Origin of the sequence: Shewanella japonica (assembly GCF_002075795.1) — a bacterium.
Classification (GTDB): domain Bacteria; phylum Pseudomonadota; class Gammaproteobacteria; order Enterobacterales; family Shewanellaceae; genus Shewanella; species Shewanella japonica.
Map to the genome: position 1 here is coordinate 1,429,115 of NZ_CP020472.1, position 57,671 is coordinate 1,486,785.

General features: G+C 40.5%; 53 protein-coding genes, 2 pseudogenes and 1 other annotated feature (2 of these 56 running past the window's edge). Of the genes and pseudogenes, 38 read left to right on the forward strand and 17 right to left on the reverse strand.

The genetic code is table 11. The features are described from left to right. Positions 1 to 922, forward strand: the 3' portion of a protein-coding gene (tyrS, locus tag SJ2017_RS06160) for a tyrosine--tRNA ligase (protein ID WP_055024233.1). It extends 275 nt beyond the left edge of the window; the window shows 922 of its 1,197 coding nt (coding positions 276–1,197); its start codon lies beyond the left edge, outside the window; it ends in the stop codon at positions 920 to 922. A gap of 83 nt (positions 923 to 1,005) precedes the next feature. On the opposite strand, the gene SJ2017_RS06165 is transcribed toward tyrS, so the two are convergent. The 7 genes from SJ2017_RS06165 to gltB form a co-directional block, all read right to left on the reverse strand. After that, positions 1,006 to 1,449: a nuclear transport factor 2 family protein gene (locus tag SJ2017_RS06165; protein ID WP_055024361.1), complete on the reverse strand. Its 444-nt coding sequence runs from the start codon at positions 1,447 to 1,449 to the stop codon at positions 1,006 to 1,008. A 42-nt stretch (positions 1,450 to 1,491) separates the two neighbouring features. Beyond that, a complete protein-coding gene (locus SJ2017_RS06170) occupies positions 1,492 to 2,124 on the reverse strand; it encodes a trimeric intracellular cation channel family protein (protein WP_080915202.1) in 633 nt (210 codons plus the stop codon). After that, positions 2,117 to 2,539 carry a DUF2721 domain-containing protein gene (locus SJ2017_RS06175; RefSeq protein ID WP_080915203.1) on the reverse strand — a complete coding sequence of 141 codons (423 nt, stop codon included), beginning with the start codon at positions 2,537 to 2,539 and terminating at the stop codon, positions 2,117 to 2,119. The genes SJ2017_RS06170 and SJ2017_RS06175 overlap by 8 nt, the downstream gene beginning before the upstream one ends. A gap of 68 nt (positions 2,540 to 2,607) precedes the next feature. Further along, positions 2,608 to 3,624: a cobalamin biosynthesis protein CobD/CbiB gene (locus SJ2017_RS06180; RefSeq protein ID WP_065109026.1), complete on the reverse strand. Its 1,017-nt coding sequence runs from the start codon at positions 3,622 to 3,624 to the stop codon at positions 2,608 to 2,610. A gap of 44 nt (positions 3,625 to 3,668) precedes the next feature. Then, positions 3,669 to 4,361 carry a 5'-methylthioadenosine/adenosylhomocysteine nucleosidase gene (locus SJ2017_RS06185; RefSeq protein WP_055024229.1) on the reverse strand — a complete coding sequence of 231 codons (693 nt, stop codon included), beginning with the start codon at positions 4,359 to 4,361 and terminating at the stop codon, positions 3,669 to 3,671. Between the two features lie 256 nt (positions 4,362 to 4,617). Next, positions 4,618 to 6,030, reverse strand: coding sequence for an FAD-dependent oxidoreductase (locus SJ2017_RS06190; protein WP_080915204.1), 1,413 nt, complete (start codon positions 6,028 to 6,030; stop codon positions 4,618 to 4,620). 5 nt (positions 6,031 to 6,035) lie between these two features. After that, positions 6,036 to 10,484 carry a glutamate synthase large subunit gene (gltB, locus tag SJ2017_RS06195; protein WP_080915205.1) on the reverse strand — a complete coding sequence of 1,483 codons (4,449 nt, stop codon included), beginning with the start codon at positions 10,482 to 10,484 and terminating at the stop codon, positions 6,036 to 6,038. A 516-nt stretch (positions 10,485 to 11,000) separates the two neighbouring features. On the opposite strand from gltB, the gene mnmL reads away from it, so the two are divergent. From mnmL to oxyR, 3 genes are all read left to right on the forward strand, one after another. Continuing rightward, on the forward strand, positions 11,001 to 11,936 hold the full coding sequence (mnmL, locus tag SJ2017_RS06200) for a tRNA modification radical SAM protein MnmL/YtqA (protein WP_065109030.1): 936 nt from the start codon (positions 11,001 to 11,003) through the stop codon (positions 11,934 to 11,936). Positions 11,937 to 12,115: 179 nt separating this feature from the next. Continuing rightward, entirely contained in the window at positions 12,116 to 12,481 is a 366-nt protein-coding gene (locus SJ2017_RS06205; protein WP_055025581.1) for an Hpt domain-containing protein, read from the forward strand. Between the two features lie 163 nt (positions 12,482 to 12,644). Then, positions 12,645 to 13,553, forward strand: a complete 909-nt coding sequence (gene oxyR / locus SJ2017_RS06210) for a hydrogen peroxide-inducible genes transcriptional activator OxyR (RefSeq protein WP_055025582.1) — start codon at positions 12,645 to 12,647, stop codon at positions 13,551 to 13,553. Between the two features lie 283 nt (positions 13,554 to 13,836). Here the strand turns inward: oxyR and SJ2017_RS06215 are convergent. Both SJ2017_RS06215 and mutH read right to left on the reverse strand, forming a co-directional pair. Then, positions 13,837 to 14,909, reverse strand: a pseudogene (locus tag SJ2017_RS06215) (adenylate/guanylate cyclase domain-containing protein). A 121-nt stretch (positions 14,910 to 15,030) separates the two neighbouring features. Further along, positions 15,031 to 15,699, reverse strand: coding sequence for a DNA mismatch repair endonuclease MutH (gene mutH, locus SJ2017_RS06220; RefSeq protein WP_156003173.1), 669 nt, complete (start codon positions 15,697 to 15,699; stop codon positions 15,031 to 15,033). 730 nt (positions 15,700 to 16,429) lie between these two features. Here mutH and rppH point away from each other — a divergent pair. From rppH to SJ2017_RS06265, 9 genes and pseudogenes are all read left to right on the forward strand, one after another. Continuing rightward, on the forward strand, positions 16,430 to 16,948 hold the full coding sequence (gene rppH, locus SJ2017_RS06225; RefSeq protein WP_055025584.1) for an RNA pyrophosphohydrolase: 519 nt from the start codon (positions 16,430 to 16,432) through the stop codon (positions 16,946 to 16,948). A 24-nt stretch (positions 16,949 to 16,972) separates the two neighbouring features. Next, positions 16,973 to 19,207, forward strand: a complete 2,235-nt coding sequence (ptsP, locus tag SJ2017_RS06230; RefSeq protein ID WP_055025585.1) for a phosphoenolpyruvate--protein phosphotransferase — start codon at positions 16,973 to 16,975, stop codon at positions 19,205 to 19,207. 32 nt (positions 19,208 to 19,239) lie between these two features. After that, complete coding sequence (locus SJ2017_RS06235) at positions 19,240 to 20,043, forward strand: sulfite exporter TauE/SafE family protein (RefSeq protein ID WP_080915206.1); 804 nt, start codon at positions 19,240 to 19,242, stop codon at positions 20,041 to 20,043. A gap of 84 nt (positions 20,044 to 20,127) precedes the next feature. Beyond that, positions 20,128 to 20,979 (forward strand): thymidylate synthase, encoded by an 852-nt coding sequence (locus tag SJ2017_RS06240; RefSeq protein ID WP_055025587.1) that lies wholly within the window; start codon positions 20,128 to 20,130, stop codon positions 20,977 to 20,979. 676 nt (positions 20,980 to 21,655) lie between these two features. Beyond that, a pseudogene (gene nhaA, locus SJ2017_RS06245) lies at positions 21,656 to 22,833 on the forward strand (Na+/H+ antiporter NhaA). 14 nt (positions 22,834 to 22,847) lie between these two features. Then, positions 22,848 to 23,237: a hypothetical protein gene (locus SJ2017_RS06250; RefSeq protein WP_055025589.1), complete on the forward strand. Its 390-nt coding sequence runs from the start codon at positions 22,848 to 22,850 to the stop codon at positions 23,235 to 23,237. 27 nt (positions 23,238 to 23,264) lie between these two features. After that, positions 23,265 to 24,197: a transcriptional activator NhaR gene (nhaR, locus tag SJ2017_RS06255; RefSeq protein WP_055025590.1), complete on the forward strand. Its 933-nt coding sequence runs from the start codon at positions 23,265 to 23,267 to the stop codon at positions 24,195 to 24,197. Between the two features lie 31 nt (positions 24,198 to 24,228). Further along, a complete protein-coding gene (locus SJ2017_RS06260) occupies positions 24,229 to 24,477 on the forward strand; it encodes an FAD assembly factor SdhE (RefSeq protein WP_119968899.1) in 249 nt (82 codons plus the stop codon). 75 nt (positions 24,478 to 24,552) lie between these two features. Then, positions 24,553 to 24,981, forward strand: coding sequence for a protein YgfX (locus tag SJ2017_RS06265; protein ID WP_080915207.1), 429 nt, complete (start codon positions 24,553 to 24,555; stop codon positions 24,979 to 24,981). Positions 24,982 to 25,071: 90 nt separating this feature from the next. Here SJ2017_RS06265 and nadB read toward each other — a convergent pair whose 3' ends face one another. After that, on the reverse strand, positions 25,072 to 26,685 hold the full coding sequence (gene nadB / locus SJ2017_RS06270; RefSeq protein WP_080915208.1) for an L-aspartate oxidase: 1,614 nt from the start codon (positions 26,683 to 26,685) through the stop codon (positions 25,072 to 25,074). Positions 26,686 to 26,910: 225 nt separating this feature from the next. Here nadB and rpoE point away from each other — a divergent pair, with 225 nt between their 5' ends. From rpoE to SJ2017_RS06330, 12 genes are all read left to right on the forward strand, one after another. Beyond that, a complete protein-coding gene (rpoE, locus tag SJ2017_RS06275; protein WP_055025593.1) occupies positions 26,911 to 27,489 on the forward strand; it encodes an RNA polymerase sigma factor RpoE in 579 nt (192 codons plus the stop codon). Between the two features lie 25 nt (positions 27,490 to 27,514). Beyond that, the gene (locus SJ2017_RS06280; RefSeq protein ID WP_080915209.1) at positions 27,515 to 28,129 is read left to right on the forward strand and encodes a sigma-E factor negative regulatory protein; all 615 of its coding nucleotides are present in this window, start codon (positions 27,515 to 27,517) and stop codon (positions 28,127 to 28,129) included. Between the two features lie 12 nt (positions 28,130 to 28,141). Next, a complete protein-coding gene (locus SJ2017_RS06285) occupies positions 28,142 to 29,086 on the forward strand; it encodes a MucB/RseB C-terminal domain-containing protein (RefSeq protein WP_080915210.1) in 945 nt (314 codons plus the stop codon). A 119-nt stretch (positions 29,087 to 29,205) separates the two neighbouring features. Continuing rightward, complete coding sequence (locus tag SJ2017_RS06290) at positions 29,206 to 29,673, forward strand: SoxR reducing system RseC family protein (RefSeq protein ID WP_055025656.1); 468 nt, start codon at positions 29,206 to 29,208, stop codon at positions 29,671 to 29,673. Between the two features lie 140 nt (positions 29,674 to 29,813). After that, the gene (gene lepA / locus SJ2017_RS06295) at positions 29,814 to 31,604 is read left to right on the forward strand and encodes a translation elongation factor 4 (protein ID WP_055025596.1); all 1,791 of its coding nucleotides are present in this window, start codon (positions 29,814 to 29,816) and stop codon (positions 31,602 to 31,604) included. Between the two features lie 294 nt (positions 31,605 to 31,898). Then, on the forward strand, positions 31,899 to 32,813 hold the full coding sequence (gene lepB, locus SJ2017_RS06300; protein ID WP_065109037.1) for a signal peptidase I: 915 nt from the start codon (positions 31,899 to 31,901) through the stop codon (positions 32,811 to 32,813). Further along, on the forward strand, positions 32,813 to 33,493 hold the full coding sequence (rnc, locus tag SJ2017_RS06305) for a ribonuclease III (RefSeq protein ID WP_055025598.1): 681 nt from the start codon (positions 32,813 to 32,815) through the stop codon (positions 33,491 to 33,493). The genes lepB and rnc overlap by 1 nt, the downstream gene beginning before the upstream one ends. Further along, entirely contained in the window at positions 33,490 to 34,494 is a 1,005-nt protein-coding gene (era, locus tag SJ2017_RS06310) for a GTPase Era (RefSeq protein ID WP_055025599.1), read from the forward strand. The genes rnc and era overlap by 4 nt, the downstream gene beginning before the upstream one ends. A 44-nt stretch (positions 34,495 to 34,538) precedes the next feature. Continuing rightward, a complete protein-coding gene (recO, locus tag SJ2017_RS06315; RefSeq protein ID WP_080915211.1) occupies positions 34,539 to 35,246 on the forward strand; it encodes a DNA repair protein RecO in 708 nt (235 codons plus the stop codon). Positions 35,247 to 35,337: 91 nt separating this feature from the next. Further along, positions 35,338 to 36,075, forward strand: coding sequence for a pyridoxine 5'-phosphate synthase (pdxJ, locus tag SJ2017_RS06320; protein ID WP_080915212.1), 738 nt, complete (start codon positions 35,338 to 35,340; stop codon positions 36,073 to 36,075). Further along, positions 36,075 to 36,455 carry a holo-ACP synthase gene (gene acpS / locus SJ2017_RS06325; RefSeq protein ID WP_055025602.1) on the forward strand — a complete coding sequence of 127 codons (381 nt, stop codon included), beginning with the start codon at positions 36,075 to 36,077 and terminating at the stop codon, positions 36,453 to 36,455. The genes pdxJ and acpS overlap by 1 nt, the downstream gene beginning before the upstream one ends. 183 nt (positions 36,456 to 36,638) lie before the next feature. Further along, positions 36,639 to 37,181: an Mpo1 family 2-hydroxy fatty acid dioxygenase gene (locus SJ2017_RS06330; RefSeq protein WP_080915213.1), complete on the forward strand. Its 543-nt coding sequence runs from the start codon at positions 36,639 to 36,641 to the stop codon at positions 37,179 to 37,181. Between the two features lie 72 nt (positions 37,182 to 37,253). Here SJ2017_RS06330 and SJ2017_RS06335 read toward each other — a convergent pair whose 3' ends face one another. Next, the gene (locus tag SJ2017_RS06335; RefSeq protein WP_080915214.1) at positions 37,254 to 38,540 is read right to left on the reverse strand and encodes an HlyC/CorC family transporter; all 1,287 of its coding nucleotides are present in this window, start codon (positions 38,538 to 38,540) and stop codon (positions 37,254 to 37,256) included. A gap of 101 nt (positions 38,541 to 38,641) precedes the next feature. Next, the gene (locus tag SJ2017_RS06340) at positions 38,642 to 39,430 is read right to left on the reverse strand and encodes a cytochrome C assembly family protein (protein WP_055025605.1); all 789 of its coding nucleotides are present in this window, start codon (positions 39,428 to 39,430) and stop codon (positions 38,642 to 38,644) included. A gap of 266 nt (positions 39,431 to 39,696) precedes the next feature. On the opposite strand from SJ2017_RS06340, the gene ffh reads away from it, so the two are divergent. The 8 genes from ffh (at position 39,697) to SJ2017_RS06380 (ending at position 46,141) form a co-directional block, all read left to right on the forward strand. Next, positions 39,697 to 41,070 carry a signal recognition particle protein gene (gene ffh, locus SJ2017_RS06345; RefSeq protein WP_055025606.1) on the forward strand — a complete coding sequence of 458 codons (1,374 nt, stop codon included), beginning with the start codon at positions 39,697 to 39,699 and terminating at the stop codon, positions 41,068 to 41,070. 217 nt (positions 41,071 to 41,287) lie between these two features. Next, on the forward strand, positions 41,288 to 41,539 hold the full coding sequence (gene rpsP, locus SJ2017_RS06350) for a 30S ribosomal protein S16 (RefSeq protein ID WP_055025607.1): 252 nt from the start codon (positions 41,288 to 41,290) through the stop codon (positions 41,537 to 41,539). A 20-nt stretch (positions 41,540 to 41,559) separates the two neighbouring features. Then, positions 41,560 to 42,090, forward strand: a complete 531-nt coding sequence (rimM, locus tag SJ2017_RS06355) for a ribosome maturation factor RimM (RefSeq protein WP_055025608.1) — start codon at positions 41,560 to 41,562, stop codon at positions 42,088 to 42,090. A gap of 15 nt (positions 42,091 to 42,105) precedes the next feature. After that, positions 42,106 to 42,852, forward strand: coding sequence for a tRNA (guanosine(37)-N1)-methyltransferase TrmD (gene trmD / locus SJ2017_RS06360; protein ID WP_055025609.1), 747 nt, complete (start codon positions 42,106 to 42,108; stop codon positions 42,850 to 42,852). Between the two features lie 34 nt (positions 42,853 to 42,886). Then, the gene (gene rplS, locus SJ2017_RS06365) at positions 42,887 to 43,240 is read left to right on the forward strand and encodes a 50S ribosomal protein L19 (RefSeq protein WP_055025610.1); all 354 of its coding nucleotides are present in this window, start codon (positions 42,887 to 42,889) and stop codon (positions 43,238 to 43,240) included. A 203-nt stretch (positions 43,241 to 43,443) separates the two neighbouring features. Beyond that, the gene (locus tag SJ2017_RS06370; protein WP_065109041.1) at positions 43,444 to 44,520 is read left to right on the forward strand and encodes a 3-deoxy-7-phosphoheptulonate synthase; all 1,077 of its coding nucleotides are present in this window, start codon (positions 43,444 to 43,446) and stop codon (positions 44,518 to 44,520) included. Positions 44,521 to 44,549: 29 nt separating this feature from the next. Continuing rightward, complete coding sequence (tyrA, locus tag SJ2017_RS06375) at positions 44,550 to 45,689, forward strand: bifunctional chorismate mutase/prephenate dehydrogenase (RefSeq protein WP_080915215.1); 1,140 nt, start codon at positions 44,550 to 44,552, stop codon at positions 45,687 to 45,689. 119 nt (positions 45,690 to 45,808) lie between these two features. Continuing rightward, positions 45,809 to 46,141, forward strand: a complete 333-nt coding sequence (locus SJ2017_RS06380) for a hypothetical protein (protein WP_055025613.1) — start codon at positions 45,809 to 45,811, stop codon at positions 46,139 to 46,141. A gap of 144 nt (positions 46,142 to 46,285) precedes the next feature. Here SJ2017_RS06380 and SJ2017_RS06385 read toward each other — a convergent pair whose 3' ends face one another. Together SJ2017_RS06385 and hpf are read right to left on the reverse strand one after the other, a co-directional pair. Then, the gene (locus SJ2017_RS06385; protein WP_080915216.1) at positions 46,286 to 48,241 is read right to left on the reverse strand and encodes a chorismate mutase; all 1,956 of its coding nucleotides are present in this window, start codon (positions 48,239 to 48,241) and stop codon (positions 46,286 to 46,288) included. A gap of 59 nt (positions 48,242 to 48,300) precedes the next feature. Further along, positions 48,301 to 48,414 (reverse strand) — a sequence feature (Phe leader region). A 145-nt stretch (positions 48,415 to 48,559) separates the two neighbouring features. Then, complete coding sequence (gene hpf / locus SJ2017_RS06390; RefSeq protein WP_055025657.1) at positions 48,560 to 48,913, reverse strand: ribosome hibernation-promoting factor, HPF/YfiA family; 354 nt, start codon at positions 48,911 to 48,913, stop codon at positions 48,560 to 48,562. 508 nt (positions 48,914 to 49,421) lie between these two features. Between hpf and SJ2017_RS06395 the strand changes: the two genes are divergently transcribed. Further along, positions 49,422 to 50,102, forward strand: coding sequence for a cytochrome b/b6 domain-containing protein (locus tag SJ2017_RS06395; RefSeq protein WP_080917416.1), 681 nt, complete (start codon positions 49,422 to 49,424; stop codon positions 50,100 to 50,102). Positions 50,103 to 50,190: 88 nt separating this feature from the next. On the opposite strand, the gene SJ2017_RS06400 is transcribed toward SJ2017_RS06395, so the two are convergent. After that, positions 50,191 to 50,640, reverse strand: a complete 450-nt coding sequence (locus SJ2017_RS06400) for a c-type cytochrome (RefSeq protein WP_080915217.1) — start codon at positions 50,638 to 50,640, stop codon at positions 50,191 to 50,193. A gap of 220 nt (positions 50,641 to 50,860) precedes the next feature. Between SJ2017_RS06400 and trpR the strand changes: the two genes are divergently transcribed. Then, positions 50,861 to 51,136 carry a trp operon repressor gene (gene trpR, locus SJ2017_RS06405; RefSeq protein ID WP_080915218.1) on the forward strand — a complete coding sequence of 92 codons (276 nt, stop codon included), beginning with the start codon at positions 50,861 to 50,863 and terminating at the stop codon, positions 51,134 to 51,136. Positions 51,137 to 51,192: 56 nt separating this feature from the next. Here the strand turns inward: trpR and SJ2017_RS06410 are convergent, their stop codons facing one another. Both SJ2017_RS06410 and SJ2017_RS06415 read right to left on the reverse strand, forming a co-directional pair. After that, the gene (locus tag SJ2017_RS06410) at positions 51,193 to 51,576 is read right to left on the reverse strand and encodes a hypothetical protein (RefSeq protein WP_055025617.1); all 384 of its coding nucleotides are present in this window, start codon (positions 51,574 to 51,576) and stop codon (positions 51,193 to 51,195) included. 224 nt (positions 51,577 to 51,800) lie between these two features. Then, the gene (locus SJ2017_RS06415) at positions 51,801 to 52,352 is read right to left on the reverse strand and encodes an FKBP-type peptidyl-prolyl cis-trans isomerase (protein ID WP_080915219.1); all 552 of its coding nucleotides are present in this window, start codon (positions 52,350 to 52,352) and stop codon (positions 51,801 to 51,803) included. 754 nt (positions 52,353 to 53,106) lie between these two features. Between SJ2017_RS06415 and thrA the strand changes: the two genes are divergently transcribed. The 3 genes in view from thrA to thrC are tightly spaced (at most 29 nt apart) and all read left to right on the forward strand, a layout consistent with a single transcriptional unit that may run on beyond the window. Then, positions 53,107 to 55,575, forward strand: a complete 2,469-nt coding sequence (thrA, locus tag SJ2017_RS06420) for a bifunctional aspartate kinase/homoserine dehydrogenase I (RefSeq protein WP_080915220.1) — start codon at positions 53,107 to 53,109, stop codon at positions 55,573 to 55,575. After that, positions 55,572 to 56,504: a homoserine kinase gene (thrB, locus tag SJ2017_RS06425; RefSeq protein WP_080915221.1), complete on the forward strand. Its 933-nt coding sequence runs from the start codon at positions 55,572 to 55,574 to the stop codon at positions 56,502 to 56,504. The genes thrA and thrB overlap by 4 nt, the downstream gene beginning before the upstream one ends. Before the next feature lie 29 nt (positions 56,505 to 56,533). Further along, positions 56,534 to 57,671, forward strand: the 5' portion of a protein-coding gene (thrC, locus tag SJ2017_RS06430) for a threonine synthase (RefSeq protein ID WP_080915222.1). 146 nt of this gene lie beyond the right edge of the window; the window shows 1,138 of its 1,284 coding nt (coding positions 1–1,138); its start codon is at positions 56,534 to 56,536; the stop codon falls past the right edge of the window.

Sequence of the window (57,671 nt, forward strand, 5' to 3'; positions counted from 1 at the left end):
AACTCGTGAAGATGTACTAGCAAATGCTGAGACTTACAAAGAGCAAGTTTTCAAAATCCTTGACCCAGCCAAAACTCGCATTGAGTTTAACTCAAGTTGGTTAGAGCCATTAGGTGCTGCTGGTATGATCCGTCTAGGTTCTAAGCAAACCGTTGCACGTATGATGGAACGTGATGATTTTAAAAAGCGTTATGCAGCCGGCCAGTCAATTGCTATTCACGAGTTTATGTATCCTTTACTACAAGGTTACGACTCTGTCGCATTAAAGGCAGATGTAGAATTGGGTGGTACCGATCAAAAATTCAATTTATTAATGGGCCGTGAGCTACAAAAAGCGGAAGGGCAAAAGCCGCAATCAGTCATTATGATGCCGCTATTAGTTGGACTTGATGGCGTTAAGAAAATGTCTAAGTCTGCTCATAACTATATTGGTGTGAGTGAGCCTGCGAATGAAATGTTTGGCAAAATCATGTCTATCTCAGATGATTTAATGTGGAGCTATTTCGAGCTGCTTTCATTCCGTCCATTACAAGAAATTGCCCAGTTTAAAGAAGATGTTACCAATGGTCAGAACCCGCGTGATGTGAAGATTGCTTTAGCAAAAGAAATCATTGCAAGGTTTCATGACCAAGCACAAGCTGATGCAGCACATCAAGAGTTCATCAACCGTTTCCAAAAAGGCGCGATGCCGGAAGATATTGATGAGCTAGACCTTGAAGCTGGTGAAGGCCTAGCGATTGCTAACTTACTTAAAAATGCAGGTTTAGTAGGTTCTACGTCTGATGGCATGCGCATGGTTAAGCAAGGCGCTGTGAAAATGGATGGTGAAAAGCTGACTGATACTCGTCAAGTCTTTGAGGCGGGCGTGAGCGCTGTGTTCCAAGTTGGTAAGCGTAAATTTGCTAAAGTGACTCTGGTTTAATTTGAACTAAACGAGAAACGTTAAACTAAAAAACGACTCAAATGAGTCGTTTTTTTATGTCTTGCTGCCAATAAACCCTTTGGCTACTGTGATTGTAATTGATCAGACATCGTTTGGTAGTCCATTAAATCAACTTGTTCTGTCATTCTTTCAGTATTCAAATCAAATTTAAGCGTGGTAACACCGGGCACTGCTATTTCAATTATTTTACCTGGTTTGCCAAATTGATCACCTGGACCACGTAAATGATAATTACCAATTAGGACAACCAACGAGCCAGTATTGAACATATGCTCGATATTGAAACGATACTCTAATACACCTTCGTGAGCACGCTCTAAAAACTCAATGATATGTCGACCGCCAGTGTAAGTGACGTTAGCCGTTTTATCGTAAAATACACTATCACGATTATAAAAACGCCTTAACTGACGATAGTCATGATCGGTTAATGCTTGAATATATTGCACTGCTAATTGTTGTACTTTTGGCATCTCGCCGACAGCGGCTTGTGATGAAAAGCTCATCAAAAAAAGATACGCACTACATAGTAAACCAATTAATCGCACTCAGGGCCTCTTACTTTTTAAATCAAATGCAGGTAAAGACAAATGCCAGCGAATAGCACTTAGGCGAATAATTAAGGTGCTAAACATTGCAAAAAATAATGCGTCAATGCTATCCATTCCGACTTCAATACTCAAGGTATAACAAATCCCGCCTACAATTGATGCAGTCGCATAGATTTCAGTTCTTAAAACCATAGGGACTTGGCGACATAATAAATCACGAATTATACCGCCGCCAACGCCTGTAATTAATCCCACTATCACTGCAGACATACCGGATAATCCGAGCATTAAGGCTTTCTCTGCACCGATAACGGTAAACAGTGCTAATCCAAGTGCATCAGCGACAGGTAAAGTAAGAGTAGGGAGCTTATGAGGTTTTCTAACGAAAATAAAACATGCAAGTACTGTCGCAAGAATAACAATGATGTAATTAGAATCAGTAATCCAAAAAACCGGTGTTGAGCCAGTTATCGCATCTCGAATGCTACCTCCACCAACAGCGGTAACAGATGCGAGAACAATAACGCCAAAAGGATCCATACGGTGTTTACCTGCTGCAAGAGCGCCAGAAAGGGCGAAAACAGCAGTTCCACATAAGTCGAATAGGTATATCCACTCTATGTTAATCATGGTTTCGCTCTGAACTTGCACGTTGCTTTTGGCTAAATTCTTCAATATGGATATTCAATGCATCCACGGATATACGGATTTCGATAACCGATAAGATTAAAGAATAGAGCAAAAACAATAAGCTAACGCCAAAAACAATAGAGCCTGTATGGAAGAAACCTAAATAAATGAAAATCATGCTGATCACACAGATAGCAAAACTTACAACCCCCGCTTCTTGCATGCGTCTAATGATACTGATGCGTTGACGTAAATTCTTAATTTGCTCGTTATCAACAGGCTTGCCTGAGGCACTCAGGCTGCGGATCAGTGCAGCAAGTGAAAAAAAACGGTTGGTATAGGCTAACAACAATAATGAAATTGCAGGAAATAATAAGCCGGGTGTTGTTAACGAAATTTGGATGTTATCTAACAAAAAGGTTTGCCTCTAAATAGTGCTAACGCACGTCTAAGTCCGATATGATAACGCTTTTTCGCTAAAAATTACATTGATTGAACCCACCTTAATGCGGTCCATAAAATAGGAATAGCGATGGTAAATGATAACCAAAAAGTGACAGCCCAAGTCGTTAAGCTAATTGCATTACGGACATCTGCAATGGTAGGCACTCTTGATGGGTTAATCTTAGTAATACTGACACGATATTCAGCATTTCCTATCGTCATCTTCTGGGGGCCACCAAGTTCAATTTGCAAGATTTTTGCGCCAAGATACAAGCTAGAAGCGCCATACACGCCTTGAATGTTCTTTGATTTTTTAAACATCGCGCCGAGATTACTAAGGCCGCCCTGAAGGACTAATGTTAGATTCCATAACCACTGAGGAACAGCAAATGCGATACGGTTAATCCAGTATACTGCTGCACCAAAGTAACGGTACTGCGGAACGTAATTAGGCCAACAGTGTTCAAGTTGTTTGAATAAATGCAGTAATAATACTAACGGAGTACCGCCTAACGCATAGAACAAAATTGTTGCGACAGTGCCGTAACTTGGGCTTATCAGCAACCGTTCTATTGTGGCTTTACATATCCCCATTTCAGATAAACTGGCTGTATTTTGCATCAACCAAGGGGAAAGGTAAGTTTTAGCTAAGCCTTTTTGTCCGTGCTCTAGTGCGCTAATGACATCTTTTGCAACGGGTTTAAATCCAGCGTCACTGATACAGAAATACAGCACGAGAAAGTCAAAAAACCAAGGGTAAGCAGCTAAAGAAAGAATAAAGTAAATAATAAACCAAATTGGTATAACTAATAGCGTGGTAGCCATTATTCCAGCAATTAATTGCTGCTGAGCTGAACGCTGCGGATGGTTTACTTTTTTACTGAGTAGTAAAGCAAATTGATGAAACCACACAATAGGATGTAGGTGGCGAGATAAAGGCGCAACTCTTGAAATGAGCAGCGCCATAAAGAGCACCAAGCAGCTTTTTAGTAAGTTGCCATCTGAGCGAAGCAGTTGTTCATAAAACGTGTTATCAGTGATTATGCTATCAAACATTCATCTTCACCCAGATATGCTAACAATGAATTGCTACAAGACAATTATAGTTGTTTTAATAATGCGATAACCATTAGCGCTGAGTAATGGCCTGCTTTAACAATATAAGAGTCAAAATCAACAGGTGAGTCATTATTTGCATTGTCTGATAATGAACGAATCACGACAAATGGTACGTTAAATTGATGACAAACCTGTGCAATCGCCGCCGCTTCCATTTCACATGCTGCCATTGTCGGGAAATTGTTTAACATGACTTTAGTGCGTTCAGGATCGCAAATAAAGCTGTCACCAGTCGCAATTAACCCTTCAATCACTTGTGCTTCACCTAGGGATGAAATTGCAGATTTAGCGGCATTAACTAACTTTTCATCAGGAATGAAAGCGGCTGGTTGAGAGGCCATTTGGCCAATTTCGTATCCAAATGCGGTAACGTCTACATCGTGATGACGTACTTCTGATGAAATGACAATATCGCCAATATTTAAGCTGTCGACAAAACCACCTGCTGAGCCTGTATTGATAACGGCATCAACCTTAAAGTTATTAATCACTAGTGTCGTTGCAATACTGGCAGCCACTTTACCGATACCTGAACGAGTAACGACGACGTTTTGTCCCGATAATTGACCTTCAACAAATTCGATTCCAGCAACAGTTGAGTGAACTGGATCTGTCATTGTCTCAATTAAATGAGCAACTTCTGGTTCCATGGCGCCGATAATAGCGATTTTCATAATTAAACTCTCAGTATGTGTAATTAGGCCAATGTTAAATGAGAATTGGCAAAAGGATAAAAGGCTTAAATTTGCTAAGGAAGACCGTCAATGGTTCGAACAAGGTTAAGCGGAACTTAATGGGGGCTAATATAGCATAAATGAAATTTGCAGAAGTGATATAGGTAAATTATTTCTAATAAAAAAGCGCATTTCTCAATGCGCTTTTTAGGGTGTTTTAGGTGGATTAACACATTAAAACATGATGTGTTTTTGTTTAAGCATCTTCAAAAGCGTTAAGTATTCCTTGGGCCGCATCACGACCTTCAGCAATGGCTGTTACCACAAGATCTGAACCTCGAACCATATCACCACCGGCAAAGACTTTCGGGTTTGTGGTTTGGAACGGATTATCATCAAACTTACTCGCTTTCACTAATCCCCATTCATTGGTTTCAATACCGTAGTCTTTAAACCAAGGGGCAGGGCTTGCTTGGAAGCCAAACGCAATAATAATGGCATCAGCTTCCAGTACTTGTTCACTACCTGGAATGATTTCTGCTTTTTGACGTCCAGATTCATCTGCAGCGCCCATTTGGGTTTCGACACATTCAATTCCAGTTACAACACCATCTTGTTCTTTAATCGCGACAGGTTGGCGATTAAATAAGAAGTTTACCCCTTCTTCACGAGCATTTTGTACTTCACGGCGTGAACCTGGCATATTGGCTTCATCACGACGGTATGCACAAGTGACGTTTTTAGCGCCTTGGCGAACGGCTGTGCGGACACAATCCATGGCAGTGTCACCACCACCTAGTACAACTACATTCTTGCCTTCAAGGCTTTGATATGGATTTTCTGTGCATTGAGTTCCCATTAACTCATGGGTGTTGCCAATAAGATACGGTAAGGCTTGAATAACACCTTCACTGTCTTCTCCCGGAAGACGTGCTTTCATTGCTGTATATGTGCCCATACCTAAGAATACTGCATCGTATTCATCTAATAGGGTTTTGAATGGGATGTCTTTTCCTACAGTAACGCCCATCTTGAACTCGATTCCCATTCCTTCAAGAACACCTCGGCGAGTCTGCATGACATCTTTATCTAATTTAAAGGCTGGAATACCGTAGGTAAGCAAGCCACCAATTTGTGGATATTTATCGTATACAACAGCTTTAACACCATTTCGACTTAAAATATCTGCACAACCTAAACCAGCAGGACCAGCGCCAATGATTGCTACACGTTCTTTACGTGGAGTAACCTTGCTCATATCTGGTCGCCATCCTTGGCTAATTGCGGTATCAGTAATGTACTTTTCAACATTACCAATAGTGACAGCACCAAAGTCATCGTTAAGGGTACAAGCACCTTCACATAGGCGGTCTTGCGGACACACTCGACCACAAATTTCTGGTAGCGTATTGGTTTCGTGGACTAAGTCTGCCGCTTCAAGGATACGCCCTTGTTCAGCTAACTTAAGCCAATTAGGAATATAATTGTGAAGAGGGCACTTCCATTCACAATATGGGTTACCACAATCTAAACAGCGATCAGCTTGCTCTGCCACTTGGGGCTGAGAAAAAGGCTGATAAATTTCGATAAACTGTGTCGAACGCTCTGCTGCAGAGTGTTTAGTGGGATCTTTACGATCTACCTCAATAAATTGAAAATCATTACTCATCTAAATTACCCCGCCTTAACAGCTAGTTCCGGGCTCTTTTGCTCTATTTTCAGCAAGTCGGCAACGGCAATATTCTTAGGCTTAACTAAAACAAAACAGTCTAACCAGTTTTCGAAATCACTTAAGATCATCTTGGCATGCTCACTTCCTGTTGCAGCGACATGGGCTTCAATCAGTTCTTTTAAGTGTTGCTGCTGGATTGGCGATTCTAATTTTTGAGTATCGACGAGTTCGTTATTAACGCGACGACTAAAGTGATTGAAACGGTCAAATATATAGGCAAAACCGCCAGTCATACCGGCACCAAAGTTAACCCCAGTTTGACCTAATACCACTACAATACCGCCAGTCATGTATTCACAGCCGTTGTCACCCACGCCTTCAACCACCGCGATAGCGCCAGAGTTACGAACAGCGAAACGTTCACCTGCTTGACCAGCTGCATAAACACGTCCGCCTGTTGCACCATACAAACAGGTGTTACCCATAATGGCACTTTCTTCACTTTCAAATGGACTACCCACTGGTGGATGAATAATAATTTCACCACCTGACATGCCTTTACCGACATAGTCGTTGGCATCACCAATCAATGTGAGATTCAGTCCTGGGCTATTCCATACGCCAAAACTCTGACCCGCACTACCGTTAAACTGCAGTGATAACGGAGCTTTAGCGCCCTTAAGGCCAATGTTCGTTGCAATAAAGCCTGATAATGAGGCGCCTACTGAACGATCGGTATTATTAATATTGTACTGTTTAGTGAAACTTGAGCCTTCAAGTACCGCTTGACTGCTATCGGCAACAATTTGTAGATTTAAGTCACCTTTGTCATCCGGTGGATTAAGCTCTTTCCAAGTAATATCGGTGCCAGCTGGGACTTTAGGTTGATAAAGAATAGGGGCTAAATCTAATCCTAGTTGCTTGGCTGTTTGACCTTCAAGGGCATATAACCAGTCGGTTCGACCGACGAGATCTTCAAACTTGGCAACACCAAGTTTTGCCATCCATTCACGAACCTCTTCAGCAACAAACTCGAAATACGTCATTACTCGCTCAGGTAACCCGTGATAATGGTTGTCACGTAGGTTTTTATCCTGTGTTGCCACACCTGTTGCACAGTTATTTAAATGACAAATTCGTAAATACTTACACCCAAGCGCAATCATTGGCACTGTACCAAAACCAAAGCTTTCAGCACCTAATAACGCAGCCTTGATGATGTCCATACCTGTTTTTAAGCCGCCATCAACTTGCAGGCGGATCTTGTGGCGCAATCCGTTTTCAACAAGTGCTTGATGTACTTCTGCTAAGCCTAATTCCCAAGGAGAACCTGCATACTTAACAGACGTAATTGGACTAGCACCAGTACCACCGTCATAACCAGAGATGGTAATCATGTCAGCGTAAGCTTTAGCTACACCCGTCGCAATTGTGCCTACACCCGGCTCTGAAACGAGCTTGACTGAAACTAATGCTCTTGGATTGATTTGCTTTAAATCGAAAATAAGCTGGGCTAAATCTTCAATTGAGTAAATATCATGGTGTGGAGGCGGTGAAATCAACGTAACCCCTGGTCTTGCATGGCGCAGACCAGCGATTTCTACACTGACTTTATGACCAGGAAGTTGTCCACCTTCACCTGGTTTAGCGCCTTGTGCCACTTTAATTTGCAATACATCAGCATTCACTAAGTAATGAGCTGTCACACCAAAACGACCGGATGCAATTTGTTTGATTGCTGAATTACGTTCGCTATTAAAACGACTAGGATCTTCTCCACCTTCACCAGAGTTAGAGCGTCCTCCTAGACGGTTCATAGCTACAGCTAGTGCTTCATGCGCTTCAGGACTTAATGCACCAATACTCATTGCAGCACTATCAAAGCGCGGGAATAAGTGCTCAGCACCTTCAACGCTTGCAGCATCGATTGCAGCTTTGTCACCTTTAACACCAATTAGATCTCTTAATGTCGCGATTGGTCGATCATCAACGAGCGCTGCAAACTTCTTATATTTTGGATAATCTTTATCTTTTAAGCTTTGTTGAAGTGTATTAACCACATCAGGGTTAAAGCTATGGTACTCGCCGCCCTCAACATATTTCAGTAAGCCACCTTGTGGTAATGGCACATGGGCTCGATAGGCCGCTTTATGAAGTGCTTTTTGATCTGCAGCTAAATGCTCAAAGCTTGCCCCTTCGATACGGCTTATGACACCTTTGAAACATAATTCAATCACTTCAGATGACAAACCAATAGCTTCGAATTGTTGGCTGCAACGGTAAGAACCTACAGTACTGATGCCCATTTTGGACATAATCTTACGAAGGCCTTTTTCGATGCCTTGGCGGAAGTTCAGCATCAATAAACTATCATCTTCAACTTGGTTCTTTTTCGCCATCGCTGAAATAGATTCATATGCTAGATATGGGTAAATAGCGGTCGCACCAAAACCAAGTAACACAGCAAAATGATGTGGGTCACGAGCCGAAGCCGTTTCAACAATGATGTTAGTATCGCAGCGTAAGCTCTTATCAACTAAGCGTTGCTGCACTGCGCCAACAGCCATAGCTGCTGGAATGACTTGTACATTTTTAGCAGTGGCTCTGTCAGATAAAATAAGTAGCGTTGTTCCGCTTCTTGCCAAGCGCTCAGCATCATCTGTTACACGTTCAATGGCTTGCTGTAAGCTTTCGTGTGCATCGTAATTTAAATCAACGGTGTTTGCTCGGTAGTAAGAACTATCTAAGCCTAATAATTGGTTGAAATCACTGAATAGCAGCACAGGTGAGTCAAACATCACTCGATAAGCAACACCTGTAGTCTCGCAAAATAGGTTTTGCTCACGCCCCACACAAGTGGTTAATGACATTACGTGTTTTTCACGTAGAGGATCGATTGGTGGGTTAGTTACCTGGGCAAACTTTTGACGGAAATAGTCATATAAAGAACGAGACTTCTTAGACAATACAGCCATTGGGGTATCGTCACCCATTGAACCGGTTGCTTCTTCGCCTTTTGATGCCAATATCCAAATGACTTGTTCGAGCTCTTCTCGGCTATATCCAAATTGCTTTTGATATTGAAGCAATACTTCAGGTGTAAACTGACTAGCACCTTGTTGAGCTGCTTCAATTTGATTTGCAGGGATAAGTGTTTGACTATTTTTAGCCATCCACTCTTTGTATGGATGGCGACGTTTTAAATCATTATCAATTTCAAATGATGAATATAAACGGCCGTTCATCGTATCTAGGACTAATAGTTCACCTGGACCAACACGACCTTTTTCTACAACCTCATCAGCTGAGTAATCCCAAATGCCGACTTCTGATGCCAAGGTTAGAATTCTGTCTTTAGTAATCACATAGCGAGATGGACGCAGACCGTTACGATCGACGGCACAGGCAGCATGGCGACCATTACTCATCACGATACCAGCAGGTCCGTCCCAAGGCTCCATATGCATTGAGTTGAAATCGTAAAATGCTTTTAACTCGTCATCCATTTCAGGATTACTTTGCCATGCAGGTGGAATCAATAAGCGCATCGCACGATATAAATCCATGCCACCAGATAATAGCATTTCTAGCATGTTGTCTAATGAAGAGGAGTCAGAACCCGTTTCATTCACAAAAGGTGCGGCTTGTTGTAAGTCAGGTAATAGTGGCGAGTTAAACTTATAAGCACGCGCACGAGCCCATTGGCGGTTACCAGTAATGGTATTGATTTCGCCATTATGAGCTAAGAATCTAAATGGTTGTGCAAGTGGCCATTTAGGTGATGTATTAGTTGAAAAGCGCTGGTGGAAAAGACAAATTGTACTTTTAAGACGAATATCAGCAAGATCGGTATAAAAAGACGGCAGATCTGCAGGCATCATTAAGCCTTTATAGACGATGACTTGTCCTGACAGACTCGCGACATAAAAATCCTTGTCATCGACAATTTGTTGCTCAAGTCGGCGTCTAGCCATATATAGACGACGTTCTAAGTCTTTTTCACGCCAGCCAACAGGGGCGTTAATTAATACTTGGTAGATCTCTGGTAAGCTCTTGCGACCAATTTCGCCGAGCACGTCAGGATTGACTGGTACCTTTCTCCAGCCTGCAACACTTAATGTTTCACGTTGTAGTTCTTTTTCTAATATAGCTTTAGACGCTTCAGCTTTAACTGGGTCTTGGCTAAGAAACAGCATACCAACAGCAAATTTACGACTTAGATGCCAATCATTTTCTGTTGCTACAGCAGCAAAAAAGTCTTTTGGCATCGACATTAATAGTCCACAGCCATCACCTGTGCGACCATCCGATGCAATACCGCCACGGTGTTTCATTCTGTCTAAACCGTGAATAACAGTACGGACAATACGATGGCTAGCATCGCCATCCATTTGGGCTATTAAGCCGAAACCACAATTGTCCCGCTCAAAGCTGGGATGATATAAGCTCATACAAAAACTCCCTAAACCTAACTTAATACGACTCGGATAATGCGGAGAAGTTCTCATAGATATGCACCCGAACCACTCAAATTAGCTCGATAATGAATAAAGGTCAAACTTAAATTACTCAACAAAATGAATTGTTATGTCTATTACAGATGTTAAAAAAAACCAGCCTTACGTTAACGTAAACTGCATTTTTGTTCGTATAACCTTATGAATAAAAAGAATTTTAAAAAAGTCGGCTTTTTGATTTTACTTTTTGTTAACACTTTAGTCTAATTGATTTAGTTTTATAAATAGTGAATTTATTTTCAAGCACAGTTGCAGTGAACTATTTATTTAATTTGCGTATTTATTCACTTTGATAGTTGATTTTAAATTAATCAAATTAACCATTTGTGAAGTTGTACTGACATTGGTTGAAATATAATCGCATTAATTCATCATTTCTTGATATAGCACCAAGTATTTACTCTTTAAGCTGTATATCATCGGCCACTTTTTGAAAATTGAGGATTGGCAGTGGGTTTAGATGATTACGTGAATACATTTGGTGCTGTATGTAAACAGCAATACGGTGGACGGATCAGAAAGCTGACTATCGATGCCAAATTCACTTGCCCAAACAGAGATGGCACCCTTGGTAAAGGCGGCTGTACATTCTGTAATGTTTCTTCGTTTAGTTATGAGCAAGGGACTGAGGCCAGCATCTCAGAACAACTGAGCCAAGGTAAGCAACGTTCAGTATTAGCAAATGCACCCGCTTCTACCTCTAAATATATAGCATACTTCCAAGCCTATACTAGTACTTACGATGAGTATCAGGTGTTAAAGCAAAAGTATGACGAAGCGATAAAGGATGCCGACATTGTTGGATTACATATTGGTACCCGTCCAGACTGCGTACCAGATGATATATTGGACTTACTTGTCAGCTATCAAGATAAAGGAATTGAAGTCTGGTTAGAGCTTGGTTTGCAAACGGCGAATAATGGAACTTTAAAAAAAATTAACCGCGGCCATGATTTTGATAGTTATAAAGACACTGTTATAAGAGCAAGAAAACGTGGTATTAAAGTCTGTGCTCATTTGATTCTTGGTTTACCTGACGAGACGTTTGAAGATTACCTTTCCAGTTTAACGCAAGTTATATCAACAGGTGTTGATGGTATAAAATTACATCCATTACATATTGTTGAAGGAAGTGTCATGGCTAAGGCTTGGCGACATAAAGGAATGCCTTTATTGAGTCTGGAAGATTATGCTCACTACGCGAGTGAGTTAATTAGACATACTCCAAAAGAGATAATTTTTCATAGAGTCACAGCATATGCTAAAAAACCGATGTTACTTGCTCCAGAGTGGTGTGCTTTTCGTTGGGATGGCTTAGTAGCAATTGTCAAAAACTTAGCCGAGAATGGCGGACAAGGCCATTATGTTACCGGCGGAACAGTGTGAAAAGTAACCAGTTTGCATGTTTTGCAGTGATTTATATGGGCGGATTTTAATTTTTTGTTAAAATCATGTAATTAGTTTACGAAAATTGGACTTGAAAAGCGCTGAGTTGTTGCATAGGCGATTATTGCGAGTATTATAAATTCCAATTTTACAGAAATAAATTAGAAAGAGGTGCCACAATGGCCACAGTCCAGCTAGAGTCTATTTTAGATCTCAATACTTTAGAGCAATATTGTAGTGCTATTGGTGCAGGTACTTTATTAAAAAGTGTTGTGTTATTTGAGCAATTAATGCCTGAGTATGTAGGTAGTTTAGTTAAAGCAAATGATGTGAATGATAAAGATACATTATGCGCAGAAGCTCATAAATTTAAAGGCGCTGCTGGTTCAGTTGGTTTGAAGCGCATTCAGCAGTTTGCACAAAAACTGCAGCATGGTGAAGAGTCATCATGGGAAGCTGAGCACAACGCTTGGTTAGCTGAAATTGTTGAGCATGCTGGTTCAGATTTACAGCAATTAAAAGCATTCCTAGAAGCCAAAGCATAATCACTGCTGGTTTATAGCGACATTAAAAGTCCCGCAAGGGGCTTTTTTTTTGGTCTTTTTTTTGAGAATAGTAAAATTGAGCTATGGATCGTGCAGCTGTGATTGTTATTTGTTGTGACTTAATTCATTATTTAAATGAAATCTTCTTAGGGTAATCGATTAAATGAAAAACCTACCGAGTTTAAAAAACCTATTCTATTTGGTTAACTTGCACCAAGAGCAAAATTTTAACCGAGCTGCTAAGTCATGCTTTGTTAGTCAATCTACTCTATCGAGTGGCATTCAAAATCTTGAAGAGCAACTGGGCTACCAATTAATCGAGCGAGATCATAAATCATTTATGTTCACAGCAATAGGTGAGGAAGTTGTTGAAAGAGCGAGAAAGCTGCTTACTGATGTTGATGACTTAGTTGAATTGGTTAAAAACCAGGGTGAGCCTATGACTGGAGAGATCCGCTTAGGTTGTATTCCAACTATTGCACCTTTCTTATTAAGCCGTGTAGTAAAGCAATGTCAGCAAGATTATCCACAATTGAGTTTATTGCTAAAAGAAGACACTACCGACAGCTTATTAGACTCATTAGGAAAAGGGGAGCTGGATTTATTGATACTTGCATTACCGGTAGATACTACTGGATTTCACAGTATGAAAGTGGGTATTGATCCTTTTAAAATGGTCGTTCATGAAGAGTTATCGGGTGGGATAATAAACCCAATTGATTATCAAAAAATGCCAGATGAAAGTATTTTCTTACTGCAAAGTGAGCACTGTATTACTGGTCATGCTATTACTGCTTGTCAGTTAGGCAATAGTGCCAAAATTAATCCTTTTGCTGCGACCAGTCTACATACATTAGTTCAAATGGTTGATAGCAAATTAGGCACCACATTCTTACCGCAAATGGCAATTGATGCTGGGATCTTAAAAGATACTGAGTTGAATATAATGAACCCGCCAGGTGAAAGCCCTTATCGAGATATCGGCTTGGTGTGGCGTCAAACAACTAGCAGAATCGCCACATTCAGAACATTAGGCTTAATGCTAGAGAACTTACTTGCTAAACCTGAGTAGCCTGTTGTTGAAAGGGAGTTTATTAGCAAGTTCATCTAGATAAATACCTTGTTATCGGTAAGAAGCGGGTAGAGAGGTACTTGCTTCTTACAAACCATGATTGTTCCGTTCGAACCCGTTTTACATCGTAGCTAACGGGTTTACTTTTTATCTGGGAAAATCAACAGGAATAAGAAGTTTATAAGGCGCGCTTAGTACTTTTGAGTAAGCTAAGGTGAACTGGAGGAGCAAAGGCAAGAGGCGCTAACTAGGGATATTCAATTATATTCCTTAAGTTGCTTGTTTAGGGTTTTTTAGGGCTCACACCATACACTTCAATTTCATGCTTTTTGCCTTTGAGCTTCATGGCGCCTAAATCTGATAACTCAAATCGACTATCTTGTCTTTCTAGGCGGTGTGCAACTTCCCCAGAAATAAGCATTCTTTGACCTAGCGGATTACATTGGTCTTGTAGTCTTGCCAAGGTATTTAACACATCACTGAAAAAGCTAATTTCTTGCTTTTGAACACCAACCACGGCAGCAACAACTTGGCCGCAATGAGCTGCCGCTTTAAATTTAGGCACAAAGCCATAGTGTTCTTCAAAGTAAGGTCGATGCCAGTTAAGTTGTTGGCTAAATTCGTAGTAAATATTCATACAGCGATCTTGCTTGATCCCATCTTCAAGAGGCCAATGAATTAAAACTGCATCACCCATATAGCGATAAATTTCAGCATCATTATCAGTTACTGTATCAGCCAGCATACTAAAACTGTCTTGAATTAATCGACTAAAGCGATAGTCGCCTAGTGTTTCAGCGTGCGCAGTTGAAGATACCATATCAACAAAGGGGAATAGTCGATGTTCATATCTTGGCTGATGGTACTTACCTAAGCCAATGTTCATCAATACACGAGGGCCCACAAGTAGTGCCATTTGTTCGATAAAGGCAAGGCCTACACGTACAGCGACTAGATATATGATTAATGCTTGAAAAGAAGGACTATAAAGGATGTGAGCTGTGAGCATTTGTCTTAGCGTGACAAGATGATTTTCAATAGCCCACATATTGAGGAATTGGGTAACATAGGCAAGCGTCATTGCGCCTAACAGTAGAAACAAGCCTTTAAAAATAACTGAGAAGATATAGGGTAAACGACTGATTGCACTAAAGTCAGCGATTAAATTCGACATCCAATGCAGACAACCAAACACAAAACCCATGAAGATGGCTAATGTGGCAAGGTCTGATTTTCCCATAGCCCATTGGGGGAGTTCAGGGCTTGTGAATAACGAAAAAAGACAAATGCGCCCATGGCTAAACACCATGCTAATATCGCAAATAATAGCTTTCTCGTCTGTCGACGTGCTTTCACTGGTTTATATCTGATCCGTTGATATTTTGAGACAGGCTAGTTTATAGAAAATTACCCTACTTGTCATAGTGGTATTCTAATAACTTTCAAAATAGATTATGAATGTTGATTTATTGTAATGTTATCCAAATGCATTTGTTAGTATTTGGTGGGTGAAATTGATCTTTAAATAAAAACCTCTTGGATTAGATAGTTTAATTAAGCCATTTTCTGCAATTGATTCAGTTAATGAGTGACTATTTGCAGCCTTAGGTCTTAGTTGTAATGCTTCTCCGTGTCGAGCTGTCACTTTTTCAACTTGCCCTAATGCAATCATCTCCATTATCTCTTCCCAGTCTTGTTGTAACGCGGTTAACTGTTCAGGGTTTGGGCTCCATAGTACAGGGGTGCCTATTTTTCTGTTTGCTACCGGAATACTTCGATCACCTTGTACTGGTATCCATAAGACTTGTTGTAGCTTATGAAATACGACACTGTTTTCCCATGTAAGGCCCTGGATATTTGTTAACGGTGCAACTGTGACATAAGTTGTTTCAATAGGGCGACCAGATTGGTCTATGGGAATGGTTTTAAGTTCGACTCCTAAGTGCAAAAAATCTTGCTGGGGTTTAGAACCTGCTGTTGCGCCGAGTTCCATCTCAATCAATTGACCAATCCAGCCTTTATCTCTCTTCAAATTATCAGGTACATTGAGTTGATGCTCATTTGCAATATCTCCTAATGAGACACCGGCCATATCATTGGCTCTTTGCATTAATTCTGCGATGGAATTTGGCTGGCTATTCATCATTATTGCTTACTTTCCCCTAAATAGGCTTGGTCATTATAAGTTTACTTGTTTGGCAGTTTTTACGCATCTATTGTTATTGGTTATTAATTGTGCAGCGATTTTGTTGAAAGTTATTCACTGAGTAAAATAATCCCAATGTACTGATTAATATGTTTTTTTGTTTAAATTGGTCAATCTGTTTTACCAATTTATTAAGTTACTCTCCTTTTGCTCTACTATTTCACACATACTTATCCACAGATTTGATGGATAACTTTAAAAAAGTATCACTTAACGGATAATTTTTTGTTCGTCAATGCTTAAAAATAGCTTTATTTTAATATTAATGAAATAAAACTCTTGTTTTTTGTGTATAACTTAAAACCCGTAAAATGAATTTATTAATAAGTAATTTACCTGGTTAAAAAGTGACCTTTGGTCATCTAGGATAACTATAGTTAGTCTTGGTTTTGGGTTATAGTGTTGAATTTTATAGTTTTATTTTAGTTATTTGACTTTTTTATTATGCGGTAGCTTATGTTCTTTAATGTAGGTTTTACTGTTATTAGTGAGTTTCGAACAGAGATATCCACAGATTTTGTGGATAATGTGCATTAATATTTTTTCCTTCTGTTGATAAAAGTAATAATTCTTAAATTTTATCCCAAGTTATGCCGTTATTAGTTGATTGCCCGTAGCCGTGCTTTATGAAACAATCTAATCATTAATTTGTAGTGACATTGGAGTCCATGTGATTGATAGCGACGGCTTTCGCGCAAATGTGGGCATTATAATCTGTAACAAATTTGGTCAAGTTATGTGGGCCAGACGGTTTGGACAACATTCATGGCAGTTTCCACAAGGTGGCGTTGATGACGGAGAAAGTCCTGAACAAGCTATGTACCGTGAATTGTATGAAGAAGTTGGTTTAAAGCCGGAAAATGTACAAATTTTAACGTCAACACGCTCATGGTTAAGATACCGTTTACCAAAAAGATTGATTAGACAAGAAAGTAAACCTATTTGTATTGGTCAAAAACAAAAGTGGTATTTATTACAGCTCAAAGATAGCGATGACAGTATTAATTTGAACTCCTGTGGACACCCTGAGTTTGATGACTGGCGTTGGGTGAGTTATTGGTACCCAGTAAGGCAAGTTGTTTCTTTCAAACGAGATGTTTATCGTAAGGTTATGAAAGAGTTTGCATTCACCACTTTAGCGTTTCAAGGACGTGAGCCTAATCGCAAACGAGGGCGACACCGTAATTAATGTAAACTGATAGGGGATAAAATCGTGTTAAACACGCTCAGGGATATAACTCAAGCGGTTGCTGGAGCTAGCAGTCTTGAGTCTGCACTGACACAGTTGGTTTCGCAAACAAAGTTAGCGATGCAAACTCAGTGCTGTTCAGTATATATTCTTGAGCAACAACACCTTGTCTTATCGGCGACAGACGGCTTGGCTGTTGCCGCCATCAATTTTGTTAAAATGCCCCTTTCTGAAGGACTGGTGGGGTTAGCTGCTGAAAAAGAAGAAGCCGTTAACCTTGCCGACGCCAAAACACACCCACGCTTTAAGTTTTTCCCTGAAGTAGAAGAGGAAGAGTACCGAGCGTTTCTTGCTGTTCCTATTATTTTTCAAAAACAAGTGGTTGGAGTTATTGTCGTTCAGCAGCCACAGCCTCGACAGTTTAGTGAGAATGAAGAAGCCTTTTTAATGACGCTGGCAGCGCAGCTGGCGGTGGTCATTCGTAGTCTCAAGAACAAAGCGGCGATTAGCAATGTTCAGCAACAAGTCGTTTTCAAAGGGGTTAGCGCATCTAAAGGGATCGCCATTGCAGATGCATTTGTATTAGGCGGCGCGATATCTTTAGTGCAGCCAGATCAACAATGTAGCGATACCGAGCAAGAAACCCTTAGACTGAAAGCTGCAATGCAGCGTTGTAAAGATGCAATCAGTGCCTTGTCCCAGCGTTTTGACCGTGAAAACGTGGATGATATAGCATCTATATTTTCAGCGTTACAACTCTTGCTTAATGAGGCTAGTTTAGGTGGTGAATACATACGAGAGGTGAGTTTAGGCTGGCAAGCTGAATCTGCCGTTAGCCGCGTTTCAATTCGCTATATTGATCAGTTTATGGCAATGGAAGATCCTTACTTAAAAGAACGCGCTAGCGATATTCGCGAACTCGGACAAAAAGTATTACGCCAACTTATAGAGCCAGATAAGTTAGATTTAGCCCCTTCAAAACCTGTTATTTTAGTTGCTAAAGAAGTGGATGCTACACTACTAGCTGAATTCCCACGAGGGAAACTAGCAGGGATCGTCACCGAACTTGGGGGAGTTAACGCCCATGCCGCTATTTTAGCTCGTGCATTAGGCGTGCCAGCCATTGTCAGTGTTGATCAAGTCATTGCGGCTAATATTGACGATAAAAAACTCGTTCTTAATGCGACTAGCGGTCAGCTTCTTGTTTCTCCTTCAGAATCCGTGCTTCGTGAATATTACACTTTAATTTCGGAAAATCAGGAACAGCAACGCCAATTCTCAGCTGAATTGTCATTACCTGCGCAGACAACGGACGGCCATCGTATTCAGTTATATCTGAATGCTGGTCTATTAAGTGGGTTAAGTACCGACATGGCCGAGGGTGCAGATGGGATTGGGTTATATCGTACGGAAATTCCATTCATGCTACATCAGCGATTTCCGAGTGAAATTGAGCAAGTTCATGTGTATAAACAAGTGTTATCGGCTGCTCGTGATAGACCTGTGGTTATGAGAACATTAGATGTGGGAGGAGATAAACCCTTACCTTATTTTCCTATCAATGAAGATAACCCCTTTCTTGGCTGGCGAGGTATTCGATTATCCCTTGACCATCCAGAGTTATTTTTAATGCAGCTACGGGCAATGTTAACGGCAAATGTAGACTCATCACAGCTACAAATTTTGCTACCTATGGTCAGTAACCTTGATGAAATTGATAGGACTTTATTATACCTAGAACAAGCTTATTCAGAATTAACTGACGAATTACAGCGTAGAATCCCTAAACCTAAAATTGGGGTTATGTTAGAAGTGCCTTCGTTACTTTTTCAGTTAGAAGATGTGGCTAAGAGAGTCGATTTTGTTTCAGTTGGCAGTAACGATTTAACTCAGTATTTACTCGCCGTTGATAGAAATAACCCCAGTGTTAGCTCACTTTTTGATAGCTTTCACCCTGGTGTGTTAAGAGCGTTAAAATGGACAATTACTGATTGTAAACGCTATAAATTGGATGCCAGTATCTGCGGAGAGCTAGCTGGTGAACCAATGGGGGCATTACTCCTTGTCGCTATGGGCTATGACAAATTGAGTATGAACCAAGGCAGTATTGCTCGAATTAATTATTTATTACGCCGGATTGATAAACAGTCATTAGAACAAATTTTGGATACCGCCCTGACACTCTCTAACGGGGAGCAAGTCAGGACATTACTCAATGACTTTTTAGCTGAAAACGGCTTATCTGCCATTTTGCATTAGCCGATTTAGCTATACACGGATAAGGTTTTACTGTGGACAATCTTTTACTGATTTTTTCAATCTGCTTGTTACTGGGCTCATTTGTCGGTTTCATGGCTGGCTTATTAGGTATCGGCGGAGGCTTAATCATTGTCCCAGCTCTTTTATATCTTCTTCCTTGGGTTGGTGTTGAGTCATCTCAGTTAACCCATGTTGCTATTGCAACCTCATTAGCCTCTATTATTTTAACTTCTTTTTCGTCTGCGTTAGCTCATCACAAACGTGGAAATGTTCCATGGAATCTATTTAAACCCATGTTGCCGGGTATCATGTTAGGGGCATTAGCGTCTGGGTTTATTTCAGAAAAAATTCCATCTGCTGATTTACAAACCGCATTTTCGATATTTGTGATACTTATGGCCATACAAATGGCGTTCCCATTCAAGCCCAAAGCAAATGAGCAAATGCCTGCATTTACCGTGTTATTTTTGGTTTCCTCGATTATTGCTATCGTTGCTGGATTAATGGGTATTGGTGGTGGGGTACTGTTTGTGCCATTTTTGAGCTATTGCGGCATTCAAATGCGCAGTGCTGTAGGGTTTTCTTCGGTAACGGGTTGTCTTATTGCACTAGCTGGTACCACTGGATACATCATTGCAGGCTTAAATGCACCTGACTTACCCCAAGGTACCATTGGCTTTATATACTTACCCGCTTTGTTTGGGATCGTTATCAGCTCAATGTTAGTCGCACCATTAGGGGTAAAAATGGCAAGCGTATGGCCGACTGCTGTGCTTAAAAAGATATTTGCACTGTTATTAATGGTTATTGGATTAAAAATGGCGATAACCGCATAAAATTCTTGTTATCATCTACCCAATAATCGGAGACTGTCTCTTCAGGTAACCGAAACTTATCGAGCTTTTATATAGGAATGTACAATGCGTCAGTATTTAGATTTATGTCAGAACATCGTAGACAATGGTCATTGGATAGAGAATGAACGCACTGGAAAACGTTGTTTAACCATCATTAATGCTGATTTAGAGTACGATGTTAAAAATAACCAATTCCCAATTATTACCACTCGTAAAAGCTTTTATAAAGCTGCGATTGCTGAGCTTATTGGCTATATTCGAGGTTATGATAATGCTGCAGATTTTAGGGCTTTGGGCACTAAAACTTGGGATATGAACGCGAATGATAATGCTAGCTGGCTTGCTAATCCACATCGTAAAGGAGAAGACGATATGGGGCGGGTATATGGCGTTCAAGGTCGACGTTGGCAGAAAACCTCAGGTGGTACTGTCGATCAGTTAGCCAAGATTGTTGATAACTTGTCCAAAGGAGTTGATGACCGTGGTGAGATTATTACATTTTATAATCCAGGTGAGTTTGATATGGGTTGTTTACGACCATGTATGCATACACATACCTTCTCATTACTAGGTGATACTTTGCACCTAACGAGTTATCAACGTTCATGTGATGTGCCATTAGGTCTTAACTTTAATCAGATTCAAGTGTTTACCTTTTTAGCATTAATGGCACAAATTACCGGTAATAAGGCGGGTACCGCATACCATAAAATCATTAATGCACATATTTACGAAGACCAGTTAGATCTAATGAAGAATGAGCAGCTAACTCGCGAACCATTTCCTTCACCACAATTAAAAATTAACCCAGACATTAAGAGCCTTAAGGATTTAGAAACTTGGGTGACAATGGATGATTTTGAAGTTGTGGGTTATCAGCATCATGAAGCGATTAAGTATCCTTTTTCGGTCTAATGCTGATCAGATAAGCTAACTCATTGTATTAACGGTTTTTCACTTATGATAAACCGTTAAAATCATTTGGTTATTGTAAATTACACTGTAATGACAGCTAAACTCCCTCAAATTCACTTCATAAACTACTACACTGATTCGTGTTAACTCACTTCATTTTTTGTCTGAGATTGCATCTGGAAGCCTAAAAAACAAGCTAAACTAGTTGTATCCTACTTGGTTAGCATTTTTTGCGCTTTTGACACTGTATTTCACTTCTGTTTAAAACTCACAGTGAATTCCTATACTGATTTCATATTAATAGTTATTCAATGGGAAGCAGTCATATTAGCTTAAGTCTGTTTGGCTGATTATGTTAATAAATAGCCTTTTATTCTTGCTGGATTTTTTCGATAGTTTTTTATTAATAATTCATCAGCTAAAACAGTGTAATGTATGTTATTTCGTCAGTTGAGCAATTTATTGTGAATAAATAAATATGCGCCTAAACTTGAATAATGCGCATATTCCGAGTTAAACGTCGATCTGCTTCGCGTTTAGCGGATGTTGTGTGATTAATCTCACTGCGTTTTGATACATACCTCGAAAATACCGAGGTATTAATGCGAAACTAACGATTATGATTGTTTGAAAAATTCCGATAGACTCGAATTAATTGTTTTTTTTGGAGTGAATTATGGAACGTGCAATTAAGAATTTCTTAAGTCAAGAATCTGCAGGGGGTATCATTTTAATGATCTCTGTAGCACTGGCTATGTTAATGGCAAACTCGCCATTAGCTGGTTTATACAGTGGATTCCTTGATACAGAAGTCCAAGTGCGTATAGGTTCATTAGATATTGATAAGCCATTATTATTATGGATTAACGATGGTTTGATGGCACTTTTCTTCTTATTGATTGGTTTAGAAGTAAAGCGTGAATTATTAGAAGGTGCACTATCTAGTGTTGCTAAAGCTTCATTACCAACTTTTGCTGCTGTTGGTGGCATGGTATTTCCAGCTTTATTTTATCTAGCATTTAACTACTCAGATCCTGTTACTCAGGTTGGTTGGGCTATTCCAGCTGCAACAGATATCGCCTTTGCATTAGGTATTATGGCCTTACTTGGTAGCCGTGTGCCTGTTGCTCTTAAAGTCTTTTTATTAGCCTTAGCTATTATGGATGACTTAGGTGTTATTGTAATTATTGCATTGTTCTACAGTGCTGATTTATCAATGACAAGTTTAATTGTTGCTGCTATTTCTATCACATTAATGGTGGCGCTAAATCGTAAAGGTGTTAGCTCGTTAATCCCTTATGGTTTGTTAGGCGTTATCCTTTGGGTAGCTGTACTTAAGTCTGGTGTACACGCGACATTGGCTGGTGTCATTATCGCATTCTGTATTCCGCTGCGAGCTAAAGATGGCTCATCTCCTTCAGAGCATTTAGAGCATAGTTTCACCCATGGAGCACATTCTTTATTTTACCTGTGTTCGCGTTCGCTAATGCTGGTCTATCGCTATCGGGAATGAGTATCACTTCATTAGCAGAGCCTGTGACTATCGGTATTATTTTAGGTCTGCTACTTGGTAAGCCTGTAGGTGTATTACTGTTTAGCTTTGTTGCAGTAAAATTAAAATTAGCTGAGCTACCTCCTGGGATTAGCTGGAATCAAATTATTCCTGTTTCAATTATGTGTGGTATTGGTTTCACTATGTCAGTGTTTATTTCATCACTTGCATTCGAATCAGCTCCAGCACAATTAGGTGACTTTGCTCGCTTAGGTATTCTAATGGGATCTATGCTAGCTGCGGTTATCGGTTATGTATGGCTTGATAAAGTACTTCCTAAAGCTAAAGCTGAAGCAAAGTAGTATCGGAGCAAAAAATGAAAACAAAACTGTTGATGTTAGCCTTAGCAATGGGTGCGATTACCGCACCCGCTCAAGCAACCTCGTTTAATGTTTGCCAAGCAAACGTTGAGTCAAGCGAATGTAAAAGTTATTTAGACGGCGTTGTAGATGGTGCGTTGATGTATCACACTGATGCATCAAGTAGCCGCCTTGAAGCTGATAGTGGATATGAGTCTCGTGCACTTAAATATCGAGCTGGTAAACGTTATCAAGAGGCTAATCGCAGTTATTGTGCAGACAGAAAACCGCATAAAGATGAAATCGTTTTAGCTATTCAGGAACAAACCGCCGCTAAAAACGTTAACAACTTAAATGAGTTATCGATATTAATTGATAGCTTGTTGGACTGTCAGCGATTAAAATAAACCAACGCTCTTAGCTGGTTTATTTACATGCAACATTTAAATTATAACCATCTATATTATTTTTGGATGGTTAGAAAGAAAGGTTCGGTGGCTAAGGCCGCCGAAGCTTTGTGTCTCGCACCTCAGACCATAACAGGTCAAATCCGCTCATTAGAAGATCGTCTCAACGGCAGTCTTTTTAAACGAGTCGGCCGCTCGCTAGAACCCACTGAACTTGGTGAATTGGTATTTCGCTATGCAGACAAAATGTATAGCTTAAGTTATGAGATGCTGGATTTACTGGCTTACCAAAAAGACGAATCAATTCTATTTGAAGTTGGCTTTGCTGCTGCTCTATCAAAAGCACTTGCGAGTCGTGTCTTACTGACTGTTATTCCAAATGATGGTTCAATGCACCTAAGTTGTTATGAATCGACCCATGAAAATCTCATTCAACGCTTACGAGAACACAAGTTGGATATGATTTTATCTGACTCGGCTGGTGAATCTTTAAAATATCCTGAGATTTTATCTAAGAAACTAGGGCAGTGCGGCATCAGCTTTTTTGCGGCATCTAAACCATCTTTAGACTTCCCTGCATGTTTAGAGCAAGAAAAGTTACTTATTCCAGGTAAAAGAACATCGCTAGGTCAGCAGTTACATCGATGGTTTGCTGAAAAAAACCTTGATGTCAGTATTCTTGGTGAATTCGATGATGCTGCGATGATGAAAGCATTTGGTTTATTTCAGCGAGGAATTTTTGTCGCTCCATCTATTTATCGACATGATATACTGTCCCAAGGCATGGTTTTGATTGGTGAAACTGAAGATATACATGAAGAATATCATGTGATGTTTGCTGAGCGAATGATTCAGCATCCGGCAGTTCAGCGTCTTTTAGACACTGACTTTACTGATTTATTTGCAGGTGTCGATCCCCAAATACAAGATGTTGAATACAGAAGTTCGCATCAAAGATAAAGTATCCGCAGAAGATGTTAGGAGAATAGCGTTGGAATTAATGAATATTGCTAGAGTTCGTTGGGCTTGTCGTCGTGGGATGTTAGAGTTAGATGTCTTGTTTCAACCTTTTGTTGATTCACAATATGAAACACTTTCCGATACCGATAAACAAACCTTCATAGACTTACTAGCATGTGAAGATCCGGAATTATTTGCATGGTTTATGGGCCACGAAGTTTGCCCCGACCCAGCGCTAAGAGAAATGGTCAATACTGTCCGTGGTCGTCCTCAACCTTAAACATTCTATCCATTTATTCGCCATGAGACTCCCAGATAGCCTGATTAATTTCGGGCTTAATTTCAGGAGTATTGTATGCCGTTCACGTTAACAACCTCATTCAGCCAAGTGCTTTCTCATCTTGTGCTTATCGCTATTTGTTTGACGAGTTTTATTCTTTGGCCGGATATCCATCATTGGGCTTATCAGCTTGTATTTGCAGTAACGCTGACAATAGCATTGATTTTTTTCATTCAGCATTTGTTTACTTTACGCCAATTTCACACTCAATTTGTGTTACTAGAACAAGGTGTGGGGAAGCTAAATCATCAATATGAATTTATTCAATGGCGAGCGCCAATAGTGACTGTTTTTGCATCCGTAATATTTATTGAGTTCGAAATAACGGCGGCTAAAAAGCTTAAAAAGACCAGGCAGTTAGTGATTGTTTGGTCTGATATGTTGAGTGATAAAGAGTACAGAAGTTTGTGTAGAGAGTTAGTGAAACTGCAGTCTATGCTTTGACATTAAATGGGCTAGCAGTTTGCTTTAGCTGTTTGCTATAGAACGCTGGCTTATTTTAACAGAGAAACAAGCCAGCATTACGAGCTTCGATTATCGCTCTGGTTGTAAAATTGTCGGCTGAGGATTATCTAATTGCTCTGGGTAATCAGCATTATAGTGCAGACCACGGCTTTCTTTTCGCTCCATGGCGCAGCGAATAATTAATTCAGCAACTTGAACTAAATTACGTAACTCTAGTAAGTTATTACTCACTCTAAAGTTACTGTAATACTCTTGAATTTCTTGTTGTAGCATGGCGCAACGTCGTAATGCTCGTTCTAGCCTTTTATCGGTACGAACAATACCGACGTAATCCCACATGAATAATCTTAACTCATGCCAGTTATGGGCGATAACCACTTCTTCATCTGAATTACTGACTTGGCTTTCATCCCAATGGGGTACGGGACCTGGGGCTGGAATTTTACTGAGTAAACTTTCAATATCTTGTGCAGCAGCACGGGCAAAAACTAAACATTCTAATAACGAATTACTCGCAAGGCGATTCGCGCCATGCAGTCCAGTGTAGGCCACTTCACCAATGGCATATAAACCATTGATGTCTGTCTGACCGTGTAAGTCAGTCATTACACCACCACAGGTATAATGCGCCGCTGGTACCACAGGAATAGGATCCTTTGTTATATCGATGCCAAATTCTAAACATCGTTTATGTATGGTAGGAAAATGCTTGATGACAAAGTCGGCAGGCTTATGGCTGATATCAAGGTACAAGCAATCGGCACCTAATCGCTTCATTTCATAATCTATCGCACGGGCAACAATATCGCGGGGTGCAAGTTCGGCGCGTTCGTCAAACTCAGGCATGAAGCGTGTGCCATCGGGACGTTTTAAGTAAGCACCTTCGCCACGTAAAGCTTCAGTAAGCAGATAGTTGCGAGCATCAGCATGATATAAGCAAGTTGGGTGGAATTGATTAAACTCCATATTCGCTACACGGCACCCAGCACGCCAAGCCATGGCAATACCATCACCACTGGCAATATCGGGATTTGAGGTATATTGATAAACTTTCGAGCTTCCACCTGTGGCAATCGCGACAAACTTGGCTGTGACAGTTTCAACGTGCTCAGCATCTCGATTCCATACATATGCGCCAACAACACGATTTCCAGGGCGATTAAGCTTTCTCGTCGTAATTAAATCAATGGCGTTATAACGCTCTAGTACCTTGATGTTCGAATGCGCTAATGCCTGATCTTGAAGTGTCGTTTGGACCGCTTTACCCGTTGCATCAGCAGAGTGAAGAATACGTCGATGACTATGACCACCTTCTCGAGTTAGATGATAAGGTGCTGAACTTTGGTCGCCATCACTGGTTTCTTCTTTATCAAAAGCAACGCCGCATTGAATTAGCCATTTCATCGACTCTTTGGCATTCTCAGCGGTATAAGTCACCACATCTTTGTCACAAAGCCCTGCACCAGCGATAAGGGTGTCGCTCACATGTGACTCAATCGTATCTGATTCATCAAATACAGAGGCGATTCCGCCTTGTGCATAATAGGTTGAGCCTTCAGCTAGAGGTCCTTTCGAAAGGAGAATAACTTGTGACTTTTCAGCTAGATGGAGTGCAAGCGTGAGTCCTGCTGCACCACTACCTATAACCAAAATATCAGATTGGTGTTCAACTGCTTGTTTCATAAGGTATCATGGGTGACTTAATATGGTTCTATAATGGTAAATCAAAACCGCTTTATTGGGTACTGAGACATTACTATTAAGCGAGATTTAGCCATTTTTTATAAAAAAATTAAATTTTTTTCATTCAATATCGAACTTTTTCAAAGCATGCGAGTCTACTTTAATGTGAATATGATTCGAGCGACTGAGAAATCAGTATTATAGATTTAGGAGTAGTCGGCTCGGATGAGTGGACAAATAAGTGATCAACAGTTAGTTGAGCGTGTACAACGTGGCGATAAAAACGCATTTAATCTGTTAGTACAGAAATACCAAAATAAAGTAATGAGCTTGATCTCACGCTATATCAGAAATCAAGCAGACATCAGTGATGTGGCACAAGAAGCCTTTATTAAAGCTTACCGTGCATTACCTAATTTTCGTGGTGAAAGTGCTTTTTACACATGGTTGTATCGCATTGCAGTAAACACTGCAAAAAACCATTTGGTTTCTCAAGGCAGAAAAACACCGGCTAACAGTGTTGATGCAGAAGAAGCTGAATACTATGAAGGCAGCGATGCATTAAAAGAATTTGCATCACCAGAACGTCTCGTTTTGTCTGATGAAATTAATAAGGTGATTTTTGAAACCTTAGAAACGTTGCCAGAAGAATTGAAGATAGCAATTTCTTTACGTGAACTTGATGGTATGAGTTACGAAGATATTGCCAACATCATGGATTGTCCTGTTGGTACAGTAAGATCACGTATCTTCCGTGCTAGGGAATCAATCGATAAGAAACTCCAGCCTTTGCTGGAACAGTAATAGTCTTTATTGACACAGGTGAAAAATGCTTAAATCAGGTCAAGAATGGGTTTCACCAGCAGTTGATGGCGAAGTTGATGCTAAAACATTAGCAGAGTTATCAGCAGACGAAAGCTCACATAAGCAATGGCAAAACTATCACATGATTGGTGATGCTATGCGCGGAGAGTTACCGCAGACAATTGATTTAGATCTAACAGCAAGCATTGCTGCTGCTATCGAACTCGAACCTGCGATAATTGCACCGCAAACTGATACCGTTTCTCAGCATGATGAAAAAGTCACAGAAGTAGAAACCAAGAAGGACAATGTTGTTCCTTTCTTCAAGCAATTTGGCCAGTATGCGATTGCGGCTACGGTTGCTATGGTTGCTATTGTTGGCGTTCAAAATTACGGTCAAGATCAAAATGCTGATTCGCCACTACCAGTACTGAATACTCGTCCATTGATTGGTACAGCTTCTCCAGTTAGCTTGCAAACAGGTGCAGTACAGAGTCAATCGGCTGTAAACAATGATAATGTTGTAGAGCAACGTCGCAGAATAAATTCATATATTCAGGACCACATGCTACAACAAAGGTTGAATTCAGGTGTTGTTGTACAGCACAATAACGATACTGATAACAACATTAATAATTAATCTGGAGTTAGCTTGCGTCTAATCCTGTTAGTACTTGCTGCAATGGTATTCCCTGTTGCAGCAGAAGGTATCCCCGAAGAAGAAATGTCTGCGAAAGCTTGGCTTGAAAGTATGAGCCAAGCACTTCAAACCAAACAATACAAATCTTCCATTATCCAGTTACAAGCGGATCATATCCGTCCTCTCGTTTATCTACACGGAACGGTTAACGACAAAGAAGTCGCCTTTTTAGAATATTTGAATGGTCCTCCTAAAAATGCTGTGCGAGTAGCTGATACCGTGACGTTTATCGAACACGATCAACCTGCATACAGTATCAATGCCCCCCGCATTCAAGGGATTTGGCCAACGATTTTTGCGACAGATGTAGCATCACTTGAGCGTGGCTACCAATTTGTGCTCGGAGGTCGCAGCCGCATTGCTGGGCGTCCAGGTCAAATGATTAGAATCATGCCTGTTGATGAGCATAGGTTCATGTCTCAGATATGGATTGATATGGAAACCCGTCTGCCACTTCGTTATGACATGATCAATCAAGATAAACAATTGATTGAGCAAATGATGGTGATTGAACTATTAGAACTTAATGAACCCGCCAGTATTTTAATTGAAGCTGAACGTCAGGGCTTGCCGCCAGTGATGAATCCTGCTGAGCGTATTGCTGGCCAAAATTGGCAATTTAGCTGGTTGCCCGCAGGTTTCCATATGGTGGTTAAGGATCATCACCGTTTGTTAGGTAGCGACGAGTCGGTTGAATATATCGCATTGACAGACGGCTTGGTTAATATCTCTGTGTATGTTGCCAGAATGGGGGACGGCCCTATGCCTGATGAGTTGATTACACGTAATGGCTTAACCATGGTGGTTGAGCAAGTCGGTAATGTTGAAGTTGTTGCTGTCGGTAAAGTGCCTTCTGATACCTTAAACCGTATCGCTAAAAGTCTTATCTTAAAATAAGTCAGATTATGGCCAATCAATCTACGCCACCAAAAACTACCCCAAATGACAATGCGTCAACGCAGCTTGAATCAAACGAGTTGCTTGATGCAAGTCGTTCTGCATCACTATCACAATCTATGTTAGAAGAAGTGGCGACCGTTATTGCATATGATGAAACGGGGTGGGTAACGGTTGAGATTGAACTTAAAAGTGCCTGTAATCATTGTTCAAATAATGAAAATTGTGGCACTTCGACTGTGGCTAAAGCTTTTTCTATTAAGCGTCAACAGTTTTCCCTTAAGAGTGACAAAGCTTGTGAAGTAGGGGATTTACTCAAACTTGCGCTGCCAGAGAGCGTGATTCTTAAGGCCGCATTATTAGTTTATATTTTCCCTTTAATCGGATTGTTTATCGGTGCGTTAATAGGACTTTGGTTTAGCCATTTACTACTGATTAACCCTGACTACAGCTCGATAGTGATGGGAGCCTTAGGTGGAATAGGCGCGTGGCTTCTTGGTAAGCGACAAGCATCAAAGTTAGAAGCTGAATCCACCCCAGTTATTACGGCTTACTTGGGCCAAGGTGTGAGTTTGCAACGCGGTTAAATGCGCATTCTTATCCGTTATTAGGTGCTTTTTTATATTCATTTCTACAGTGTCATTTATTCTGATTGGTATTAACCCCTTATTCAGGTACAATTTGGCACCATTATTTCCATCATTTTAGTAGTAGTCATTTCAGCCAAATGAAACACATTAGAAACTTCTCAATTATTGCCCATATCGACCATGGCAAATCTACATTGTCTGATCGCCTTATCCAATTTTGTGGTGGTTTATCAGACCGTGAAATGGCCGCTCAGGTTCTCGATTCTATGGATATCGAACGTGAGCGTGGTATTACCATTAAAGCACAGAGTGTTACACTCGACTATAAAGCTGATGATGGCGAAACCTATCAACTGAACTTCATTGACACACCAGGTCACGTTGACTTCTCTTACGAAGTATCACGCTCACTTGCTGCATGTGAAGGTGCATTATTAGTTGTTGACGCTGGCCAAGGTGTCGAAGCCCAAACTCTTGCTAACTGTTATACCGCTTTAGAAATGGACTTAGACGTGGTGCCGATTTTAAATAAAATCGACCTACCTCAAGCTGATCCTGAGCGTGTAGCTGCAGAGATTGAAGACATTGTCGGCATCGACGCTATGGAAGCTGTTCGCTGTTCAGCGAAAACAGGTATTGGTATTAAAGATGTACTCGAAACAATCGTTTCAGACATTCCACCGCCTGAAGGTGACATTGATGCACCGCTTCAAGCGCTTATTATTGACTCTTGGTTCGACAGCTACTTAGGTGTTGTCTCTTTAGTGCGTATTAAACATGGCGTATTGAAGAAAGGCGATAAGTTTAAAGTCATGTCAACCGGTCAGAACTACAATGCTGATCGCGTAGGTATTTTTACACCAAAACAAACTGACACCCCAGAACTTAAAGCGGGCGAAGTGGGTTTTGTCATCTCTGGTATTAAAGAGATTCACGGCGCTCCAGTCGGTGATACCTTGACCCATGCTAAGCACGGTGCAGAAGAGCCGCTTCCTGGTTTTAAAAAGGTTACGCCGCAGGTTTATGCTGGTGTATTCCCAATTTCTACCGATGAGTACGAAAGCTTCCGTGAGGCATTGAATAAATTAAGCTTGAATGATGCGTCATTATTCTTCGAGCCAGAATCATCTTCAGCATTAGGCTTTGGTTTCCGTATTGGTTACCTAGGCTTATTGCACATGGAAATCATTCAAGAACGTCTAGAGCGTGAATACAATCTAGATTTAATCACCACAGCTCCAACAGTAGTTTATGAAGTTGAGATGACACGTGGTGAAATCTTGTATGTGGATAACCCATCAGATTTACCGCCGATCAATAACATTGCTGAAATCCGTGAACCTATCGTAGAAGCAAACATGCTTGTACCAAAAGAGTACTTAGGTAACGTCATCACCTTGTGTATTGAAAAGCGTGGTGTACAGACCAATATGGTTTATCACGGTAATCAAGTATCTGTGACTTATGAACTGCCAATGGCTGAAGTGGTTATGGACTTCTTCGATCGCCTTAAGTCTACCAGTCGTGGTTATGCATCACTTGAGTATAACTTCATCCGCTTTGAGCCTGCTGACATGGTACGTTTAGATATCATGATTAATGGCGACCGCGTAGATGCGTTAGCTATGGTTATTCACCGTTCTAATATTCGCCATCGTGGTTTAGCGCTTGTGGATAAGATGAAAGAGCTTATTCCAAGACAAATGTTTGATATTGCGATTCAAGCCGCTGTTGGTAGCCAAATTATTGCCCGTTCTAACGTCAAAGCAATGCGTAAAGACGTAACTGCTAAGTGTTACGGCGGCGATGTTTCACGTAAGAAGAAACTCTTACAGAAACAAAAAGATGGTAAGAAACGTATGAAGCAAGTCGGTAACGTCGAAGTGCCTCAAGAAGCGTTCTTAGCCGTGTTAAAGTTGAATGACTAAGCTCTTAATTTGTCGGTGAAAACTGATTTAACATTAAGAGTGATAACAACGCCGCTGCTTGCGGCGTTGCTATTAAAAAATCATTAAAAACGTGAGTTAAAAAATGATTATTAACCGGCATTAATAATCGTTTTTATCGTTTGATGAGCAAAAGTTAATTTTCCATATGAAGTGATTTTATATACTTTGTAACATTACTCAGAGTGAACCTAACAGCACGACATAGGATAATCACTTTTTATTAGTGTCATACACTGAACTATATACAGTGTTAAGGCAGGAGCTTAAACCCTAATGGCAGCCCATTTTTCTCTTATATTAGTTATTGTAACCTTAGTCAGCGGTCTAATTTGGCTTGTTGACGTAATAGCCTTCGCCCCTAAACGACGTGAAAAGTTAGCACTGGCTGAAGCGCAAACGCCTGATTTATCAGACGAAGCAAAAGAAAATATCACACGTGAATCAGTGGTCGTTGAATTTGCTCATTCTATCTTCCCTGTGATTGCCTTTGTATTGATCCTTCGCTCATTCATTTATGAACCATTTCAAATTCCTTCAGGCTCTATGAAACCGACACTGCTTGTTGGTGATTTTATTTTGGTTGAAAAATTCAGTTATGGTTTGCGAGATCCTGTTTGGCGCAGCAAATTAGTTGAAACAGGCGAACCAGAACGCGGTGATGTGTTTGTATTCAAATACCCTAAACAACCAGAAATCGACTATATTAAAAGAGTTATCGGTTTACCGGGCGACAGAGTTGTTTATCAAAATAAACAGTTTCTGATTCAACCTAAATGTGAAGATAAGTCAGCGTGTCCTGGTGCTAAAGCGATTAAGTTAAGCAGTGTTAATCGTGGTGAGTTTACTCAAGAAGGAATTCCTTTATCTCGTTACACTGAGCAATTAGGCGACGTTGAACATGATATTTTAATTAATCCTTCGCGCCCTGACTTTAGTAATCACTTCTTTGAACAGCCTGGTACAGCAGTAGGCGAATTTATTGTCCCTGAAGGACAATATTTTGCCATTGGTGATAACCGTGACAACAGTACAGATAGCCGTTTTTGGGGCTTTGTTCCTGAAGCCAATTTAGTCGGTAAAGCGGTTGCGATTTGGATAAGCTTTGAGTTTGAACGTCCTGCTAGTAGTTGGTTACCAACTTGGGTGCCAACAGGTGTTCGTTTTGACAGAGTAGGTGCGATTAAGTAATGGAACCAATTAAAAATTTACCCCGTTTATGTCGCACATTAGGTTATGAGTTCAAGAATATAGATTTACTGACTCATGCTTTAACTCATCGTAGCGCATCATCAAAGCATAATGAGCGTTTGGAGTTCCTAGGTGATTCGATTTTATCTATTGTGATATCTGATGCTTTATATCACCAGTTTCCGAAAGTCACAGAAGGCGACTTAAGCCGTATGCGTTCAACCTTAGTGAAAGGTGAAACGTTAACCGTGATTGCAAAAGAGTTTAAATTAGGTGATTACCTTTATTTAGGGCCTGGTGAGTTAAAAAGCGGTGGTTTTAGACGGGAATCTATTTTAGCCGATGCTGTAGAAGCCATCATAGGTGCGATATACCTGGATGCCGATATCGAAACGTGTCGACGCTTACTACTGACATGGTATAAGCAACGATTAGCTGAGATTAAACCTGGTATAAATCAAAAAGATCCTAAAACCATTTTGCAAGAGTACTTGCAAGGCTATAAAAAGCCATTGCCCGAATATAATGTGGTTGATGTAAAAGGTGATGCGCATAATCAGACGTTCACGGTCGAATGTCGTATTTCTGAATTAGATAAAGTAGTGACGGGTGTCAGTACTTCAAGAAGAAAAGCTGAGCAGCTTGCAGCCGCTCAGGTATTGGAGTTAATTAATAAATGACCAAAAAAACAGACTTGCCAGAAAGCTCGCCAGTAGAGCCAAGCTTAGATGAATTATTGGCAAGGATGAACGGTGCTGCACCTGCTGCAAAAGCCAAATATGAAGTGACTTTTTGTGGCATGGTTGCAATTGTCGGTCGACCAAATGTAGGTAAATCTACACTATTAAACAAGTTGCTTGGGCAGAAGGTCAGTATTACTTCTAAAAAGCCTCAGACAACTCGTCACCGTATTATGGGTATTCATACTGATGAAGAGAAACAAATCATCTTTATTGATACCCCAGGTCTTCATATTGATGAAAAACGGGCTATTAACCGTTTAATGAACCGTGCTGCTGCCAGTTCTCTTGCTGATGTGTCTATGGTTGTATTTGTTGTTGATGGTATGACTTGGACTGAAGATGACGAAATGGTGCTTAATAAGCTGCAACAAGGCAGTGGTAAGCGTAAAACGGTTTTAGCCATTAACAAAGTCGATAATATTAAAGATAAAGAAGCGTTATTTCCTTATCTAGCTGAGCTGTCTGAAAAGTTTACCTTTGATGAGATATTGCCAATATCTGCAACCAAAGGCACCAATGTGCAGCGCATTTTAGATTTAGCGCAAGCCTCGTTACCTGAGGGGCAGTTTTACTTCCCTGAAGACTATGTGACAGATCGCTCTCAGCGTTTTATGGCATCTGAAATTGTTCGTGAAAAACTCATGCGCTTTTTAGGTGACGAGTTACCTTATGATGCAACCGTTGAAATTGAACAATTTAAGATGATGGATAACGGTGTTTATCAAATCAATGCGCTAATCCTTGTGGAACGCACAGGCCAAAAACGCATGGTAATTGGTAATAAAGGTGAGCGAATTCGTACAATTGCCACCCAAGCTCGATTAGACATGGAAACCTTGTTTGATAATAAAGTCTTTCTCGAAATTTGGGTCAAAGTTAAATCGGGTTGGGCTGACGATGAGCGTGCACTTCGCAGTTTAGGCTATGGCGAAGACTAACCAAGTGTCAGTACCAATTTTGTTTAACGCTGTTCATAACTAACATGTTACGCGGATATATACTTCATCATCGACCATACAGAGAATCCAGTGTGATTGTTAATCTGTTAGTCGATGGTGTTGGTCGCATAGATGCACTTGTTCGGGTGGGCAGTGGTAAAAAAAATCTTAAAAGTATCATTCAACCTTTTCAGCCACTGATATTTCAATTCAATTCAAAATCTGATACTTCAGATTCAAGCCTTAAATTTATAACCCAAATAGAGCCTGCTGCCCCTGCATTACCGTTAACTTCTTCCAGCTTGTATTCTGCGATGTATCTTAATGAGTTGTTAGTAAGGGTACTTGATTCTGGACAACATGCAGAAGGTCTATTTATTCATTATCACCGTTGCATTATGTCGCTTGCGAGCGAATTTAGCTCCGAGCATCTGCGATATTTTGAAATGGAATTATTAGCTGAACTAGGGGCGTTACCTTCATTAGATTATGATACTCAAGGTGAAAAAATTGAACCAGTGATGAGTTACCGTATTATCGCTGATGAAGGTTTTTTACCTGTTGCTCAGCAAGCGAGCACGCATATTACCCACAGTAAGCAACTGTTATCAGGCGAAATGCTGATTAACCTTAAAGCTAAGACATTGACGCCTGAAAACTTGGTACAAGCAAAAGGGCTAATGAGATTACTTTTGTCACCGTTATTGGGGACAAAGCCATTACTAAGTAGAAAACTATTTATTAAAAAATAAGCTAAGTGAATTTATAGAAGTCATTTAAGCTAGGTGAATGAGGTTAATAACCCATTTACGCTAAATATTATTGTGATTAAGGAGCGCTACCGTGAGTGGAATTTTATTAGGAATTAACATCGACCATATTGCTACTCTACGACAAGCGCGTGGTACAGATTATCCGGATCCTGTACATGCAGCAGCAGTCGCAGAACATGCAGGTGCAGATGGTATTACTATTCACTTAAGAGAAGACCGTCGCCACATTGTTGACCGAGATGTATATCTTTTAGCAAAGACGCTAAAAACCAGAATGAATTTTGAATTTGCTGTGACTGAAGAAATGATTTCTATCGCCTGTGATGTTAAACCTGCTTATGCGTGTTTAGTTCCAGAAAAGCGTGAAGAATTAACGACTGAAGGTGGTTTAGATGTTGCGGGGCAGATGGATAAAATCACTGATGCAGTGACGCGTTTAGCAGCCCATGGGATTAAGGTGTCTTTATTTATTGATGCTGATAAAGCGCAAATCGATGCAGCTGTGGCCTCTGGTGCTCCATATATTGAAATTCATACCGGTTGCTATGCTGATGCTAAAACTGATGAAGAACAAACATTGGAGTTAGCTCGTATCACTGAAATGGCTAAGTATGCGCATAGCAAGGGCTTAGTTGTGAATGCGGGACACGGTTTGCATTATCACAATGTCAAAGCGATTGCTGCTATTCCTGAACTGTATGAGCTGAATATTGGTCATGCAGTGATTGCTAGAGCTGCAATTGATGGCTTAGCTGTCGCAGTTAAAGATATGAAGAAACTGATGCTAGAAGGTCGCAGAGGCGAGTAATGGCAATCAAGGGACTTGGCACAGATATTGTTGAAATCAATCGCATTGAACAGCAGTATGCCCGTTTGGGAGATAAGCTGGCAAAGCGAGTTCTCACACCGGTAGAGTTACAAGTGTATATAGCCTCAAGTGCGCCTCATCGTTTTCTTGCAAAGCGATTTGCAGCAAAAGAAGCGGCAGCAAAAGCATTAGGTACAGGTATTGGCCGAGGTGTATCGTTTCAACATATTCATATCAGTAATAACGATAGTGGTGCACCGCAAGTGAGCTTTACCGACGGGGCGCTTGCACGAATGCATGAACTCGGCGCCACAAGCGGGCATCTGACAATTGCTGATGAGCAGCACTACGCAGTTGCTACCGTGGTTATTGAGTCCTAACGAGTTGTATCGTCAACAACTCATTTTAGTTTTTATAAAAGCGCTTCGGCGCTTTTTTTATTTGTGCTGAAAATTAAATATCTAGTCTAAAGGTATTGATTGAAAAACCTAGAGCTTGAGCTCCACTGCTAACTTGAGGTAAGTTAACAAGGTGTTACATAATAATGATAATAAGGACTCAAGATGAAATCGGCCGTAGAACAGCTCGCAACCTATAAAAGTGTGCATTTAAACCCGAAAAATATTCGAACCCACTTTGTCGGTGTACCGTTAATTATTTGGTCAGTCTTTTTGTTGCTTAATCTTATTCCTGTTAATTTTGTCTTATTCGCTGAAGAAGGGATTAAGCTGAACGTAGCTACTCTATTCGCCATAGGCACTTTAGTTTACTACTTTATATTACACAGAGGGTTAGCCTTAGGTTTGACGATTTTTATTATTCCTGTGTTAATCACATCCTCATTAGTGTCACAAATTAATGGCGCATGGTTGATTGGCGTTGGCGTATTTTTTATTGGTTGGGTAATTCAGTTTATTGGTCATAAATACGAAAAAGCAAAACCTGCTTTTATTGATGATTTGAATCAGTTATTAATAGGTCCGTTTTTTTTAATGGCTGAACTGTACTTTATGCTGGGTATGAATAAAGCACTAGAGCAAGAGATTACGCCGATTGCCCGAGACAAACGTCGCGCACTTGAGGCAAAAAGAAAACAAGCAGCGTAAACGCCGCCGTTCTCCCATAAATAAAGGCGCATTTTGCGCCTTTATTTATGGGATGAAGAAAGCGTTGGTGTTTTACTCTTCAGCTTCCTCATTGGTGGGTTCTTTCACTAATGGAATGACCTTAACCGTTTTTATCATATTATCTGAGACATCTATGACTTCGATATGGTAGCTATCAATCGTTAAAGTGGTACCTGCATCAGGGATATCTTCAAGGTACTCAATAATGATTCCATTCAGCGTTTTTGGTCCCTCTGTCGAAAAGTCCCACTTCATTTCTTTATTTAAATCACGAATGTTGATTGTGGCATCAATAATGAAGCTACCATCTTGTTGAATATCAATGTCTTCGCTGGCAGTGGTAATCATCGAAGTGGTAAAGTCGCCGACAATTTCCTCTAAAATATCTTCAAGGGTGACTAAGCCTTGTATATCGCCATATTCATCAACAACTAACCCAAAACGCTCTTTGTTTTGCTGAAAATTCGATAGCTGCACAGTCAGAGGAGTGCCTTCAGGGATGAAGTATAATTCTTTAACGGCTCTTAATAGCGATGACTTGCTGAATTCTTCTTTTGACTGCAGGCGTAATGCATCACGTAAATGAATAAACCCGACAGCATCATCAATATTATCTCGATATACCAAAACCCTGGTGTGTGGGCTTTGGGTGACTTGTTTATTGATGGTTTTAAAATCATCATTAACATTGATTGCGTAAATATCTGAACGAGGGATCATAATGTCTTCTACCGTGACTTTTTCTAAGTCTAAAATCGATATCAGCATCTCTTGATGTCGTTGTGGAATAAGGGCGCCAGCTTCATGAACAACTGTTCTTAACTCTTCTTGGCTTAAGGCATCATTTACACTGACATTTTTAATGCCGAGTAAGCGAAGAAAACCAGAAGTGATTAAGTTAATCGCTTTAACAAATGGCCATAATACTGAGAGTAGGGCACGCAACAGCCAGCTTGATGGAAAAGCAATTTTTTCAGGGTGTAAGGCTGCAACGGTTTTTGGGGTTACTTCTGCAAAAATCAGTACCACTAATGTGAGTACACCAGTGGCAATGGCTACGCCCACATCACCAAATAAGCGTATTCCAATGATCGTAGCGATTGCTGAGGCAAGAATGTTAACTAGGTTATTACCGATAAGAATTAAACCAATAAGCCTGTCTGGTCGCTCCAACATTTTTAGGGCGCGTTGTGCCCCTTTATGACCATTTGCTGCAAGATGGCGAAGTCGATAACGATTTAATGTCATCATCGCCGTCTCTGAGCCTGAAAAGTAAGCTGAGATTAGGATTAATACCAGAAGAGAAAGGAAGAGTGCGCTGGTAGAAATAGCGTCCAAAAATAGCTCCAGTTAATGTAGTAAAAAAAAGACGAATGATGAGTATCAATCATTCGTCATAAGTGTCAAGTTTGCTTGCGGCTAATTAAATAATTATCGGGTTATCGCAAAATGAGCTCGGTTACTATTCGTGCGCCAAAATAAGCAAGCGATAGCAAGGCAGCCCCTGAAAGCGTATAAATAACGGCAGTGCGAATACGACAACCGATAGTGTAATGCTGCCATAACATGATGCTGTACACGACCCAAGCGAGAATAGATAAAATCGCTTTATGGCCTTTACCGTCTTCAAACATGTCTTCTAAAAAGATAAAGCCTGTTGCTAAAGATAAAGTAAGTAACATCACACCAATAGTAACCAAGTGATATAACTGCTTTTCAACCGTCATTAATGGCGGCATACCAGGGCTCATCATGGTCTTTTTGTTTTTTAATTTATTTTGAATTAGCCATAGTTGAATCGCATAAAGTGCGGCAATCATCAGGGCACTATACGCCATTAATGATAAAACAATATGAGCGAGTATTTCTGGGTGGCCATCAAAATGAATAATGTACTGTGGTGGAATTAACCAGAGTACGGCAACTGATATTACCGAACAAGCATAAACCACAGGCACGACAACAATCACTTTTAAACGGTGCATTATGATGGTGAAGCTAAAGGCAATGATCCAATTAACTAACGAAATGACATTCGTTAAACTAAAGTTCTGCCCTTCAGCGGTATAAATGGTTTGTGATAGCGCTATGCCATGAAGCACAACTGCAATAGAAGCAAAGATTGCGACTAATTTACGGTTGGGTCCTTCTGCATGAAACAATCGACTCGTAACAAGTACAAGTGCGATGCAGTAAAACAACATAGCCGAAGCTGAAAAAATGACCATCTGGAATAAACCTATCAAGTTAGTAGTGCAGGTTGTTTTTAAAAATAAAATCAGCACAAAATTATTTATCTTAGATTAACATGAACCAAGGTCATTAGGGCAGTGACCTAAGACCCAAAATTTAACAGTTTCCTCCATTTAACGCCAAATAATTTACGAATAATGACCTACATCAATACTCTGTCTGAAGGCTAATCTCGCATCTTGAAGTAGTTTGGGTATAATAGGCGCCAATTATCGAATCGTTTTAAGGTAAACAGCAGAGCATGTTTGAGAATCTATCCGACAGACTGTCGCGCACCCTCAAGAATATTAGTGGTCGTGGTCGCTTAACCGAAGACAACATTAAAGAAACCTTGCGAGAAGTGCGTATGGCACTACTTGAGGCTGATGTTGCATTGCCCGTTGTACGCCAATTTGTTAATAGCGTAAAAGAGCGTGCCGTAGGTCAAGAAGTCTCTAAAAGTTTAAGTCCAGGACAAGCATTCATTAAAATTGTCCAAAATGAACTTGAAAAGGCAATGGGTGAGGCGAATGAAGCTTTAGATTTAGCCGCTCAACCACCTGCAGTATTAATGATGGCCGGCTTACAAGGGGCGGGTAAAACGACCAGTGTCGCTAAATTAGCGAAATTTTTGCGTGAGCGTGAAAAGAAATCTGTACTGGTGGTCAGCGCTGACGTCTATCGTCCTGCAGCGATCAAACAGTTAGAAACACTAGCAACTGAAGTTGAAGTTGAATTTTTCCCATCAGATGTTAGCCAAAAGCCTGTTGATATCGCAAAGGCGGCTATTGCTCATGCGAAATTAAAGTTCATTGATGTGGTGATAGTCGATACTGCGGGTCGACTCCATGTTGATGAAGCGATGATGGATGAGATTAAAGATCTCCATGCCACGATTAACCCTGTTGAGACTTTATTTGTTGTTGATGCAATGACAGGTCAAGACGCAGCTAATACGGCAAAATCATTTAATGAAGCGCTACCGTTAACGGGTGTCATTCTGACAAAAGTTGATGGTGATGCTCGTGGTGGTGCCGCACTATCTATCAGAAACATTACCGGTAAACCAATTAAGTTCTTAGGTGTTGGTGAAAAAACCGATGCACTAGAACCTTTCCATCCTGAACGTATAGCATCACGTATTCTTGGTATGGGCGATGTATTGTCGCTGATTGAAGAAGTTGAGCGTGGTGTTGATAAAGAAAAAGCGATGAAGCTGGCTTCGAAAGTGAAGTCGGGTGGTGGATTCGACCTTGAAGATTTTCGTGAACAACTGCAGCAAATGAAAAATATGGGCGGCATGATGGGCATGATTGAGAAACTGCCTGGTGTAGGCCAACTTCCACCAGAAGCATTAGCTCAAGTTCAAGATGGTAAAATGACCAATCAAATGGAAGCCATTATTAACTCTATGACGCCTGGCGAACGCCAACGTCCAGATATTATCAAAGGATCGCGTAAGCGCCGCATTGCATTAGGTTCAGGTACTCAAATTCAAGACGTTAACCGTCTATTGAAACAGTTTACCCAGATGCAAAAAATGATGAAAAAAATGTCTGGTAAAGGTGGTATGAAGAAAATGATGCGCAGCATGGGCGGAATGATGCCACCTGGAATGAAGTTCCCAGGGCGTTGATTCGTAGCCTTATTCAATAAAGACTTTTCAATTTGTCCCGTAAAGATTGAGTTTTCATTGATGCAACCTTAAATGTCTTGGTTTAAAAAACGACGGATTTGGTTGCATTAATTGTAAAATCAGGTAAAATCTTGCGGCTTTCTCTGGGGCCCTTCGCGAACACGGAGTCCCAGTTTTTATTTTGCTAACTAGCAAATCATTAGAGGAATTAAAACGCATGGTTACCATTCGTTTAGCTCGTGGCGGCGCAAAAAAGCGTCCATTTTACAATATCGTTGTTGCTGATAGCCGCAATGCTCGTGACGGTCGTTTCATCGAACGTGTTGGTTTTTTCAACCCTTTAGCTAAAGGCCAAGAAGAAACTTTACGTTTAGATCTAGACCGTGTAGATCACTGGGTTGCTACTGGTGCAGCAACTTCAGAACGCGTAGCAAAGTTGATCAAAGACGCTCGTAAAGCTGTTGCTTAATAGCGTTAAGGTATAAATAGATGAGTAGTAATCAACAACCCATCGTACTAGGAAAAATTGGTTCTAGTCATGGTATTAAAGGTTGGATGAAAATCACTTCTTATACCGATTCTGTTGAAGGTATTTTTGATTATTCGCCTTGGCTAATTAAAGAACAAGGTGAATGGCGTGAAGTTAAGGTCGCTCAGTGGCGTTATCAAGGTAAAGCAATTGTTGCTTGTCTTGAAGGCGTAAACAACCGAGAAGATGCGCAACTGCTTACTAACTGTGAGATTGCCATCCAGCATGACCAAATTAAAGACTTGTCAGAGGATGAATTCTACTGGCGTGACTTAATTGGTTGTACTGTGACAAACACTAAAGGCTATGACATGGGCAGTGTTGACCAGATCGTGGAAACAGGATCTAACGACGTGTTACTTGTTAAAGCTAACGTTAAAGATGCTTTTGGCAAAGCGGAACGCATGATTCCCTTTGTCCCTGAGCAGTTCATCCTTGAGGTGAATGTGCAAAGTAAACAGATATTAGTGGATTGGGATCCAGACTTTTAAGTCGAGGTACAACATATGTGGTTAGGGGTTGTAACCCTGTTTCCTGAGATGTTTCGTGCTGTTACAGACTTTGGAGTGACGGGTCGAGCCGTTAAAAACGGACTGTTAGAGTTGCAAACATGGAATCCTCGTGATTTCACACATGATCGACATAATACTGTTGATGACCGTCCTTACGGTGGTGGTCCTGGTATGTTGATGATGGTGCAACCGTTACGCGATGCGATTCATGCTGCGAAAGCAGCTGCAGGTGACGGTGCGAAGGTGATTTACTTATCGCCTCAAGGACGCAAGCTGGATCAGCAAGGTGTCAGTGAGTTAAGTCAATCATCGAGTTTGGTACTGGTATGTGGTCGATACGAAGGTGTTGATGAACGTATCATCCAATCTGAAGTTGATGAAGAATGGTCAATTGGTGATTATGTGCTTTCGGGCGGAGAATTACCTGCGATGACTCTCATTGATTCAGTTGCAAGGCTAGTACCTGGTGTACTAGGTAAGCAAGCATCAGCAGAGCAAGATTCTTTCTCTGATGGTTTATTGGATTGTCCTCACTATACTCGCCCTGAAAACTTGGATGGTGTTGGTGTTCCGGCAGTGTTGTTAAGCGGTGACCACGAAAAAATTAGACTCTGGCGGTTGCAACAAAGTCTTGGTAGGACTTTTTTACGACGACCAGAATTATTTGAAAATCTAGCTCTGACTGGCGAACAAAAGACTCTTTTAGCAGAGTTTGTTAACAATTTAGACAAGCCTGTTTAGTCGAAGCTCAGTTAATCCTAGAACGGAGTAAGTTATGAACAATATCATTAAAATGCTCAACGATGAGCAAATGAAAACTGACGTACCTGAATTTGGTGCTGGTGATACAGTAGTCGTTCAAGTACGTGTTAAAGAAGGTGAAAAAGAGCGTCTACAGGCGTTCGAAGGTGTGGTAATCGCTAAGCGTAACCGTGGTCTTCACTCTGCATTCACTGTACGTAAAATCTCTAATGGCGAAGGTGTTGAGCGTGGTTTCCAAACTCACAGTCCACTAGTAGCTAGCATCGAAGTTAAGCGTCGCGGTCGTGTTCGTCGTGCTAAGCTTTACTACCTACGTGAGCGTTCAGGTAAATCTGCACGTATCCGTGAGAAGTTGGCAACTAAGTAATAGTTACCCGCTTGAAAAATTAGATGCAGTGTTCGCACAACAACCCGCCTATATGGCGGGTTTTTGTTTTATTAGTCAAAATTAAAAATTTTTAGGTTGCCAAGTGAACTTGAACAAGGCATAGTTAGCTCAACTTTGTAATGGTGTAGCGTTACAGTGATATTTTGAAATAGAGTTAACACGAACAGAAGTGAGTATAGAGCATGCAACAAGATACGATTAACAACGTCCACATTAGTTCTGAAAAGGTGTTGGTTACGCCAGCTGAGTTAAAAAATGAGTTACCGTTATCTGATCATGCTTATCAGTATATTTTAGATGCTCGCCAAACGGTGGCGGATATTGTTCATAAGCGCGATAATCGTGTGCTAATCGTGACAGGCCCTTGCTCTATTCATGACATCGATGCAGCAAAAGAATATGCATTAAAACTTAAAAAACTTCACGATGAGCTAAGTGGTGAATTTTACATCTTAATGCGAGTGTACTTCGAAAAACCTCGCACAACAGTAGGCTGGAAAGGGCTTATAAATGATCCTGATATGAATGAATCATTTGATGTAGAGAAAGGTTTAAGAATGGCGCGTGAGCTGATGATTTGGCTTGCAGAGCTTGAATTGCCTGTGGCAACAGAAGCACTTGATCCTATTAGTCCGCAATACATGTCAGAGTTAGTTACTTGGTCTGCTATTGGGGCAAGAACGACTGAGTCGCAAACCCACCGTGAAATGGCATCAGGCTTATCTATGCCGGTGGGATTCAAAAATGGTACTGATGGCAAACTAGATGTGGCTATTAACGCATTAAAGTCAGCTGCCAGTAGTCATCGCTTTATGGGGATTAACCAACAAGGGCAAGTATCATTATTGCAAACGGCAGGTAACCCAGACGGGCACGTTATCTTACGTGGTGGTAAAACCCCAAACTATGACGCAGAAAGTGTCGCCGTTTGTGAAGAGCAATTACATAAAGCCAAACTGAATGCGCGATTAATCATTGACTGTAGTCATGGTAATTCATCTAAAGATTACACAAGACAAACCTTAGTCTGCGAAGATGTGTTTCAGCAAATCGCCGACGGAAACCGCTCTGTAATTGGTGTGATGTTAGAAAGCCATTTAAATGAAGGAAATCAAGCTTGCGATAAACCATTACCCGAGCTTGCTTATGGCGTATCTGTCACAGATTCATGTATCAATTGGGCGACGACTGAGTCATTATTGCGTCGTAATGCTGAATCATTAAAAGCAATTTTACCTACTCGCTTTGCGGCTAAGTAGTTGACCAATACTGCAGAGATTGAACTACCATGAACGAAAAAACGACATTAGATTTAGAAAATTTACGAGAGTTAATAGATGGCGTAGATAAGCAGTTATTGAACTTGCTACGAAAGCGCTTAGATCTTGTCGCGCAAGTCGGCACGGTTAAGCATGCTGCAGGTGTCCCAATTTATGCTCCGCAACGTGAAGCTTCAATGCTGGCTAAACGCCGTAAAGAGGCGAGTGAGATGGATATTTCTCCTCAACTTATTGAAGATATTTTGCGTCGTTTAATGCGTGAGTCTTATTTAAATGAGAAGGATGTTGGTTTCAAGCAAGTGAAAACGGATCTTGGTCATATTGTAATTGTGGGTGGCGAAGGTCAATTAGGTGGGCTTTTTAGTCAAATGCTGACGCTGTCTGGTTATCAAGTTAAAAGCTTAGATAAAGATGATTGGCACCGTGCTGATGAACTTTTTGATGGTGCTGGAATGGTGATTGTCACTGTGCCTATCAAGATTACATGCGATCTGATTAGAGACAAATTAAATAACTTACCTGAGCAGTGCATATTAGCTGATTTAACATCTATTAAGTCCGAACCCTTAAATGCAATGTTAGCAGCCCATAAGGGCCCTGTAGTTGGCTTACATCCAATGTTTGGTCCTGATATTGGCAGTTTAGCGAAACAAGTTGTGGTTGTCTGTGATGGCCGTGGAGCGGAGTCTTATCAATGGCTACTTGAGCAAATAACCATTTGGGGGGCTCGAATTGTCAATGAAAATGCCGAAAAGCATGATAAAGCCATGCAGTTAGTTCAAGCAATGCGCCATTTTTCCAGTTTTGTTTATGGGGTGAATTTGTGTAAAGAAGAGGCTGATATTGAGAGTTTATTGCAGTTTAGTTCTCCGATTTACCGTCTTGAGTTAGCTATGGTTGGTCGCTTGTTTGCTCAAGATCCTGAGTTGTATGCCGATATAATATTTGCACAAGAAGGCAGCCAAGTTGCGATTAGTGATTATCTTGATAATTATCGTGATGCGCTGACATTACTTCAAACTGGTAATCGTGAGGCTTTTGTTGCCCAGTTTAAAGATGTGGCTAAATGGTTCGGTGATTTTGCTCCACAATTTCAACATGAAAGCCGTGCAATGTTGCAGTCAGTTAATGATATGAAAACGAATTAGTTTCAATTCGGTTGTAAAAGTCAGCTAAATATTGCGAAATGACGAAACTAGGATTATGGTTATAAGGGAGTTACGCTGAGTAACTCCCTTAAATTTAACGTGAATAGGAGTGAAGTCTGATGACAGAGACTGAGGTTTATACCGCAGAAGATTTATCACTCGGCCACTTTTTATACGCGCTCATGAGCGCATTTCCATTGTTCTTTTTGCCTGTTTTCTTTAGTTTATTGATTAACCTGTCACAAACTAATATAGCGACACATTCATTGCTGTCATCGCATTTACGTTGGCAACGTAACAGTATTACTGGGTTAGTCACTTTATTGTTGATTGGTTACTTTATTCCTTTGCTCTGGCTCAGCATCCCGATTTTTTTGGCTGCTTTAACTTGGTTTAGCTACCGTATTTTTAAAGGTTGGTTAGGGCTAAATGACAGTGTGAATATGTACTAAACAACGGTTAAAGCCTTGCACCTAAAGTAAGGTCAAATACAGTAAGACTAAAAATAAAAAACCGAACTCTTTAGTTCGGTTTTTTGTTGCTTGTTAATTTAGCTAGCTAAAGCCAACAGAAGCTAGATTTTAATAACAAGTTTGCTATTGATGCAATTGATGTAAAAGTTCAGTCTGTTGTGTTGTGTCAGTTAGTTGCTTATTGCCTATAATCAGTCCACTTGCACTTAGCTGTTTAATCGCTTTAGCTTGTTGACTGACGAGATTATCTTCAACTGCAAAACTAGTGTTCCCTAGTATTGGTAAGTGACTTAGTGCGATAACTTCGATTAACCCTGCAAGGTCTAGAGATAATTGCTCCGGTGTTGTAAAGCTTCTTACACCAGCTTCAACGAGTATTAATTGCTGATTACCTTGCGTCAGGATTTTGTTTGCCGATGCAAGCCAGTCAGCGGTGCTTGCCATCGTATTTCGTTCTAACAATACTGGTGTTGTCACTGAGCCCGCAGAACATAACAATTCATCGTTATACATTTCTTTGCCTGAAATGTAGACCATATCAGCTACTTTCACCGTGTCGTTAATTTCGCTGACTGAATTTACTTCCACGACGCTAGTTAAGCCTGCTTGGTCTAGTAAGTGACAATATTGCTTTATCTCAGATAAGGAAACACTTTCTGTTGCTGTATTAAGCATTAACACTGCTTGATATCCAGTTTCTTTGATTTGTTTCACTTGTGCTGCAAAGGCATCATTCGCCATTGGAATATCAAGTTGTTTAATGGCCGCAAACTCGCCTTTTCCGACGTTGAATTGTTTAACCTCTATGACCGTTTTTTGCTGGCGATATAAAGTTGAATGTTTTGGGGCATCATCGAGAGTGTTGCTTTTTTCACTGGTTTCTTTTGAGCTGACGGGCTCGATAAGTAATTGACTATTATTTAATTGAGTCGGTTTTACCGTTTCGCATGGGTAACAACCTAGCACTTTAATAAAGCGTGTTAAGCGTTCTAATTCTTTAAGCGCTTGTTGAAGCTCTGCAGTCGCTAAGTTTGCATCAACATCTAAATAAAACATCTCTTCCCAAGGGGTTCCAGGAATAGGGCGAGACTCTAATTTACTCATATTGATATTATGAGCTTTGAGTACGAGTAGCGTTTCAACTAGCGCACCAGGTTTTTGGCCTGTAGCCATAATCAAGGTTGTTTTAGCGGGTAACTGAGAAGGCACATCGACCACTTTTCTTGCCACAACAATAAAACGGCTTTGATTTATTTTTTGATTTGCTAAACCATTTTCAGCCGCACTTAGCTGATAAAGCGCTCCGCCTTCTGCACTTCCAATAGCAGCAACGCTATTATCGTCAGCATCAATGACATTTTGCATCGCTTCAGCACTACTTGAGCAATATGCCAAGGTTAATTTAGGGTGTTGTGATAGCCAGTGACTGCATTGGCTAATGGGTTGCGGGTGAGCAAATACTGTTTTGATATCTTCTAGGCTTGCTCCGTCTTTGGTCAATAAGCAATGACCCACTTCAATGGTCGTTTCACCGACAATAGAAAGAGATGTGTGTTGTAAAACATCGTAAACTTCATTGATGGAACCTGATGAAGTATTTTCTATAGGCAGAAAACCTAAGTCAGCATGACCAAGCTCTACGGATTTTACGATTTCATCAAAGCTCTGACAGCCTAAATCAATCATTTCCACTTGTCTGCGCTGGCAAAAACGACTGGCAGCTAAATAAGAATAAGAACCGCGAGCACCTAGATACGCAATAGTCGATTGGGGTTGTTGAATTTCAGGGTTAGCCCGACCGTGAAGATATGCTTGCTGATTAAGTACAGAGTCTTCGATAATGCTTTGATATAAAGAGATAACAAAATGTGCGTCTAAACCGTGTTCTCGACCTTGTTGCACCAGTCTTGCAAGTAACTCTTTTTCACGTTTGGTATCTCGGATAGGTCTGACATCGACTTCCTTACTACGTGCAACATCCAAGCTTAAACTTCTTCGCTTTGAGAGAAGTGATAGTAACTCTTTGTCTAGGGCAGTGATTTGCTCTCGGGTTTGATTTAATTCTGGCGCTTTTTTCATTATTGCCTCTATAAAGACTGCTTAGAGATACTTACTGCCGTATGCATCAGGAATAAATTAATAAAAAGCCCCCCAAGTGGGAGGCTTCTAATTTCATTTTCGTTTTTACACAAAAAATCCGCCTCAATGTGGGGGCTGAATAAAAAAGAAAATAAAATTGCTTGGAATGAATTTGTTCATGTCATTAAAACTAAAGTGCAGAGCAGGTTGTGTCAATTAAATTATGCTCAAGATTATCGATAAACTGAGGTTATTAATGCTAAAGACATAAAAAAGCGCATCCGAGGATGCGCTCTTGGTTGTTATGTAAATTGATCGTCAAGCTGCTGTTTCCTCCTTGTAGTCATACTCAAAATCATTATCGGTTTCAGCCATTGGCGAAACGTGACGTTGAGCTTGTGGTTTGTGGGTCAGGCGATTTAGCTGTTTTTCCAGCTTTTTACCCATTGCAGTAATTGCTGCGTAAAGGTTCTCGTTTTTCGCCTGGGCAAATAATTCTCCACTTGGCAAGCCTACAGAAGACTCAATTTTAAAGATCTGCTTTTCCTGAGTGATGATAACGTGTGGGTTAATTAATTGAATATCGTGTCGTGTGAGTTTTTCAAACTGTCCTTCAATACGTTCAAGAATTGGTGCAGTGACTTCAAGTTGCTTGCTAGTGATTTTCAGCATATTTCGAACCTTCTGTTGTTTGCTTAAGTTCAGATTACCAAGCTTATAAACAAAAAGCGTGATCTAAATCACGTTTTCAATCCAATAATAGACTGTTTGATTCATATTTGATCGCTTAGACGTTTTTGGTAAAAAACTCAGTAAAATTGCTTGAATTCCTGTTTTAATCGGCTCATATTGGAATGGATTACATGACTTACGCCTCCAAGTGATGATTCATTTTTGACCCACTTTTTATAATAAAATGACCTCATAAATCCTCTCTTGCTCCATCACTTCTTTTTCTTTGCTTATGAGTGTCACTCTTTTTGCTGATAGTTGACCGATGTTACTGTAAAAGTGAATGGGCAAGCATGGAACTCACCTAGTTTGTACAGCCTTGGCTAAATAAGTTGATAAGCGGTTAAATTGACATAAAAAATTACGCTTCTTTACGCAAGACCTCTATGAGAGCAGGTCTAGTGTCTTTATACTGCTAAACAATCTATGAACTTTGATGACTAATAATATGAGTATAGAACAAAAGAAAATTAAGGTATGGGACATACCAACTCGATTATTCCATTGGTTAACGGTTGGGTTATTATTTTCACTTTGGTGGACTGCTGATAGTGGAGAAATGGAGTGGCATCAAATATGTGCCTATAGCTTCATGGTTTTGATTATATTTAGGCTGTTATGGGGGGTTATAGGCAGTGAAACCGCCCGTTTTAGTGACTTTATTGCAGGCCCTAAAAAAGTTATGGCCTATGTTACTGGAAAAAAGACTTCACCAGTCGTTGGTCATAACCCATTAGGTGGTTACATGGTATTGTTTATGCTGGCTGTGTTAAGCCTTCAATTGGTCAGTGGTCTATTTTCTAGTGACGACATATTTACTGAAGGTCCCCTATATTCAATGGTTTCTTCAGATGTTAGTCGTTGGTTTACATGGTTGCATAAAGTCAATTTTAACATCATTTTGGCTTGTATCATCCTCCATATTTCAGTCATATTGATTTATGCCATTAGAGGCAATAATTTAGTTTCTGCGATGATTTCTGGTAATAAAAAGCTGTCAGATGAAGAGTTAAGCATGTTATCAAATACGCCGAAAATGGCTTCATCTATCTTAGCGATGAGCTTAGTGCTTATATTAAGTGCTGTAATTGGATATTGGCTGATTGCACCTATTGTTGCTTTCTTATAAATCGATACTTAATTATTCTGCTATTGATTTGTTAAGATCAAAAAGCCCACTTTAATAGTGGGCTTTTAATTTGTATTGATTAACTAAATTAATCTTTTTTATACATATCGTGACAACCTTTACAGCTCTTGCCGGTATTACCAAAAGCCTGCTTGATTTGTTTTTTATCGCCACTTTGAGCAGCAACTGATAACTTAGCGGCATTCTCTTGGAAAGTCGTCATTTTGCTATCAAAGTCAGCTTTGTTTGACCAGATTTTGGCTAGCGCTTCAGTATCGCCCTTGTCAGATCCATCAATGAAGCCTTCATGTGGTATTTTTGCTAACGCTTCAAGGTTTGCTGCACGAGTTTGAAAAACATTAAGATCGAAATCTTTTTTACCTTTCAACATGGCACCCATGTCTGCAAATTGGTAACGGATTAAGCTAAATCCTGATTTACGATAATCAATCGCGTCATCTGCATCTTCAAAGTTGTGCGCATTGACACTTGGTATAAGTAGTGCACTCACTGCTATTGCTAATATCTGGCTTTTCATAAGCTTTCTCTTATTTTCTAGTTATATGGTTAAGAAATGTCATCTAGGTTCATGTCACATTTTACACATAATTTTGAACTGAGTGCGAGTGTTGTTTGTGTCTATTTGTAAGTAAAAAAGTAAAACTTAGCAATTATAAAAAAGATTCAAAATTTTTTATTTCTATCGAGAAAAACTTGGTACACTTTGTACTGTTGAAGCATTACTAAAAGAGAGCAATATGCGCGCAAATTGGGAATCCGTGATTGAGAAGGTGTTGAGTTATCCTGATTCAGACGAGTTGAATGTGTTATTTCAATTGCTATTAACTGAAGAAGAACGCAGTGCCGTTGCAGGTCGTTTAAAAGTTTTCCAATCACTACTTCAAGGTGAACTCAGTCAGCGACAAATATCAGCAGATTATCAGGTCAGTATTGCTACAATTACACGATGTTCAAATTATCTAAAAAATATGAATAATGAACACCGTGAATTGATCCGTAATATGATTTTGTAAGGCTCGTTAATGATAAATGGGTCTTTAATGTCAGGATGATTTTGCTCTGATTTTGACTACCAACGCTGCATTTTAACGACTGGGACCTTATGGTGCCTGTAGCTAATTCGGCGCAGCAAAATGTATAAACCATAGGTCAATAAACAGATAGAGATTACAACACCTGAATCTCGTGGTAGGAATCGAAATATAAGTCCTGCAGACATAATGTAAATGAAGGGTAAATAACCATAAATACTCTCAGGTAAAATCCCATCGATACGCTTTCGCTTCCTGTCGGTTCGGCGGTTACGCGAGCGTTGATTCCAAATGTGAGCGCCATAAAAATATACCAATAACGATGCTATGATGGCATAAGGTTCTTTTAATAGGGCAACACTTCCTGCCCCAATAACCAGATAAGTTAATGGTAGGATTTCATAGATTGGTTTAATTAACATAAGCACTCCGTCGCTTGTTATTAATCATCAGTTAGTATCAAAAATTAACGCTATAATCTTTGTCGATACTCACTGCTGTTTTTTTATACTCCTTAAATAATAACTTAAAAAAAATACGTTACCCATGAAATTGGCTAACGTATCTTTGATTTCAAACTTTTGGCGTAGTGCTGAGAGCCTAAGTCATTGAATTAAGCATTAAGCACTTTACACCCGCTGTTAAGTTAGTGACAACCACAGCCACCATTGCCATCACAGCCAAGCTTTTCTGTATCACATTGTTCATGAGCATGATCATGGCCACAACCGCCTGCTGCATGAATATGTCCGTGAGCCACTTCTTCAGCTGTCGCTTCACGAACATCCATTACTTCGACACTGAAGTTTAGGGCTTGGCCTGCTAGAGGGTGGTTGCCGTCTACAACGACAACGGTATCTTTTACTTCTGTCACTTGAACAGGACGTTGACCCATTTCTGTTTCTGCAATGAAACGCATACCTGGAACGATATCTTCGATATCACCAAAAGCTTCTAAAGGCACTTCTTGTTTTAGGCCTTCGTGGTATTCCCCGTAAGCTTGTTCTGTTGGGATATTTGCATCGAATTTATCACCAGCAACTTTGCCTTCAAGTTCAACCTCAAGACCCGGAATTAATCCTTCTGTGCCATGAAGGTAAACCATTGGTTCTGCTTCAAATGAACTTTCAATCAGTTCGCCATTAGCGTCTGTTAAGCGGTAGTGAATAGTCACTGCTGAATGTTTTGTGATTTTCATATCGACTCCAATTCTTAATGTGGCGGCATGATAATACTTTTTAACTTTGTGTGCGATGATTTGTATCAGCTTTTGCTTATTCAATCACATGTTTCTGAATTTGTTTAAAATGAAACAATTTCAAGCAAGTTGATGATAGAGGAGATTAAAACATCTTATTTTGTTGAGTTGACGGACAATCAGTACTGGTAATCGTATTATTCATGCTTTTATCTTTACTTGTCCTTTTGGGTACAGTTTAAGTAGCTGTTTTCTGGGTTTTTTATGTTTTCGCATTCAAGAAGTTACGTTTACGTAAACAGGTTTTTTGTGCGGCATTTTGTATGATTAGCGGATAAAAACTGTCATCAGCAGCTTATTTCTCAACGATTTTAGAACAATCTGGAATAAGCGGTTAAAAATAAAGCTTTATTAGGGGTTGACAACAGAGGGCAAAAAAAGCAATTCTGTTATTAATTCAAAACAAGTACATATTTGCTCGTGTTAATTGCATTGTTTTTTTCAATTTAATAGCAAAAATAGTACAAAAGAAAACAAATTTAAAATTAAGTAGAGTGTTCGAATGAATGTCCATCAATATGTTGTAGCTACCATTATTACTACAACCACCACAATTACTATTGTGGGGGCGGGCTAAGTACACCCTAAAGATTTTATCGAAAGCCCGCTTCCCACAAAGAAGCGGGCTTTTTTGTTTCTATGCATAAATTATGAATAAATTTAGCTAAAGCTAACGAGTTAATGGAGTAATAAAATGAAAGTAATGAAGTTTGGCGGCACCTCGTTAGCCAATTGGCAACGTTTCCTCATGGCGGCAGATATTATTGAGCAGTCATCGGCTCAAGAGTCTGTTGCAACAGTCTTGTCTGCGCCTGCAACCGTAACAAATGGACTATTAGAATTAGTGGATTTAGCGCAGCAAGGTAAGGACTACAGCGCGACGTTAACTCAAATTGAGCAGGTGTTTATAGGGTTATTTTCCAGTGCCGCACAGACGCTTATTTCTGCTGAGCAGAAACAAGTTTTAGATGAAAAGTTGGTTATGCAACTGGCGGATTGGAAGGATAAATTAACAGGAATCGCCTTGTTGAATGAATGTCCTGACCATGTAAGGGCGCAAGTTGTTGTATCGGGTGAGCGTCTTTCTGCTGCGTTAATGGAGCAGGTTATGAAGGCTAAATCGTTGACTGCTGCACAGTTTGATCCTAGGCAGCTTTTTTTAGCTCATGGTAAGCCTTTAGAGTCAGTAGTTGATATTAAAGCAAGTAAACAACGTTTTGCTGCATTAAATTTAGAAGAGGCAAGAGTTTGGATTATGCCTGGGTTTACTGCTGCAAATGAGTCAGGTAAAACGGTCACTTTAGGTCGAAATGGCTCAGACTATTCAGCTGCAGTTTTGGCTGCATGTATAGATGCATCAAGTTGTGAAATTTGGACTGATGTCGATGGTGTTTATAATACTGATCCCCGCGTTGTTGCCGATGCTAAGTTACTTGAACAGTTAAGTTATCAAGAAGCCATGGAGCTGTCGTACTTTGGTGCCAAAGTATTGCACCCTAAAACCATTGCACCGATAGCTCAGTATCATATCCCTTGTTATATCAAAAACAGTTTTAATCCTTCTGCGCCTGGCACTTTAGTATCGAACGAGGCTGACAAGACCGGATTGCAAGTTAAGGCTATTTCAAACCTTGATGATCAGACGATGTTTAATATCTCTGGCCCGGGAATGAAAGGCATGGTTGGTATGGCCAGTCGGACATTAGATGCCATCTCTCGCAGTGGTATTTCTGTCTCTTTGATCACGCAAAGCTCATCTGAATACAGCATTAGTTTTTGTGTTAATACAGATGAAGCTGAAAAGGCCAAACAAGCGCTTGAGCTTGAGTTTGAATTAGAAATCCAGTCAGAGCTGCTTGAACCAATCGAGCTAAGACAACATTTAGCAATTGTTTCATTAATTGGCGATGGCATGAAAACTCATAAAGGGGCGGCGGCGAAGTTCTTTAGTGCGTTAGCTAAAGCCAGTGTGAACATCGTAGCGATTGCACAAGGCTCATCTGAGCGTTCAATCTCGACTGTGATTGAACAACGTAAAACTAAGCATGCTATTGCAGCTTGTCATCAAGCTTTTTTCGATGTTCAACAATATCTTGATGTGTTCCTCGTCGGGGCGGGCAATGTGGGAGCGGGTTTATTAGCGCAAATTCACCAACAAGCTCAAATGCTGAAAGAGCAGCACATCACAATGCGAGTGTGTGGCATCGCTAATTCTCGTAAAATGTTGTTAAACAGTGACGGTGTTGATTTAACTCATTGGCAAGCTTTACTCGCTGATTGTCAAACAAGTTATGATCTACCCGCTTTGTTTGCTTGGGGTAAAGAGCAGCAATTACTTAATCCTGTGTTAGTGGATTGTACTTCAAGTGAGTTGGTTTCTGACAGATACGTCGATGCAATGAACGCTGGTTTTCATGTTGTTACTCCAAATAAAAAAGCCAACACTCGTGATTATCAATATTATCAACAATTGCGAAGCACAGCGTTGTTGCAACGTCGTCAGTTTTTATATGAGACAACAGTCGGTGCAGGGCTTCCTGTTATTGATAACTTGAAAAAGCTGTTATTTGCAGGTGATAAATTGCAACGATTTAATGGCATATTATCTGGTTCATTATCCTATATCTTTGGCATGCTAGATGAAGGCATGAGTCTATCTGAAGCCACGTCGATTGCTCGTGAAAAGTGCTTTACTGAACCTGATCCTCGTGAAGATTTAAGTGGTATGGATGTCGCACGAAAAGTCTTAATTTTGGCGCGTGAAGTGGGCATGGAACTTGAGCTAGATGATGTCATCGTAGAGTCAGTATTACCTGCATCTTTCGATGCATCAGGGGATATCGACACCTTTATGGCAAACCTTCCTAAACTTGATGCTGAAGTGAGTGCGCGAGCTGAAACAGCAAAAGCCGCAGGTAAGTTACTGCGTTATGTTGGTCAAATTGAAGATGGAAAGTGCTATGTACGTATTTCTGAAGTGGATTCAAGTGATCCACTTTACAGTGTTAAAGGCGGCGAAAACGCCTTAGCATTTTACAGCCAATACTATCAGCCTATCCCATTTGTGCTAAGAGGCTATGGCGCTGGAACTGATGTAACAGCTGCAGGCGCATTTGCAGATGTATTAAGAACGCTTAATTGGACACGAGAGGTTGGGCTATGAGCATAACAGTTTATGCACCAGCATCTATGGGGAATGTTGGTGTCGGCTATGACTTACTTGGGGCTGCACTTGCTCCAATTGATGGAAGCTTACTTGGTGACCGGGTGATGATTGAGTCAGCTGAGTCTGGTGTACATTACTCTCAAACAGGCGCTTGGGCAGATAAGTTACCTGCAGATGGAAAAGACAATATAGTCTATCAGTGCGCTGAATTTTTTCTTAAAAAGCTAGCTATTCAACAAGGTGTTGCTATTAGGCTTGAAAAAAACTTACCGGTCGGCAGTGGATTAGGCTCGAGTGCCAGTTCAGTGGTTGCCGCTTTGTATGCGCTTAATGAACACTTTGAACAACCGTTTGACCAGCAAGCCTTGTTATTATTAATGGGTGAGTTTGAAGGTATGATTTCTGGCAGTGTTCACTTTGATAATGTGGCACCGTGTTATTTAGGTGGAATGCAGCTAATGTTGAATACCCCACAACAGGTCTGCGCAACGATTCCTAGCTTTAAACAATGGTATTGGGTTGTTGCTTATCCAGGGATTTCATTGTCGACGGCTAAAATGCGAGCGCTATTACCCGAGCAATATGACAAGTCTGTGGCGATTGACTTTGCAAGACACCTTAGTGCTTTTGTTCATGCAAGCTATCAGCAAGACGCCTCATTAGCCATCAGTGTGCTAAAAGATGTTATGGCTGAGCCGTATCGTGCCAGTGCTATTCCCGGCTATACAGCAGCAAGAGAGGCATTAGCCGAGCTGGGGATGCTAACAACAAGTATTTCAGGCAGTGGGCCGACTTTATTTTCTGTGACCGATGATTTAGCCGTTGCAGAGCAAGCTAAATCATGGCTTGAACAACATTATTTATCACAGGCTGGTGGTTTTGCCCATGTCTGCCAACTCGACGATGCTGGCACCCGTCGTGTGTAACTTAATTATTATTGTATAGGCGTACCAAAATGGAATTATATAATTTAAAACATCCTTCTCAAGTGGTCAGTTTCAGTGAAGCGGTACAACTTGGACTTGGAAAGGATAGAGGGTTGTTTTTCCCTAAATCAATACCAACAATATCGAATATTGATGAGCTGCTACAGCTTCCTTTTGCTGAGCGAAGCAAGAAAGTGCTGGGCGCTTGGCTCGCTGATGAAATCGGTCAAGCAAGTGTTGATAAGTTAGTTGAGAATGCATTTACTTTTGAAGCGCCGTTAGTTGCTGCAGATGATAAGCGCGCATGTTTAGAATTGTTTCATGGACCAACCTTAGCATTTAAGGATTTTGGTGCACGCTTTATGGCCCAGTGCGTTAATTTACTTGCTGGTGAAAAAAAGTTAACGATTTTAACGGCGACTTCTGGAGATACCGGCGCGGCAGTGGCAGATGCTTTTTATGGCTTAGATGCCGTACAAGTTGTGGTGATGTATCCAAAAGGTAAAATCAGTGAGCTACAAGAAAAAATGTTCACTACATTGGGGCGCAATATTCATACTGTTGCGGTAACTGCTGATTTTGATGCCTGTCAAACCTTGGTAAAACAAGCATTTGATGATAGTGATGTTCGTGATGGGCTACATTTAAACTCCGCTAATTCAATTAACATCAGTCGTTTATTAGCACAGATTTGTTATTACTTTGAAGCGGTTGCACAAGCAAAGCAAAAAGGTAATGACGAGATTGTAGTATCAGTACCTAGTGGTAATTTTGGTAATTTAACTGCTGGATTATTTGCAAAAGCGATGGGCTTACCTATCAAGCGCTTTATCGCTGCAACCAATTCAAATGATACCGTTCCTCGTTATTTATCAGCTGGTGATTGGGCGCCAAATGCGACTGTTGCGACGATGTCTAATGCTATGGATGTTTCTGAACCATCAAATTGGCCAAGAGTTGAAGCAATATGCGAAACAATGGGGTGGCCATTATCATCGATAACAGGCGTAGCGTTAACGGAATTGCAAACCAGCAAAGCGTTAAGTGACTTATACCAATTAGGCTACCAATCAGAGCCACACGCTGCGATTGCGGCTCAAGCTTTGACAGATGAGCTTGAGGCTAACGAAACAGGCATATTTTTAGGCACAGCTCACCCTGCTAAGT

Excerpts from the sequence above, each read along its gene's own strand:
- tyrA (WP_080915215.1), top strand. The coding sequence starts at position 44,550 with ATGAACGAAAAAACGACATTAGATTTAGAAAATTTACGAGAGTTAATA.
- thrA (WP_080915220.1), top strand. The coding sequence starts at position 53,107 with ATGAAAGTAATGAAGTTTGGCGGCACCTCGTTAGCCAATTGGCAACGT.
- lepB (WP_065109037.1), top strand. The coding sequence starts at position 31,899 with ATGGCAGCCCATTTTTCTCTTATATTAGTTATTGTAACCTTAGTCAGC.
- SJ2017_RS06250 (WP_055025589.1), top strand. The coding sequence starts at position 22,848 with ATGAAAACAAAACTGTTGATGTTAGCCTTAGCAATGGGTGCGATTACC.
- oxyR (WP_055025582.1), top strand. The coding sequence starts at position 12,645 with ATGAAAAACCTACCGAGTTTAAAAAACCTATTCTATTTGGTTAACTTG.
- SJ2017_RS06385 (WP_080915216.1), bottom strand. The coding sequence starts at position 48,241 with ATGAAAAAAGCGCCAGAATTAAATCAAACCCGAGAGCAAATCACTGCC.
- rplS (WP_055025610.1), top strand. The coding sequence starts at position 42,887 with ATGAACAATATCATTAAAATGCTCAACGATGAGCAAATGAAAACTGAC.
- SJ2017_RS06170 (WP_080915202.1), bottom strand. The coding sequence starts at position 2,124 with ATGATTAACATAGAGTGGATATACCTATTCGACTTATGTGGAACTGCT.
- SJ2017_RS06240 (WP_055025587.1), top strand. The coding sequence starts at position 20,128 with ATGCGTCAGTATTTAGATTTATGTCAGAACATCGTAGACAATGGTCAT.
- SJ2017_RS06380 (WP_055025613.1), top strand. The coding sequence starts at position 45,809 with ATGACAGAGACTGAGGTTTATACCGCAGAAGATTTATCACTCGGCCAC.
- SJ2017_RS06415 (WP_080915219.1), bottom strand. The coding sequence starts at position 52,352 with ATGAAAATCACAAAACATTCAGCAGTGACTATTCACTACCGCTTAACA.
- nadB (WP_080915208.1), bottom strand. The coding sequence starts at position 26,685 with ATGAAACAAGCAGTTGAACACCAATCTGATATTTTGGTTATAGGTAGT.
- SJ2017_RS06395 (WP_080917416.1), top strand. The coding sequence starts at position 49,422 with ATGAGTATAGAACAAAAGAAAATTAAGGTATGGGACATACCAACTCGA.
- SJ2017_RS06165 (WP_055024361.1), bottom strand. The coding sequence starts at position 1,449 with ATGAGCTTTTCATCACAAGCCGCTGTCGGCGAGATGCCAAAAGTACAA.
- SJ2017_RS06290 (WP_055025656.1), top strand. The coding sequence starts at position 29,206 with ATGTTAGAAGAAGTGGCGACCGTTATTGCATATGATGAAACGGGGTGG.
- acpS (WP_055025602.1), top strand. The coding sequence starts at position 36,075 with ATGGCAATCAAGGGACTTGGCACAGATATTGTTGAAATCAATCGCATT.
- SJ2017_RS06410 (WP_055025617.1), bottom strand. The coding sequence starts at position 51,576 with ATGTTAATTAAACCAATCTATGAAATCCTACCATTAACTTATCTGGTT.
- ffh (WP_055025606.1), top strand. The coding sequence starts at position 39,697 with ATGTTTGAGAATCTATCCGACAGACTGTCGCGCACCCTCAAGAATATT.
- SJ2017_RS06205 (WP_055025581.1), top strand. The coding sequence starts at position 12,116 with ATGGCCACAGTCCAGCTAGAGTCTATTTTAGATCTCAATACTTTAGAG.
- SJ2017_RS06400 (WP_080915217.1), bottom strand. The coding sequence starts at position 50,640 with ATGAAAAGCCAGATATTAGCAATAGCAGTGAGTGCACTACTTATACCA.
- SJ2017_RS06330 (WP_080915213.1), top strand. The coding sequence starts at position 36,639 with ATGAAATCGGCCGTAGAACAGCTCGCAACCTATAAAAGTGTGCATTTA.
- rimM (WP_055025608.1), top strand. The coding sequence starts at position 41,560 with ATGAGTAGTAATCAACAACCCATCGTACTAGGAAAAATTGGTTCTAGT.
- nhaR (WP_055025590.1), top strand. The coding sequence starts at position 23,265 with ATGCAACATTTAAATTATAACCATCTATATTATTTTTGGATGGTTAGA.
- SJ2017_RS06370 (WP_065109041.1), top strand. The coding sequence starts at position 43,444 with ATGCAACAAGATACGATTAACAACGTCCACATTAGTTCTGAAAAGGTG.
- SJ2017_RS06185 (WP_055024229.1), bottom strand. The coding sequence starts at position 4,361 with ATGAAAATCGCTATTATCGGCGCCATGGAACCAGAAGTTGCTCATTTA.
- thrB (WP_080915221.1), top strand. The coding sequence starts at position 55,572 with ATGAGCATAACAGTTTATGCACCAGCATCTATGGGGAATGTTGGTGTC.
- rpsP (WP_055025607.1), top strand. The coding sequence starts at position 41,288 with ATGGTTACCATTCGTTTAGCTCGTGGCGGCGCAAAAAAGCGTCCATTT.
- era (WP_055025599.1), top strand. The coding sequence starts at position 33,490 with ATGACCAAAAAAACAGACTTGCCAGAAAGCTCGCCAGTAGAGCCAAGC.
- mutH (WP_156003173.1), bottom strand. The coding sequence starts at position 15,699 with ATGATGAATAGCCAGCCAAATTCCATCGCAGAATTAATGCAAAGAGCC.
- SJ2017_RS06190 (WP_080915204.1), bottom strand. The coding sequence starts at position 6,030 with ATGAGTAATGATTTTCAATTTATTGAGGTAGATCGTAAAGATCCCACT.
- lepA (WP_055025596.1), top strand. The coding sequence starts at position 29,814 with ATGAAACACATTAGAAACTTCTCAATTATTGCCCATATCGACCATGGC.
- hpf (WP_055025657.1), bottom strand. The coding sequence starts at position 48,913 with ATGCTGAAAATCACTAGCAAGCAACTTGAAGTCACTGCACCAATTCTT.
- recO (WP_080915211.1), top strand. The coding sequence starts at position 34,539 with ATGTTACGCGGATATATACTTCATCATCGACCATACAGAGAATCCAGT.
- rpoE (WP_055025593.1), top strand. The coding sequence starts at position 26,911 with ATGAGTGGACAAATAAGTGATCAACAGTTAGTTGAGCGTGTACAACGT.
- gltB (WP_080915205.1), bottom strand. The coding sequence starts at position 10,484 with ATGAGCTTATATCATCCCAGCTTTGAGCGGGACAATTGTGGTTTCGGC.
- rnc (WP_055025598.1), top strand. The coding sequence starts at position 32,813 with ATGGAACCAATTAAAAATTTACCCCGTTTATGTCGCACATTAGGTTAT.
- trpR (WP_080915218.1), top strand. The coding sequence starts at position 50,861 with ATGCGCGCAAATTGGGAATCCGTGATTGAGAAGGTGTTGAGTTATCCT.
- trmD (WP_055025609.1), top strand. The coding sequence starts at position 42,106 with ATGTGGTTAGGGGTTGTAACCCTGTTTCCTGAGATGTTTCGTGCTGTT.
- SJ2017_RS06340 (WP_055025605.1), bottom strand. The coding sequence starts at position 39,430 with ATGGTCATTTTTTCAGCTTCGGCTATGTTGTTTTACTGCATCGCACTT.
- SJ2017_RS06265 (WP_080915207.1), top strand. The coding sequence starts at position 24,553 with ATGCCGTTCACGTTAACAACCTCATTCAGCCAAGTGCTTTCTCATCTT.
- SJ2017_RS06180 (WP_065109026.1), bottom strand. The coding sequence starts at position 3,624 with ATGTTTGATAGCATAATCACTGATAACACGTTTTATGAACAACTGCTT.
- SJ2017_RS06280 (WP_080915209.1), top strand. The coding sequence starts at position 27,515 with ATGCTTAAATCAGGTCAAGAATGGGTTTCACCAGCAGTTGATGGCGAA.